At 69.2% G+C, this 57507-nt stretch carries 46 protein-coding genes and 4 pseudogenes (1 of these 50 only partly in view); 23 read left to right on the forward strand and 27 right to left on the reverse strand.

Going from position 1 to position 57507, the window contains the following annotated elements; translation table 11 throughout:
- Positions 1-1334: 1334 nt before the first annotated feature.
- Together ACIQAK_RS31940 and ACIQAK_RS31945 are read right to left on the reverse strand one after the other, a co-directional pair.
- On the reverse strand, positions 1335-2330 hold the full coding sequence (locus tag ACIQAK_RS31940) for a helix-turn-helix domain-containing protein (RefSeq protein WP_366392570.1): 996 nt from the start codon (positions 2328-2330) through the stop codon (positions 1335-1337).
- Between the two features lie 245 nt (positions 2331-2575).
- Complete coding sequence (locus tag ACIQAK_RS31945) at positions 2576-3259, reverse strand: LuxR C-terminal-related transcriptional regulator (RefSeq protein ID WP_366392569.1); 684 nt, start codon at positions 3257-3259, stop codon at positions 2576-2578.
- 157 nt (positions 3260-3416) lie between these two features.
- Between ACIQAK_RS31945 and ACIQAK_RS31950 the strand changes: the two genes are divergently transcribed.
- Both ACIQAK_RS31950 and ACIQAK_RS31955 read left to right on the forward strand, forming a co-directional pair.
- Complete coding sequence (locus ACIQAK_RS31950) at positions 3417-5144, forward strand: amidohydrolase family protein (protein WP_366392568.1); 1728 nt, start codon at positions 3417-3419, stop codon at positions 5142-5144.
- A gap of 631 nt (positions 5145-5775) precedes the next feature.
- Positions 5776-7923 carry a hypothetical protein gene (locus ACIQAK_RS31955; protein ID WP_366392567.1) on the forward strand — a complete coding sequence of 716 codons (2148 nt, stop codon included), beginning with the start codon at positions 5776-5778 and terminating at the stop codon, positions 7921-7923.
- Positions 7924-8186: 263 nt separating this feature from the next.
- On the opposite strand, the gene ACIQAK_RS31960 is transcribed toward ACIQAK_RS31955, so the two are convergent.
- Positions 8187-8537 carry a hypothetical protein gene (locus tag ACIQAK_RS31960; RefSeq protein ID WP_401849582.1) on the reverse strand — a complete coding sequence of 117 codons (351 nt, stop codon included), beginning with the start codon at positions 8535-8537 and terminating at the stop codon, positions 8187-8189.
- Between the two features lie 357 nt (positions 8538-8894).
- Here ACIQAK_RS31960 and ACIQAK_RS31965 point away from each other — a divergent pair, with 357 nt between their 5' ends.
- From ACIQAK_RS31965 to ACIQAK_RS31975, 3 genes are all read left to right on the forward strand, one after another.
- Positions 8895-10043 (forward strand): serine hydrolase, encoded by a 1149-nt coding sequence (locus ACIQAK_RS31965; protein WP_366392566.1) that lies wholly within the window; start codon positions 8895-8897, stop codon positions 10041-10043.
- 17 nt (positions 10044-10060) lie between these two features.
- Positions 10061-10399 carry a DUF6616 family protein gene (locus ACIQAK_RS31970; RefSeq protein ID WP_366392565.1) on the forward strand — a complete coding sequence of 113 codons (339 nt, stop codon included), beginning with the start codon at positions 10061-10063 and terminating at the stop codon, positions 10397-10399.
- A 486-nt stretch (positions 10400-10885) separates the two neighbouring features.
- The gene (locus tag ACIQAK_RS31975) at positions 10886-12748 is read left to right on the forward strand and encodes a ricin-type beta-trefoil lectin domain protein (RefSeq protein WP_401849601.1); all 1863 of its coding nucleotides are present in this window, start codon (positions 10886-10888) and stop codon (positions 12746-12748) included.
- A gap of 218 nt (positions 12749-12966) precedes the next feature.
- On the opposite strand, the gene ACIQAK_RS31980 is transcribed toward ACIQAK_RS31975, so the two are convergent.
- Complete coding sequence (locus ACIQAK_RS31980; protein ID WP_366392563.1) at positions 12967-13170, reverse strand: alpha/beta fold hydrolase; 204 nt, start codon at positions 13168-13170, stop codon at positions 12967-12969.
- A gap of 602 nt (positions 13171-13772) precedes the next feature.
- Here ACIQAK_RS31980 and ACIQAK_RS31985 point away from each other — a divergent pair.
- The gene (locus ACIQAK_RS31985) at positions 13773-14993 is read left to right on the forward strand and encodes an FAD-dependent monooxygenase (protein ID WP_366392562.1); all 1221 of its coding nucleotides are present in this window, start codon (positions 13773-13775) and stop codon (positions 14991-14993) included.
- On the opposite strand, the gene ACIQAK_RS31990 is transcribed toward ACIQAK_RS31985, so the two are convergent.
- The 3 genes from ACIQAK_RS31990 to ACIQAK_RS32000 form a co-directional block, all read right to left on the reverse strand.
- Positions 14990-15733 carry an ABC transporter ATP-binding protein gene (locus ACIQAK_RS31990; protein WP_366392561.1) on the reverse strand — a complete coding sequence of 248 codons (744 nt, stop codon included), beginning with the start codon at positions 15731-15733 and terminating at the stop codon, positions 14990-14992. The two genes, ACIQAK_RS31985 and ACIQAK_RS31990, sit on opposite strands and share 4 nt — an antisense overlap.
- A gap of 9 nt (positions 15734-15742) precedes the next feature.
- Positions 15743-16591 (reverse strand): ATP-binding cassette domain-containing protein, encoded by an 849-nt coding sequence (locus ACIQAK_RS31995; RefSeq protein ID WP_366392571.1) that lies wholly within the window; start codon positions 16589-16591, stop codon positions 15743-15745.
- 953 nt (positions 16592-17544) lie between these two features.
- On the reverse strand, positions 17545-17787 hold the full coding sequence (locus tag ACIQAK_RS32000) for an ATP-binding protein (protein WP_401372517.1): 243 nt from the start codon (positions 17785-17787) through the stop codon (positions 17545-17547).
- Positions 17788-18047: 260 nt separating this feature from the next.
- On the opposite strand from ACIQAK_RS32000, the gene ACIQAK_RS32005 reads away from it, so the two are divergent.
- Together ACIQAK_RS32005 and ACIQAK_RS32010 are read left to right on the forward strand one after the other, a co-directional pair.
- Positions 18048-18854 carry a DUF3152 domain-containing protein gene (locus tag ACIQAK_RS32005; RefSeq protein WP_366392560.1) on the forward strand — a complete coding sequence of 269 codons (807 nt, stop codon included), beginning with the start codon at positions 18048-18050 and terminating at the stop codon, positions 18852-18854.
- 179 nt (positions 18855-19033) lie between these two features.
- Positions 19034-19546, forward strand: a pseudogene (locus tag ACIQAK_RS32010) (phosphatase PAP2 family protein); the annotation flags it as partial.
- A 252-nt stretch (positions 19547-19798) separates the two neighbouring features.
- Here ACIQAK_RS32010 and ACIQAK_RS32015 read toward each other — a convergent pair.
- Positions 19799-20032: pseudogene (locus tag ACIQAK_RS32015) on the reverse strand (IS110 family transposase); the annotation flags it as partial.
- Positions 20033-20243: 211 nt separating this feature from the next.
- On the opposite strand from ACIQAK_RS32015, the gene ACIQAK_RS32020 reads away from it, so the two are divergent.
- Positions 20244-20738: a VOC family protein gene (locus ACIQAK_RS32020; protein ID WP_366392559.1), complete on the forward strand. Its 495-nt coding sequence runs from the start codon at positions 20244-20246 to the stop codon at positions 20736-20738.
- A 40-nt stretch (positions 20739-20778) separates the two neighbouring features.
- Here ACIQAK_RS32020 and ACIQAK_RS32025 read toward each other — a convergent pair whose 3' ends face one another.
- Positions 20779-21111 carry a winged helix-turn-helix transcriptional regulator gene (locus tag ACIQAK_RS32025; protein WP_401849586.1) on the reverse strand — a complete coding sequence of 111 codons (333 nt, stop codon included), beginning with the start codon at positions 21109-21111 and terminating at the stop codon, positions 20779-20781.
- Positions 21112-21177: 66 nt separating this feature from the next.
- Here ACIQAK_RS32025 and ACIQAK_RS32030 point away from each other — a divergent pair, with 66 nt between their 5' ends.
- Positions 21178-22032, forward strand: coding sequence for an NmrA family NAD(P)-binding protein (locus ACIQAK_RS32030; RefSeq protein ID WP_366392557.1), 855 nt, complete (start codon positions 21178-21180; stop codon positions 22030-22032).
- A gap of 470 nt (positions 22033-22502) precedes the next feature.
- On the opposite strand, the gene ACIQAK_RS32035 is transcribed toward ACIQAK_RS32030, so the two are convergent.
- Positions 22503-22910, reverse strand: a complete 408-nt coding sequence (locus ACIQAK_RS32035; protein ID WP_401849588.1) for a hypothetical protein — start codon at positions 22908-22910, stop codon at positions 22503-22505.
- Positions 22911-23662: 752 nt separating this feature from the next.
- Between ACIQAK_RS32035 and ACIQAK_RS32040 the strand changes: the two genes are divergently transcribed.
- Together ACIQAK_RS32040 and ACIQAK_RS32045 are read left to right on the forward strand one after the other, a co-directional pair.
- The gene (locus ACIQAK_RS32040) at positions 23663-24547 is read left to right on the forward strand and encodes an MHYT domain-containing protein (RefSeq protein ID WP_366392555.1); all 885 of its coding nucleotides are present in this window, start codon (positions 23663-23665) and stop codon (positions 24545-24547) included.
- A gap of 378 nt (positions 24548-24925) precedes the next feature.
- Entirely contained in the window at positions 24926-26014 is a 1089-nt protein-coding gene (locus tag ACIQAK_RS32045) for a mannosyltransferase family protein (RefSeq protein ID WP_366392554.1), read from the forward strand.
- Positions 26015-26164: 150 nt separating this feature from the next.
- Here ACIQAK_RS32045 and ACIQAK_RS32050 read toward each other — a convergent pair whose 3' ends face one another.
- From ACIQAK_RS32050 to ACIQAK_RS32065, 4 genes are all read right to left on the reverse strand, one after another.
- Positions 26165-26305, reverse strand: coding sequence for a hypothetical protein (locus ACIQAK_RS32050; RefSeq protein ID WP_366392553.1), 141 nt, complete (start codon positions 26303-26305; stop codon positions 26165-26167).
- On the reverse strand, positions 26302-27426 hold the full coding sequence (locus ACIQAK_RS32055) for a discoidin domain-containing protein (RefSeq protein ID WP_366392552.1): 1125 nt from the start codon (positions 27424-27426) through the stop codon (positions 26302-26304). Before ACIQAK_RS32055 ends, ACIQAK_RS32050 begins: the two co-directional genes overlap by 4 nt.
- A 635-nt stretch (positions 27427-28061) precedes the next feature.
- Positions 28062-29156 (reverse strand): SGNH/GDSL hydrolase family protein, encoded by a 1095-nt coding sequence (locus ACIQAK_RS32060; protein ID WP_366392551.1) that lies wholly within the window; start codon positions 29154-29156, stop codon positions 28062-28064.
- Positions 29157-29851: 695 nt separating this feature from the next.
- Positions 29852-30043, reverse strand: coding sequence for a hypothetical protein (locus ACIQAK_RS32065; RefSeq protein WP_366392550.1), 192 nt, complete (start codon positions 30041-30043; stop codon positions 29852-29854).
- A 1068-nt stretch (positions 30044-31111) separates the two neighbouring features.
- Here ACIQAK_RS32065 and ACIQAK_RS32070 point away from each other — a divergent pair.
- From ACIQAK_RS32070 to ACIQAK_RS32080, 3 genes are all read left to right on the forward strand, one after another.
- Positions 31112-32191: a lytic polysaccharide monooxygenase gene (locus ACIQAK_RS32070; protein WP_366392549.1), complete on the forward strand. Its 1080-nt coding sequence runs from the start codon at positions 31112-31114 to the stop codon at positions 32189-32191.
- A 576-nt stretch (positions 32192-32767) separates the two neighbouring features.
- The gene (locus tag ACIQAK_RS32075) at positions 32768-33520 is read left to right on the forward strand and encodes a transposase family protein (RefSeq protein ID WP_366392548.1); all 753 of its coding nucleotides are present in this window, start codon (positions 32768-32770) and stop codon (positions 33518-33520) included.
- 54 nt (positions 33521-33574) lie between these two features.
- The gene (locus ACIQAK_RS32080; RefSeq protein WP_366392547.1) at positions 33575-34426 is read left to right on the forward strand and encodes a hypothetical protein; all 852 of its coding nucleotides are present in this window, start codon (positions 33575-33577) and stop codon (positions 34424-34426) included.
- Between the two features lie 468 nt (positions 34427-34894).
- Here ACIQAK_RS32080 and ACIQAK_RS32085 read toward each other — a convergent pair.
- Both ACIQAK_RS32085 and ACIQAK_RS32090 read right to left on the reverse strand, forming a co-directional pair.
- Positions 34895-35002 (reverse strand): annotated as a pseudogene (locus tag ACIQAK_RS32085) (FCD domain-containing protein); the annotation flags it as partial.
- Between the two features lie 12 nt (positions 35003-35014).
- Positions 35015-36345 (reverse strand): annotated as a pseudogene (locus ACIQAK_RS32090) (IS630 family transposase).
- Positions 36346-36393: 48 nt separating this feature from the next.
- On the opposite strand from ACIQAK_RS32090, the gene ACIQAK_RS32095 reads away from it, so the two are divergent.
- Together ACIQAK_RS32095 and ACIQAK_RS32100 are read left to right on the forward strand one after the other, a co-directional pair.
- Entirely contained in the window at positions 36394-36537 is a 144-nt protein-coding gene (locus tag ACIQAK_RS32095) for a DUF397 domain-containing protein (RefSeq protein WP_401372615.1), read from the forward strand.
- A 476-nt stretch (positions 36538-37013) separates the two neighbouring features.
- Positions 37014-37658, forward strand: a complete 645-nt coding sequence (locus ACIQAK_RS32100) for a hypothetical protein (protein WP_366392546.1) — start codon at positions 37014-37016, stop codon at positions 37656-37658.
- A 285-nt stretch (positions 37659-37943) separates the two neighbouring features.
- Here the strand turns inward: ACIQAK_RS32100 and ACIQAK_RS32105 are convergent, their stop codons facing one another.
- The 6 genes from ACIQAK_RS32105 to ACIQAK_RS32130 all read right to left on the reverse strand — a co-directional run bounded on the left by ACIQAK_RS32105 (position 37944) and on the right by ACIQAK_RS32130 (position 45522).
- A complete protein-coding gene (locus tag ACIQAK_RS32105) occupies positions 37944-38576 on the reverse strand; it encodes an MBL fold metallo-hydrolase (protein ID WP_366392545.1) in 633 nt (210 codons plus the stop codon).
- On the reverse strand, positions 38573-39658 hold the full coding sequence (locus tag ACIQAK_RS32110; protein ID WP_366392544.1) for an S-(hydroxymethyl)mycothiol dehydrogenase: 1086 nt from the start codon (positions 39656-39658) through the stop codon (positions 38573-38575). The genes ACIQAK_RS32105 and ACIQAK_RS32110 overlap by 4 nt, the downstream gene beginning before the upstream one ends.
- 141 nt (positions 39659-39799) lie before the next feature.
- Positions 39800-40957: an acyl-CoA dehydrogenase family protein gene (locus tag ACIQAK_RS32115; RefSeq protein ID WP_366392543.1), complete on the reverse strand. Its 1158-nt coding sequence runs from the start codon at positions 40955-40957 to the stop codon at positions 39800-39802.
- Between the two features lie 79 nt (positions 40958-41036).
- Positions 41037-42629, reverse strand: coding sequence for a 5-guanidino-2-oxopentanoate decarboxylase (locus tag ACIQAK_RS32120; protein WP_366392542.1), 1593 nt, complete (start codon positions 42627-42629; stop codon positions 41037-41039).
- Positions 42626-43432 (reverse strand): SDR family oxidoreductase, encoded by an 807-nt coding sequence (locus tag ACIQAK_RS32125; RefSeq protein WP_366392541.1) that lies wholly within the window; start codon positions 43430-43432, stop codon positions 42626-42628. Before ACIQAK_RS32125 ends, ACIQAK_RS32120 begins: the two co-directional genes overlap by 4 nt.
- Positions 43429-45522 (reverse strand): acetate--CoA ligase family protein, encoded by a 2094-nt coding sequence (locus ACIQAK_RS32130; RefSeq protein WP_366392540.1) that lies wholly within the window; start codon positions 45520-45522, stop codon positions 43429-43431. The genes ACIQAK_RS32125 and ACIQAK_RS32130 overlap by 4 nt, the downstream gene beginning before the upstream one ends.
- A 351-nt stretch (positions 45523-45873) precedes the next feature.
- On the opposite strand from ACIQAK_RS32130, the gene ACIQAK_RS32135 reads away from it, so the two are divergent.
- The 6 genes from ACIQAK_RS32135 to ACIQAK_RS32160 all read left to right on the forward strand — a co-directional run bounded on the left by ACIQAK_RS32135 (position 45874) and on the right by ACIQAK_RS32160 (position 52264).
- Positions 45874-46488 carry a TetR/AcrR family transcriptional regulator gene (locus tag ACIQAK_RS32135; protein WP_366392539.1) on the forward strand — a complete coding sequence of 205 codons (615 nt, stop codon included), beginning with the start codon at positions 45874-45876 and terminating at the stop codon, positions 46486-46488.
- 267 nt (positions 46489-46755) lie between these two features.
- Complete coding sequence (solA, locus tag ACIQAK_RS32140; RefSeq protein WP_366392538.1) at positions 46756-47937, forward strand: N-methyl-L-tryptophan oxidase; 1182 nt, start codon at positions 46756-46758, stop codon at positions 47935-47937.
- Between the two features lie 72 nt (positions 47938-48009).
- Positions 48010-49266 carry a Glu/Leu/Phe/Val dehydrogenase dimerization domain-containing protein gene (locus ACIQAK_RS32145; protein ID WP_366392537.1) on the forward strand — a complete coding sequence of 419 codons (1257 nt, stop codon included), beginning with the start codon at positions 48010-48012 and terminating at the stop codon, positions 49264-49266.
- Positions 49250-50377, forward strand: a complete 1128-nt coding sequence (locus ACIQAK_RS32150) for an FAD-dependent oxidoreductase (RefSeq protein WP_366392536.1) — start codon at positions 49250-49252, stop codon at positions 50375-50377. The genes ACIQAK_RS32145 and ACIQAK_RS32150 overlap by 17 nt, the downstream gene beginning before the upstream one ends.
- Before the next feature lie 76 nt (positions 50378-50453).
- Positions 50454-51092, forward strand: a complete 639-nt coding sequence (locus tag ACIQAK_RS32155; RefSeq protein WP_366392535.1) for a TetR/AcrR family transcriptional regulator — start codon at positions 50454-50456, stop codon at positions 51090-51092.
- A 185-nt stretch (positions 51093-51277) separates the two neighbouring features.
- Positions 51278-52264 carry a DMT family transporter gene (locus ACIQAK_RS32160; RefSeq protein ID WP_366392534.1) on the forward strand — a complete coding sequence of 329 codons (987 nt, stop codon included), beginning with the start codon at positions 51278-51280 and terminating at the stop codon, positions 52262-52264.
- 78 nt (positions 52265-52342) lie between these two features.
- On the opposite strand, the gene ACIQAK_RS32165 is transcribed toward ACIQAK_RS32160, so the two are convergent.
- The 5 genes from ACIQAK_RS32165 to ACIQAK_RS32185 all read right to left on the reverse strand — a co-directional run.
- The gene (locus ACIQAK_RS32165) at positions 52343-53578 is read right to left on the reverse strand and encodes an amidohydrolase family protein (protein ID WP_366392533.1); all 1236 of its coding nucleotides are present in this window, start codon (positions 53576-53578) and stop codon (positions 52343-52345) included.
- 184 nt (positions 53579-53762) lie between these two features.
- The gene (locus tag ACIQAK_RS32170) at positions 53763-55337 is read right to left on the reverse strand and encodes an NAD(P)/FAD-dependent oxidoreductase (protein WP_366392532.1); all 1575 of its coding nucleotides are present in this window, start codon (positions 55335-55337) and stop codon (positions 53763-53765) included.
- Positions 55338-55640: 303 nt separating this feature from the next.
- Complete coding sequence (locus ACIQAK_RS32175; RefSeq protein WP_366392531.1) at positions 55641-56486, reverse strand: ATP-binding cassette domain-containing protein; 846 nt, start codon at positions 56484-56486, stop codon at positions 55641-55643.
- The gene (locus ACIQAK_RS32180) at positions 56483-57481 is read right to left on the reverse strand and encodes an ABC transporter ATP-binding protein (protein WP_366392530.1); all 999 of its coding nucleotides are present in this window, start codon (positions 57479-57481) and stop codon (positions 56483-56485) included. The genes ACIQAK_RS32175 and ACIQAK_RS32180 overlap by 4 nt, the downstream gene beginning before the upstream one ends.
- Positions 57478-57507 carry the final stretch of an ABC transporter permease gene (locus tag ACIQAK_RS32185; protein ID WP_366392529.1) on the reverse strand. The gene runs 891 nt beyond the window's last position, so the window shows 30 of its 921 coding nt (coding positions 892-921); its start codon lies beyond the right edge, outside the window; it ends in the stop codon at positions 57478-57480. Before ACIQAK_RS32185 ends, ACIQAK_RS32180 begins: the two co-directional genes overlap by 4 nt.

Genomic DNA, 57507 nt, shown 5'->3' on the forward strand with positions numbered 1-57507 from the left:
GGGCGAGCGTCCGGGTGACGTCGCTGACGTTCGCGGCAGTGGTGATGACCTTGAGCGGGGTGCCGCGTCCGTCACAGATCAGGTGGTGCTCGCTGCCCGTCTTCCGCCGGTCCTGGGCCGGGGCGCCGAAGCACTGGAATCCTCCGCCTACGCGCTCCGGCACGCCGAGGGCGAAGGTCCTGTCGCACCGCCGACAGCGACCTGCGGGCCTGGTGGAGGTCGTGGGCTCGCAGGGCGAACTCGGCCGACAGCGACTCCCGCTGAGCGACCAGAGCGGTGTCGGCCGATATGTCTGCCGCGCGGCGCAGCAGTTCAGCCGCCTTTCTGCACCGGCCCTGGGCCCCGAACTGCCGGGCTTCCCACTCCAGTCGTCGGGCGAGGAAATCGTCGGCTCCGTGAACAGCCGCCGCCCGGTGCAGCAAAGAGGTGACTCCGTCCGACCACCGGGCGGCCCAGCGGTACGCGAAATCCGCTTCAGAAGGTGTCATCGTCGCGATGACGCCGACTCGCGCGTCCCGGGAGACCGCCACCCGGCCCTCACCGGGGATCCAAGTGACCAGTCCGGCTTCCACGATCGCCTCCACGGTGCCGAGCAGGTCCTCGTCCTGCTCGACAAGGGACCAGAGCCGTTGCACAGGGACATCCTTGTCAAGTACGGCCAGGCACTGGACAACGCGCCGACAGCGCGAGAATCGGACCGTGCGCTGAACTCCACCGGTCTCCCTCGGGCCGAACACGGGGCCCCTGCCTGCCGTCGGCACGACACCGGCCTGCTGGGTCCTGGGCCTGGGATCGGCCAACACCGCGGGTCCTGCGCCAGGCCGCTGCTCCGGGAGGCCGAAAGCCGTCACCGTATGATGCCGGGGCGTGTCGGCAGCAACGGTCCGACTGTCACCCAGCGGTCCCTGGAACAACGACAGGAACGCTGGCATGTCTTCAGTGCTCACGGCGGACCGCTCCTTGTCATCGATCAACGCGGCATCTATCCGACGCAGTGAACAACTGGGCCTGGAAGCGGGAAACCACTTCGCGCTCAACCGGTCATCGAACGGGAACAGTCGGCACCAGTCGGCCCCAGCGGGTGACGGAGACGGCTTCTGGGCACGCCCTTTGCGTCGCCCCATCGGGAAGCCCCGACAGGCGGGAGATGGCCCGGCGACGCCGCCAAGGCGAAGTGGGAGGACGCCAGAACCCCGAGAACCTCACGCTCTTGTGCCTGATGACCTGTGGGAACGCGTCGCTCTGCTGCTCCCGCCCGTGTCTCCGGCCGTCCGCGCTCCTCCATTCCTGCGGATCGCCGGGCGGCATCGACACTTTCCCAGCGGGTTCGCGCCTCAGCTCCGGTCAGTGCCGGTCAACGCTCGGTGGCGGAAGTCCCGGGGCGTCTCCCCGTACACGCTCTTGAAGACCCGGCTGAAATGACGGTAGTCGGGCAGTCCCCACCGGGCCGCGATCACGCTGATCGGCTGTCCCGCCGAAGCCGGACTGGCGAGCTCACGGGCACAGCGCTCCAGTCGGCGGGTACGGACCCAGCCCGCAACGGTGAGGTCCTCGGCGGCGAACAGCTTGAAGAGATAGCGGCGGGAGATGCCGTGCGCCTCGGCGATCGAGTCGGGTGTCAGGCCCGTACTCGACAGGCGGTCCTCGATGTACGTGCGGATGCGCAGCATCATCGCGCTCGACGGAGCCGTCGGTGTCATCTCGGCCAGCTTCTCCAGGATCAGGGCCGTGACCAGGGACGCCGTCCCGTCCATCAAGCTCAGGGTGGCCGCATCCGAACAGGTCTGGCTCTGTTCGCCCAGAGAACGCAGAAACGGCCGTACCACCGCCCCCATGCCTTTGTCCGTGGTGATCCGCCGGGCGTTGACGTTCCGCATAGTTTTAGGATGCACCGACAGCATCGGTCGCGGCAGCATCACCAGGACGGTTCGAAAATTCATGCCGTACGTGAAGGAATACGGCCGAGAGGTGTCGCAAAACGCGATGTCCCCGGGCCCCAGGGTGTCAAGCGCGCCGTCCTGTTCGATTCTGCAGACGCCGGCGATCTGCAAGGCCACCTTGTAGTGGTCGTCTTCGTGCTGTGTCGTCCTAGGCCGCGCGCGCCGGACCGTCAGAGGCCCGGCGTCTATGGAGGAAACGTGGAGCAGCCCTACCGTGTCGCTCCTGGCCACCCCGTGGAAGGGGACGAGCGCGGCAGGACGACTGTCGAGGCCGCCGAATGCCGTGGACATCGCGTGTGCCCAGTGATCGAACCGTTCCGCTCGCGCGACGGTCTCGGTGGTCACGAACGAACTCATGCTGTGCTCCGCCCGCCAGATGTTTTCGGGCACGGTAACTCACCTGCGGTCGACACCGCTTGCCCCCACCCTTCAGCCGGGGCGCCCGCACCGCTGGTGTCCACCGCCCTGCTGCCGGGTGGCACTGTCCGGTGCGCCTGACATCGCCGACGCACCGCGCCCTTCGGGCGCCGACTTCACGGTGCGGTGACGCCGGACGTCGGCCGTCCGGAAACGAGGAACGGCGGGGGGCCGTGGGCCCGCACGCGGGTTGCCGTCTGTGCCGCCGTAGACCACTCTCAGCCGGTTCCGCCGAGTCTGGCTACGAGTTGCAAACGCGACCGTATCGCAGACTTGTCGTACACGTGCTGCAAGTGGGACTTCACCGTAGGGACGCTGATCTGGAGGCGGCGACCGATCTCGGCGTTCGAGGCTCCATCGCGGACGAGTCGCAACACTTCGCGTTCACGCTTCGTCAGCCCCCATTCCTCGACCTGTCGAGCGGTCTCGAAGGCGCGTTGAGTGACAAAGCTGTGTTCGATGAACGGGAGGGCGCTGTTGAGCTGCGCCAGTTCGGCAGCGGTAAAATCGCTCAGCGCGGATGAGCGATGTAGGGATATGCCGCCCACCATCAGTCCGTCCTGCCAGAGGTAGAGCTCCGCCTCAAAGTCGAGCCCCAGCGGGGACATGAACCGATGGTGATACTCGCTTCCGTGGTAACGCCCGGGGAGATCGCGAACAGTCACCACCGGCCTACCGGAGGCGTGGAATCTGCGAGGATGGAACGGGTCGAGACGGTGGAAAAGTGCATCATAATGGACGTTGTGACTCGCATCGATGCGATGAAAGACATGATCGACGGGTGTCAGATCCGAAGCTACCGAGTAGAAGACACTGCCCGATATTGGCACGAGGCTACCCAGAAACACCATCGTTGCGGACTTGAACTGGGCCAGATCGTCGGTACGCGCCAGCGACTTCATGGCACGTCAGACTAGCGTGCGGTGTCCGAACGGCGCCCACGGGCCCGCAAGTGGAGGGCCTGCCGACTCAACCTTTGGATCGATGCTGTGGGGCGTGGAGGGTGCATAGCCTTCCGGTGCTCGGTCGGGAAGACCCGGTCGGGGAGTGGAGGAAGCTATGTCGAAGACAGTTGTCACAGGGGGACAGGTACTCACCCTTGATCCCTATCTTCCCGAAGCCGAGGCCCTCGTGCTGGCGGAAGGCCGGGTACTTGCCGCGGGTTCGAGCGAGGAGATGCTGAGCTTGGCCGGCCCGGGAGCGCGGCGCGTCGATGCCCAGGGCGGCACCGTGATGCCGGGGCTAATCGACACCCACCCGCACGTTCTGCATTTCGGGATCCAGTCCGCCGGCAAGGTCGACCTCACCGACGCCGTCGATCATGCCGACATCGTGGAACGCATCAGGGCGAAGGCGGAGAGCACACCGCCCGGCGAGTGGATTATCTGCACTCCGGTCGGCGAACCGCACTATTTCATCCGACGGTCGTATCAGGACCTGCTCGAGCGCCGCCTGCCTGACCGCTGGACACTCGATCGAGCCTCTGAAGTGCATCCGGTGATGATTGAGGCATGGGCGCCCAAGATTCCCAATGCGGTGGCCTTCAACAGTGCTGCTCTTCGTGCTCTGGGGCTGACCGCCTTCACACCGGACCGCGTGGCCGACGTCGACCTGGAAAAGGACGAGAAAGGCGATCTCACGGGGATTCTGCGCGGGCCGGTCACCAACTACTACACCTTTGATCCCTATTGGGGTCAGATCCTCACGAAGTTGCCGAAGCCTACCGCTGAAACCGCGATCGCGGGCACGCTGGCCGAACTGGACCGGTACACAGCCCAGGGTGTCACTACCATCTACGAGGCTCACGTCATGGAGCCGGAGCACATTGCTCTCTATCGCCACCTTCGGGACGACGGGGCACTGGCCATGCGGGTGATGGCGACATTCGACGTGGAATCGGCGAGCCTCTATCCGTTCGATGCTCTCACCCTGAAGCAATTCGATGAACGCCTCCGGCAGCTCGGCAGCCAGGCCATGGATCTCAACGACGACGTGTTCCGCTTGAACGGACTGACGCTGAGCCCCGGAGGCCCCTGCTTCTCCGGCTACTTCGCCACCTACGAGCCGTACCTCGACCTCTTCGGGCGGAAGACTCGCGGGGTCCGGCTGCTGTCACTGGAGAAGGAGGAGGCCTTCGTCCGGTACTGCGCTGAGAACGGGATCCGCGCCAATATTTGTGTGGGCGCGTACCGTGAGCACGATGAATTTCTGGAAATCGCTGAGCGGGTGGCCCGCGAGCACACCTTCCGTAATCAGAACTGGGTGTTGCAGCATGCGATCACCATCACTCCCGACCAGGCGCGACGGTACGCTGCGCTCGGATTTCAGGTCACCACCTCGGCCGGATTCGCCTGGGGTAAGGGAAAAATGTACGGCGAGCGGATGGGTGAGCAGGTCTGGCGTGATCTGATACCGCTCAGGCGGCTCGCCGATGCCGGTCTCGACCTGGCGGGTGGCAGCGACTGGGGCCCCAAGAACCCCTGGGAACAGATCGAGCTCGCGCAGACCCAGCGTTTCGCCGGCAGCGATATCCGCAACGACGGACCGGATCAGGTATTGAGCCGCGCGGAGGCATTGTCCATGTGGACCACGGGCGCAGCAAAGGTGATCGGATGGCCGGACATCGGATCGCTGGCCCCTCGAAATCAGGCTGATGTGCTGATCATCGACCGTGATCCGCTCCGCTGCCCCACCGAAGATCTGGCGGACACCAAGGTTCTCCGAACAATGCTCGGCGGACGCACCGTGTACGACAGCGGGGACCTTGCGGCACCCGCCGACGATTAGCCGGCCGTACAGCGCGCGGACCTGTTCGGCAGCAATGGGTGGACGGCCGCCCCGTGCCAGGACGATGAGGTTCCAACACCCCCGAAGGACCCGGGCCGGCATCGAACGACTGATGCCGGCCCGGGTCCTCCCACGAGTGCGTCAATCACGCTCAAAGCGTGGGCGTAACTCCGTCGCGCCGGATGCTGTGTGCGTCGAACGAGACGGCGACGGCTCTCGAAGCCTGGCAAACGCTCAGCGGTCATGCGCAATCATCACTTTCGCGCAAGGGCCGGCCCACGGGGAGGCGTGGGTCCGATGACGGCGGCCGAGGAGCCCGCTGGGCTGCGAGGCAGGCGGTCGGAGTGTCCTCGTGGACGCGGGCCGACGGGATGGGCGCTTGAATGAACTGGATCTTGGGGAACAGGCCGTGGGCCATTACGGACCTGTGGAAGCAGTATGTTCGGATTCGTGGGAGCGCTCCCACGAACTAAGCCTCCGGGTGCCTCGTCGGTCGGCGAGTCGGCGGCCGGGCGGGCTTCCCGACCACGGCCGACGCGGCTTCGACAAGATCGCGCACGCCCTCACGAATGGACCTGACCAGTCGATGAAACGTCACGTACTGCCACGCCGAAGCCTTTCCACCGCCTTGATGGCGACCACGTTGACCGCCGGGCTGACCGCCACCGGCATGTCCGGTACGGCGGCCGCGGCGACCCGGAGTACCCCTGCCGCGGCGGCCTCGGCCATGGCTCCGGCTCAGCGAGCGATCGATCCGGGAGCCCTGAACCTGGGCTATTGGATGGAGAGCAACAAGGACATCCTCGGCGAACGGCCGCTCAACAGGATCGTGATGCCCGGCAGCCACGACGCCGGTTCTTGGAGCGTCACAGACAGAACAGGGTTCTGTGAGAAGGACGGCGACGTCGACAAGGCCAAGCTCTCGTCCTCAATCACCGCATCCGTGTCCGTAGCGCAGATCTCGCCCATCGCCGAGCAGCTCAACAACGGCTCGCGCTATCTGGACCTGCGGGTGTGCAAGCAGAACGGCCGCTGGTTCACCCATCACGCCGGAGCCATGGGCGGTCTGTTCCACGACCCCGTGACCGGAGGCAGGGGGGAACTCGACGAGATAGCGGCATGGATCCGCGGGCATCCCGACGAGATTGTGACGATCGAGTTGCGGACGCCCGCCGCCGACACTGAGAACACGGAAGCACTGGAGCTGTTGCGCCAGGCGGTGGGCGTCGAGCGCTTCGCCGACGAGGACCAGCTGTCACCCACGTCTACGTACAACCAGTTCATGGCAGCCGGCGCCAACGTCGTCCTGCTCGACTACCGGAACACCAATACGACGAAGTGGGCCTGGTCGGGTTCGGAGCTGGAGGACCGCAACAGCTACGCGTCGGGCGCCACCTGGCAGCAAATCGCCAACGCCCTTGCCGTCACCGTCATAGAAGGAAGCGACACCAAGGTGGTCAGGTGGCTCAGCCAGCGCACCATCGCCAAGAACGACGTCGCGCTGCGCGGGAACGGCGGCGACCCGGCCAAGTTCTTCAAGCTCCAGGGGGTGGTCGACACCATGCCCCTCCTCGGCACAGCCGGTGCCAGCGTGCTCAAGAAGGGCTGGAACTGGAAGCCCGATGGACTGCCGTACCTGCTGTACCTCGCCCGCGAGCACAACACGGCGATGCTGGAGAGGCTGGAAGGCGGGCTCTGGGGCCACACCGACATCGCGAACAACACCAACATCGTGATGATCGACTGGGTCGACATGGGCGGCAGGCGTGCCGACGGCACGGTCATCGGCACCGGAGACATGAGCCGGGCGATCATCGCCAACAACACCGCGCCTGTGCGTCCCGGCACGCTGGTGAGCACCGAGCGGCAGGCGGATGGGAATTGGAGCGCTGTGCAAGCGGTGCCGGGCGCCTACTCCTCGGCCGAGTTCAGCGGCAGTGAGCGAGTGGCGACCGCCATGCCCAATGGCGACCTCCAGTTCGTCGCCTACGGTGAGGACAAGCGCCTGTATCACAACACCCGCCGGGCCGACGGCTCGTGGGCCGGATGGGCCCGAGCCAACGACGACGAGTTCGACAAACGGTTCGCCGGCGGACCGCTCGCCATCACCTCCACACCGAACGGCGACGCGCACATGCTCGCCATCGACCAGGAGGGCTACCTCAACCACAACATCCGCCGGGCCGACGCGACCTGGCAGGGCTGGGGGCGGGTCGTCGGTGGCGACAAGGGCGGCTACCAGGCCAAGGACATGGCCATCACATCCATGCCGAACGGCATCGTAAAGGTGGCAGCCTTCGGCCAGGACGGTGGTCTGCGCATGGCCGAGCGGTGGAGTAACGGCTCCTGGGACGTCCAGGTCTTCCCCTGGAGGACTCTGCCGGGCGTGGGTGCGGCGACTTTCGCCGGCAAGGACCTGTCCATCACCGGTACGCAGGACAACACCGTCCACATCGCTGCCGTCGGCAACGACAACCGGCTCTACCACATGATTCAGAACGCTAGGCGGGAATTCAGCCCGTGGGCCGCGCTGGACACCACTCCCGGCGATCCGATGCGCGGTTCGGCCGTGGCCATGACCGCCCTGAGGGACGGATCGGTGCAGGTCGCCGGAGTCGGCATCGACGGCAACACCTACCACTCCATCCGTGCGGCTGACGGCAGGTGGAGCGTTTTCGGCGCGGTGCGGGGCCTGTACGGCAACGGCCTGGGCGCCACCGGCCTGTCCATCACCGCTCTGCCGAACGGGTCGACGTATCTGCTGGCCGGCGCGCGGTGACGTGGTGGCTGCCGACGGACGCCCCCCTGACCGGCCGGTCGCCGAAGCCTTCGCGATGATCGGCTCCTGAAACGGTCCCCTGCCGTGGGCGGTCCGGGACCCGGCATGACGCGACCTCGGTCCGGGCTAGTCCGTCCGGACCGAGGTCGCGGTCCAGTTCGATGCCTGACCTGCGACGTCGTGGCAAGGCGGCGGTGGAGCAGATGTTGTCTGCTTCTCTGCCGGGCTACGCGTGTCGTGCCCGCCCCGCGCAGGCATACAGGTCAACTCCCGTGGAGGATCTGCTGTCCTACCCGGATTTCTTCGGGGTCCTGTCCCACCCCCGAGCCGACCACGATCCCGTCACCCACGCACTGAACCGGACCGCCCGGAAAGCACACCTCCGGGCCACCGCCCGCCGCTGCCCCCCGGATCGCAAGCGTTCCAGCAGCCAGGCAACAACGGCCTGGGTGATCGAGGCGGGGGCCGGGGGCGCACTCCAGGCCGGGGTGGAACGGGGTGAGCAGGCCGCGTATCCGGTTGGCGGGGCGGGTGGTCTCGGCGGCGAGGTCCTGCGAGTCCGGGCAGGTAGGCGACCCGGTGCTGACCTGGGCGTCGAGGCCGTTCTCGCGCATCCACGGTATGCAGACCTGCCGCCCGCGACCTGCCCGACAAGAGCGGCTCGACTTCGTCCACGGCATCATCGCCGAAAGTGGATGGACCGCGGTTCCACCTCCAACCGCCGTTCGCCGATGAGCTGTGCTTCCCCGTACCGGTACACAGAGTCTGTTGCCTCGGCAAGGGCGTCCGCAGGCTCTGCCCCGTGCACGCGTTGGCGACGACCAGTGCATCCCACGCCGCATCGGGTGCATGGCACACACCTAGTGTCGTCGAGGCGGGCCTTTCGCGATCAGGCGGGACCGCTCGCCGAAGTGGCCTCCCGCAGGCGGTGACGAGGCGGCGAACGAGAACTCCCCTGGAGAAATAGCGAGATGACCTTTCAAGGCAAATCCTCGACCCTAGATGATCTTGACCTGTTCACCGGAAAGCCGCAGCACGACCACTTCTGCCGCATGGCCGAACTGCTCCCGTCACGCACCATGGCTGCCTCCTCCCGGCCAAGTGCCCTGCCGGTGGGGAAGCCCGAGGCTCTCCCTTCCACCTTCCGGTTCGACGGCACGGAGCGGTCGACCGACACGCTGCTTTCCGAGACCGACACCGCGGCGCTGCTGGTCCTCGTCGACGGGCAGATCCGTCATGAGCACTACGCGTTGACCGGTGGCCCCGACGTTCCCTGGATGTCGATGTCGGTTGCCAAGAGCTTCGTCTCGGCGCTTGTCGGCATCGCTCTCGAAGAAGGGCACATCTCCTCCCTAGCTAGCCCGGTCAGCGATTTCGTCGAGGTCCGGCGGGGCTCCGCCTATGACGGTGTGCCGGTACGCGACGTCCTGCAGATGTCCTCCGGCGCACGGTGGCTGGAGGACTACAGCGATCCTCGGTCCGAGGTCTTCCGGCTCGCCGCGGCGGGCCGCCCCGGCGGGTCCTTCGAGGGGTTCATCGCCACGCTGGAGCGGGAGCATGAGCCAGGCACCCTGTGCCGCTACAACTCGGCCGACACTTTGGTACTGGGCATGCTGCTTGCCCGGGCCACCGGGCGCACTCTCGCCGATTACATGCAGGACAAACTCTGCGAGCCGCTGGGCATGACCTCGCCCGGCGCCTGGCTGGTGAGCCCTCAGGGCACCGAGCTCTCCTACAACGGACTCAACCTCACCGCCCGCGACTACGCCAGGCTCGGCGAGCTCTATCGTGCCGGCGGCGTCTGGCAGGGCACTCGCATTCTTCCCGCCGACTGGGTACGCGAGTCGGTGACGGTCACAGCTCCTCACTGCGAGCCGGGGCGCGTCCAGGGCCCGGGCCCGCTCGGGTACGGCTACCAGTGGTGGCTCCCCAAGGGCGACCGCGGTGAGTTTAGCGCCATCGGCGTCTACAACCAGTACGTCTACGTCGACCCGTCCAGCGCGACCACCATCGTCAAGCTCTCGGCCAACCGCACCTTCGGCACCTCGCCCGGCGAAGCCACCAACCGCGACCTCGAAACCATCGCCCTGCTCAGGGCCATCGCCCGCAACAACGACTGACTCTTGAAGGAGTAACCATGCACACCTTTGTCGAACTCTTCCGGGCCAAGGACGAGTGGCTCGACCTGCCCGTCGCCGAACGTGAGGCCTTCCTGTCCGACGTCGCGAGCAGGATGGCCGTGCTGGACGAGCTCGGAGCCGAAGTCATCGGCTGGGGCAGCTCCGAACCCATCGACCGTGATGCCGGGTACCCGTTCTTCGCCGTTTGGCGCATGCCTTCGACCGCTGTGGCCGAACGTTTCGCACAGGAGCTGGAAGCGGCGGGATGGTATGCGTACTTCCAGCAGATCAACACCACCGGCGAGCTGCAGTCGCCTCCCGAGGTCCTCGCTCGTCTGGCGCAGCTGGGGCGATGAGGCCTGTACCCCGGCTCGGGCTGACGCACTTCCGCTCTCGCCACCCGCGCCGAGCCACTGTCCTTACTGCTGACTTGCCGGTCCCCTTCCCCGTATGGCCGGCTTTCGCGGCCTAGGAGCACTACGGGCCCGCGTCCTGCCGGACGGACGGCCAACAGCCGACGATGACCCCGCCCCGAACCAGACTGAATGTCTGGTTCGGGGCATCCGCGCGTAGTTCCGCTTTCACTACGGAATCGACCGACGGGTGAGGTACCCCGGCTCTTCCCCCCGGCGGCATTGCACCGCGTGCGCCGTGACCCGTCGGTGGCGCCCTGGCTCGTGAGCACACACCGTCGGTGAGAATCTTTTTCATGGGCAGGGGCAATCTGTGAAATGCGTGATAACTTCTTGCAACTTTTGGGAGTGCTCCTCGGAGACCGCAAGAACATACTGGAGAGAGCGATGAAGGATGCACTGAGACATATCCGTCGCAGGTCCTTGGCCATGGTGGCGGTGGGCGCGACGATCTCTGCCGGGCTCGCGGTTGCCGCCGCGCCCGCCGCCGCCGGCTCCGCCGCTGCGGCAACCGCGGCGAGCGGGCCGGTCACTCTGGTGAACACGGAGTCGAATCAGTGCCTGGACGTTCAGGCGCAGAACCCGAGCCCCGGTGGAGTGGTCGGTGTCTGGTCCTGCAACGGCGGCGTCAATCAGAAGTTCTCGTTCCGGCAGAACGGGGAACTCCGGGCAATGTCCGACACCCTGTGTCTCACCGGTGCGGATAGCGCGGCCGTCCCGGGCACACAGCTGCGAACAGCCACGTGTCAGCCTGCTGGCACACCGACGATGAGCATTACGCCGAAGTTCTCCCGCGGGGTCGGCAACACACTCGTCCACTCGGCCAGCGGTCTGTGCGTGACCAAGCCCGCGACCACAGCACCCAACGGAAGCCGCGTCACGCTTGAGACGTGCGAGACCGACGCGAAGAACCAGCAGTGGACGTCACCGGGCGTCACCCCAGCCGCACCGCCCAAGGCGCTGCAAGGGGTGAACTGGTCGGCGGAGGGCGACAACTTCCGGGACGACGCGATCGTTCCGTCCGGGCTGAGCGCGGCGGACTCGTACGCGGCGACGTATGAGAAGGCGGTACCGCTCGTCCGCCAGTTCAAGCAGTTGGGCTCCAACACCGTCCGCGTCGGTGTCAACGCGCAGACACTGAAGTGGGGCGGTTACCGGGCAGTCCTGGACGCCGCCCTCGACGAGGACGTCAACGTCATGGTCGGGCTCTGGTCCGGGAAGAGCTACCGCCACTACACCAACATTCCCACGGCGGACTTCGACACGGTCTGGAGCACTCTCATCAACGAGTACGGCTCCGACCCTCGCTTCTACGCGAACGTGGTGAACGAGCCGGGGGACATGTCCACGAAGTGGCAGGACTTCGTCAACCAGTTCCTGCACACCTACCCGCAGCTGCCCCGTAACCAGGTCGTCGTCGCGGGCCGTGGTGACGACAGGTTCCTGACCGAGGTCTGCAAGGACAAGCGGCTCAGCGGCACCATCATGAGTTACCACCAGTACAGCGTGTTCGAGCTCTTCCACAAGACGGTGCCCGAGTGGAAGAGCGTGATGCGCAGCCGCCTCGGAATCCCCTCCGGCGCGACGAAGTCATCCTGCTCCGACCGCACCGTCGTGACGGAATTCGGTGACTGGTCGCGGTCGGGCATCGACTACAACGGTCCGCGCGACGGGGACATGCACGTCTCGTACATGTACGCCATGACGGAGGTCATCCGGGAGACCGGGATGGGGAGCCTGTACTGGCCCGGCTACGGTGAGAACGACGCGTTCTCGCTGACGACACGCGAGGGCAGTGGAGCAACGGTCACCCTGAAGGTCACCAACTCCTCGCTCTTCGACCGGATCCGCTACGCCTGGAAGCTCACCGATGACGCCGGTGGCGGCGGCGCGCTGACCCGCACCACGTACTGGACACCCGGGACCTCGGGCCTCTGCCTCGTTCCGCAGGGCAACTCCGTGGTGGTGGGCACGGATCTGATCGCCGGCTCGTGCGGCGCGGAGTACAACCGCAGCTCGAAGGACGTCACGTCCAAGGTGAACGGGCAGCTGGGCATGAAGTGGCTCTGCGTCGCTCCGGCCGGTACGCCTGCCGTGGGTACGGGAGTCGGGCTCTCCACTTGCGCCGATGACGGCACCCAGTCGTGGACGCACCGTACGAGTGACAAGGCGATGGTGCACGACGCGAGCGGTCTGTGCCTGAACGTGCGCGGCGGTACACCGGTGAGCGGCGCGAAGCTGGAGCTGAGCACGTGCTCGGCATCGGCGGCCCAGGAGTGGTCACGTAAGTGATGGCACCGACGGGAGCGTCCGGTCTCGGCCGGACGCTCCCGTCGCCATCGGTTGTCATGAGGGCGCCAACCGTGGAGGAGGTGGCGGAGAGGCTGTTTTGCCACCGATGAACGATCTGATCAGGGCGGCGAGGGGTTTGGGGTCGAGGAGCGGAGCACAGTGGTAGGCGCCCTTGAGGAGTTGCAGGCGACCGTGGGGGAACGCCGACGCCATCCGTGTCACGGCCTCGACGGCGGGCGGGTGATCCCGAGCAGGTCCAGGAGTTCGGCGAGGTCATCGGCATAGTCGGTCATGGAGCCGGCCGGCGGTGCGCCGGCTGCGGATCCGTGGCCTCTGAGGTCGTAGCTGACCACCCTGCGTCCGCCGACGAGCAGCGGTACCAGCCCGTCCCATGAACCCTGGTCCAGAGGCGATCCGTGCACCAGTACACAGGCCTCTCCCATTCCTTCGTACCGGACCGCCGTCAGGTGCTCAGCACTGCGGTCCCCACCGAGGCGTATCCAGCGCCGTGCCATGGTGCCTCCCGTCGGCGTGACGTGCCCAGGGCGAAAGCCGCCGGTCCCGGCGCGAGCCCCGGCTCCGGGAGCAGCGCAGCCATCACGCAATCGCTCCGCCGACGCACCGTTCCCGCGTCAGCCCGGCTACCTCCATCATCGTGCTTCGAACCGGGGTGCGCACCTGGCTTCCTCTCATCCACGGCCCCGGTCGCGGGAGAAGCCGGACGACTCTGCGAAGACGTCGAGGAGGAAGGGCACGATCTGAGTCGCTGGGGAAGGCCGCAGCTCAACAGGTATATCCACCTCTTATCAGCGACTGAAGCGACTCAAGGATGGATACAGCGTGGCGGCCGACGGCTCGCCCCTGGTCCGCCGGCTCAGCATGTGCGGCTCACGCGTAGAATTCCGACGGCCCTGTTCGCGAGGGGCGGACCACCGGCTCTGTTCCCGGCGCTTCCAGCGGTCGCCTCGACGCGACGACTTGTCCGTACCCTGGCCGTAAACAAGAGAGGCGGAGCGAGTCAGCCATGCGTGGAAGCAGCATAGCCGTGGTCGGCGGCAGCATAGCGGGGTGTGCCGCGGCCCTGGCGGCGGCACGGGGCGGAGCCGGGAGGATCGTTGTCCTGGAGCGCACCGGCGCCCAACTCCGCGACAGGGGAGTGGGGATCGGCCTGCACAGCGACCGGTACGAGGAACTCAGAGCCGCGGGGTACCTGACCCCCGAGATGCCCTGGGCCCCCCTGACCCGGCGGGTGTGGAGCGTACGCGACGGCGAGGAACCCCGCGGCCGGCCCGTCGGCGAGCAGCCTTTCCCCTTCCGGGCCTACAACTGGGGTTCTCTGTGGCGGGAGTTGCGCAGCCGCGTGCCCGAGGGAGTCGACTACCGGGCCGGCGCGGAGGTCATCGGCGTCGAACCGGACGCCGACGGTGTGACGCTGCGGCTCGCGGACGGATCTCATGAGCACTTCGATGTCGTCATCGGAGCCGACGGATACCGCTCCGTGGTCCGCGAGGCGATGTTCCCCGGCACCGGCGCGGCATACGCCGGCTACATCGGCTGGCGCGGCACGTCGTCGGACCTCGCGGGCCTCCCCTCGGACGGTGACCACGCGTACAACGTGGTCTTCCCCGGCGGCCACTGCATGATCTATCGCATCCCCGACGGCTTCGGCGGCCACCGGCTCAACTGGGTGCTCTACACCCGGCCCCCGCGGACCGACGGTCTCCATCCCGATCTGCGGACCCCGGCCTCCCTGCCACCGGGCCGCCTCAGCTCACAGCTCACCGGGCATCTGCGCGCCCTGGTGGCCGACACCTTCCCGCCGTACTGGGCGGCCAAGGTGCTGGGCACGCCTGCCGACACCACCTTCATCCAGCCCATCCACGACGTGGAGGTACCGCACTACGCCTCGGGGCGGCTGGTCCTCATCGGCGATGCCGCCAGCGTCGCCCGGCCGCACATCGGCGGGGGCAGCGTGAAGGCGCTCCAGGACGCCACCGCTCTGGAGGCCGCCCTGAGCACCCGGGAGAGCTGGGAGGAAGCCCTGGAGGCGTACGACGCCGAGCGTGGCCCCATCGGCTCCGCCATGGTCGCGCTGGCGCGCAGGATGGGCGGTGCGCAGGTCGAGAACACGCCGGACTGGTCCGCCATGGGCCGGTCGGAGTTCGACATGTGGTGGCAGGCCCAGAACGAGGGCTCCGATGGGAACAGCGGCTTCGGCGGTCACCGTATGAGGGAGCGGGGTTAGGGCTCGTCCCGTTCCTGGGCGGTCGGCGCCAGGTCCAGTGCCGCGTGAAGCGCGGCAGGGTCCTGGCGCACCTTCGCGCCGTCCAGTCGCAGGGTCGCCCGTCCCGAGGTGATGACCGTGAGCGTACGGGCGCATCGGGCCGCCTGCTCCGGGCTCGGTGACACCAGCAGTACGGCGATGCCTTCGTCCGCCAGCGTGGTCACCAGGGCCTGGACCTGTCGGACGAGGGCGGGCGCGAGGCCCTCGGTCGGCTCGTCGAGCAGCAGCACGCTCGGCGAGCCCAGCAGCGCGCGGCCCAGTGCCAGCATCTGCTGTTCCCCGCCGGAGAGTTCCGCGCCCCGGTTGTCCCGGCGTTCGCCGAGCCGGGGCAGCAGCTCCAGGACGCGCGCGGGGGTCCATACGCTGGGGCGCGGAGCGTCGCCGCGCCGGGGAGGCCGGTGGGCCAGGCGCAGGTGCTCGGCGACGGTCAGCCCGGCGAACACTCGGCGTCCCTGCGGGACGAGACCGATCCCGGCGCGGGCGATCCGGTGCGCGGGCTGCCCCGTCACGTCCCGTCCCGCCAGCCACACGGAACCGGCACCGGGGCGCAGAAGTCCGGCGACGGTGTGGACGAGGGTGGTTTTGCCCGCGCCGTTGTGGCCGACGACGGCGTGGACCGTGCCGGCGGGGACCGAGAGATCGAGGCTGTGCAGGACGGTGCCGCCGTGGTAGCCGGCCGTCAGACCGGTGATTTCCAGCATCGCTGACCGTCATCCCCTTGTCGTGGTGGTGGGATCGTCGTCCTCGCACCGGCTCGGCCCCGTGCTGCCGGATGCCGGCCGGTCCGCCGTCGCCGTGCCGCGGCAGGCGTCACGGACCTCGGGATGAGCGAGCGCCTGGCGCGTAGGGGCGGTGACGAGGACCCGGCCCGACGCCAGCACGGTGACCGTGGTGGCGAACCGGGCGACGACCTCGACGTGGTGTTCGACCAGGATGACCGCGACGCTCCTCGGCAGGTCGCCGAGGACGCCGAGCAGCCGGCCGATGTCGCCGTCGGTCAGCCCGACCGCCGGTTCGTCCAGGAGCAGCAGACGCGGATGGCCCGCCAGCACGGCGGCCAGATCGAGCAGGCGCCGGTGGCCGTGGGAGAGCGTGGCGGCCGGCCGGTGGGCGGCGTCCGCGAGGCCGGCCGCCTCCAGGTGGTGCTCGGCGGAGCGGATGTGCTGCCGGTAGCGCTTCGGGCTGCGCCAGGCCCCCCGGCGCTCGCGGTGATGGGGCCAGCCGGCCAGTACGACGTTCTCCAGCACTGTCAACCCGGGTATCACCGAAGGCTGCTGGAAGCTGCGGGCGATACCGAGACGGCTGCGCCCGGCCGTGGCCGTACGGGTGATGTCCACGCCGTCCAGGAGGATGCCGCCGTGGTCGGGCCGGCCGGTCCCCGCGATCAGGTCGAGCAGGGTGCTCTTGCCGGCTCCGTTGGGGCCGATGACGGCGTGCCGGGCCCCCGCGGGCAGCCGCAGGCTGACGTCGTCGACCGCGGTGAGATGTCCGAACCTGCGGGTGAGACGGACGAGGTCCAGAACCGGGGGCGTCGAGGCGTCGGCCGGTGTCGTCGTCATGGGCATGCTCTGCCCGGTGGGGCTGGGCCCGCAGACCTGTTCGGCCCGCGCCACCTCGCTGCGGGCAGCACCGGACGGGATTTTCACCAGGCCGGAGGCGGCGTCCGGGCCGGCGACATCGACGCCGTTCTTCCGCATGCACGCGGCGTACGCCACACCGTCGTCGTCGGCGTCCGTGTCCTCGTGCCCGCCGTCGGCCGGCCCGGCGGGGGCGCTCTCCGGGGGAGCTGAACCCTCGGCGCGGACGCCGTCCGTGCGGAGGAGCACCCGGTCACGAGCGCGAGGACGACGGCGCCGGCGAGGAACCAGGCGCTCGGGCGGCGGGAGCGTGCGGTGTGGGCGGGCACGGGGCGGTCCGGACAGGGCATGGGCGGTCCTTGGCGGAGGGGGAGAGAGGAAGGCGGCCTGAGTCAACCACCGCGGGCCTATGGGCAGGGTCTGGCGTCCGCCATATCTCCGCCATACACACCACCGCCGACCGGACGCGGCGGCCGGCCGGGAAAGGCGGAAGAGGTGGGGATCGTTCAGCCGAGGTGAGCAGTCGACCGCCGCCGGGGGCAGGCGTGCCGCTGAATCTTGTCCGGGCAGTGGGGCCGTGACAAGGTCGGCGACGGCACTGTCACGCCCCGGTGCTTCGGCGGTCCTCGGCATGCGGTGGCCCCCTCCGCCACCGCGCGGGTGGTCATCGTTCCCCCACGGCCATGGAATAAGGGCTCTTGTCGCACTCGCTCGCCTCCTGTTCGGCGCCCCGCCGTTCCGTCATCGCTGGCGCCCGCTCCGTGCCGGCCATCGGCCGCCGCCTATGGGATGACGGGTCTGGCCCAGTCACCGCGTACGCGGCGCTGTGCTCCCGGACGCCGGAGGACGCCCGGGAGCCGGTGGGACCGGCGCAGGTGCGGTCCGGCAGGTCTGCGGAGTACGCCCCCCGGCGGGCGCCCGCCGCCTGTCCCGCGCTACGGCGCGCGGGGCAGGGTCACCGTCACGGTCAGTCCCCCCTCCGCACGCGGCATGGCCACGGCGTCGCCCTGGTGGGTGTGTGCGACGGCCCGGACGATCGACAGGCCCAGGCCGCTGCCGCGGGTGGACCCGACCCGGTCGGTCAGCCGCCGGAACGGTTCGAACAGGACGGGAACGCGCAGCCCTTCGGCGATCGCCCCCGCGAGCATCTCCTCGTCCTCCACCACCAGCACTCTCATATCTCCGCCTTCCGCTGTGGTCTCCCCAGCATTCGGAGGGGGTGTTAAGGCAGCGTGAGTCCCCGGGCTCACCGGGGCTTCACACCCTTCCGCGTGTACTGACCGTGTTTCTCGCAGCCCCGCACCAGTCAGGACCACGCATGTCCGCTCATCAGGCCCCCTCCCGGGGGAGGACCCGCCACGCACGGCGAACCCCGAACGGGCACCGGGCGCGCAGAGCCCCTCGGCACCGTGAGAACGCCCGGCCCCACCGCCGACGCGTGATCCTGGCCCTGTACCTCGCGGTGACCCTGTGCGCCGGCCTGGCCGTGGTGTACGGCTCCGACATCCTGCATACGCCGCAGCCGCAGGCCGCCGACGCGGTGGCCCCCCGGGCGATGAAGCAGGCAACGGCCTCGCCCAGCGCCTCGGCCCCGCCCCGCCCCCGCCCCCGTCCCGAGGCGAGCGGCGACGGCGCGCGGTCCAAGAGCCCCGCCCGCGGCTCCGGCCGCGCCCCGTACCTGGAGAAGGGGCCGGGCACCTTCATCTGGGCCACACCGGCGAGCGGTCGGGCCGGGCAGGGCGGAAAGCTCATCCGCTACGGCGTGAAACTGGAGGACGGCACCGGCCTGGAGCCCGCCGCCGTGGCGGCCGAGATCGACCGGGTCCTGCGCGACGACCGGGGCTGGACCCGCCGGGCAGTCGCATCCTTCCAGCACGTCGCCGAACCCCCCTACGACATGGTGGTCCAGATCGCCTCCCCGAAGACCGCCGATGCGTTGTGCGGCGCCTGGGGCCTGGACACCGGCGGCGAACTCAACTGCGCCAACGCCCCGGACCTCATCGTCAACGTCCGCCGCTGGGTCGAACTCAGCGACCAGTACAAGGGCCGCCCGCACGACTACCGGGCGCTGATCATCAACCACGAGGCCGGCCACGTACTGGGCTACGGACACCGCGGCTGCCCTGGGCCCGGAGAACCCGCGCCCGCGATGATGCAGCAGATCAAGGGCCTCAAGGGATGCGTGGCCAACCCGTGGGTCCACGACAAAGCGGGCACGTTCATCGACGGCCCCCGGGTCCCGTGAACCTTCCCGAAACGGCAGCCGCGCACCGAACCCGTCTCCCGGAAAGGAAGGACCAGATGCTCACCGGTATCCGTTCAGCCAGGGCGAAGAGCAGGAGAGAGCTCGTCGCGGCGGCTCTCGCGGCCCTGTTCGTCGCCGTCGTCTACTCGCTCGCCGTCTGGACACGGTTCGGACAGGAGATGGAGAACGCTCTGCTCTGGCCGGACGACCCCGTCCCCACGCTTCCCCTGGGCTCCGCCCCCGTGGCGCTGCCCGAGTCCCGGGCGACCGCCCCCGAGCCGCCGACCGTCGTGATCCTGCCGACCGGTCAGGCCGCGCTCTGGTGCGGCCTCCTGCTGCTGGTCCCGCTGGTGCGCGGAAAGACGCGGCTGGCCCTCTGGGGCCTGGTGACGCTGGCCGGGTCCGCCGCGACGGCGGTGGTTCTCAAGAGCGTGCTGCCCCGCCCCCTGCTCGACCTCTCAGCCGGCCTGTCGGCCGAGAACAGCGCCCCCAGCGGACACGCGACCATGGCCACGTCCCTGGCGCTCGTCGCGTTGGTCGTCTGCCCGGCGGCCTTCAGGTACCTCGCGGCGTCGGCCGGGGTCGCGGTGGCGGTTCTGACGGCGTACTTCGTGCAGACGGCGTCCTGGCACCGCCCGTCCGACATCCTGATGGCCGCCGCGGTCTCCCTTCTCTGGGCCTTCCTCGCGGCGGCGCTCGTCCCCGCCGGAGAGGACATCGCCCCGGAGCGCTGGAACCTGCCGGCGCTGTCCCTCTGCGTCCTCGCGGTGACCGTTGCCGCCCTGTGGTGGGCGTCGGAATCGGTGGTGAGTCCGGGCTACCCGGTGATCGCGAGTGCCGCCGCGCCCTGTGCCGCCGCCGTACTCCTCGCCCACCACCGCTTCGCCGACCGCCCCCGCCGCGCGCACACGGCGTTCTCGGCTCCGTCGCGGCTCATGGCCAAAAACGCTGGCGCGGCGTCGGGCGAGTGCCAGCAGCGGCTGCTTGTGTCCCTCGCCTTCGGCGCGCTTGCGTTCGTGGAACCGCTTCGAGGCGGGGCAGCTGCGGAGGCTGACGACAGCGGAGAGGTAGAAGGCGCGGAGCAGGCCGCGGTGGTAGCGGCGCGGGCGGTGGAGGTTGCCGCTGGCGCGTCCGGAGTCGCGAGGACGGGGGGCACGGCCACCTCCGCCAGCTCGTCGTGTATGAACCCAGCAGACGACCTCGCCGACGTTGTCCTACACAGCGATCGCGTCGCGTCTCCCCATTTAGGTCGAGTCGTCGCGGAGCTCTAGGCGGCCAAGTCTCCTGAGCCGTCCAACGGCGTCAACATGACAGCCATACCCAGAGCCCCTGGGCCCGCCGATCTTACGAATGACCAGCTCAACCCACAAGCAAGAAGGTAGGACCGACATGTCCCCCACCCACACCGGCGATGCCCCCCTCAACGCGGGGCTCGACCACATCGCGTTGCGCGCCTACGACATCGACGCCACGGTCCGCTTCTACACCGACGCCCTGGGTTTCCAGTTCCTCAGCGAGTGGGCCGCGCCGGAAGCCGGTGTGAACCGCTGCGTCTTTCTGGACGCGGGGGATGATCGGATCATCGAGATCTTCGACGCCGCGTCCACTCCGCCCGGGGGCAGCCCTCAGCCGCTGGACGCGGGGGACCGCCCCAGCGACGAGGATCGGGCACGGTCTGCCACGCTGGTCCACTTCGCCCTTCGGACCGAGGATCCGGCCACCCTGTTCCACCGTGCCGTCGAGGCCGGAGCCCGGCCGTTGATGGCCCCTGCCCAGGTCGATGCCAAGGGCGTCGCCCCGATGACGCTGACGGTCGCGTTCGTCCACGGGCCCGACGGCGAGGTCATCGAGTTCATCAGGCGCCCCGCTCTGCGAGGCGCCTGAGCCAAAGGCTGCTGCCGACGCCCACTGCGGCGGCTCCCCATCACGGGGCGGCGCGGGCGGGTTCGGGAACCGTCACCCCCCAGGCGGCCATGGCCTCCAGCACCTCGCGTAGTCCCTCGCCGAGGGGGGTGAGCCGGTACTCGACCCGCGGCGGGATCTCGGCGTAAGCGGTGCGAGTGACGATGCCGGTCTCCTCGAACTGCCGGAGTCTGCTGGTCAGGGTGTGCGGGCTGATCCCGGGCAAGGCGCCACGGAGTTCGGTGAAGCGGAGCGGGCCGTGCAGGAGCTCGCGCACGATGAGGGTGGCCCACGGGCCGCCGAGCAGTGCGAGGAAGCGGGCGACGCCGCATTCGGGCAGTGGTGTCGTAGGCACGTTTCTTTCCACCCAGTCCATTAGTGCAGTTGAAGTAACTGATGCAGCATATGCACTAATGGCTCCATGAACTACGTGATCCATGGTGCCACCGGCGCCCAAGGTGCTCCCGTCGTCTCCGCTCTCGCCGCCGCGGGCAAGCCGGTGGTGGCCCTCACCCGCCGCGCGGGTGCCTCCGTCGCCGGGAAAGGCGTGCGGACGGCCACCGCCGACTACTCATCCACCGAGCGGCTGACCGCCGCCTACCAGAGCGCCGAGGGTGTGTTCATCCATCTGCCCCTCGGTGCGGAGGCGGACCGCGTCCAGTACGCGCACAACGTCGTCGCCGCGATCCGGGAGGCCTCACCCTCGCGCGTAATCTTCTCTACCAGCGGCTCCGGAGGCGGCGCACTTCAGGAACCGGCCGGCAGCGCGGTCTCGACGTTGATCGGTGGGTTGGAGGCGGGTGATGTCTCCTACGCGGTCATCCAGCCCCGGCTGTTCCTGGAGAACCTGCTGCCACAACTGATGGGAGCCGTCCGCGAGGAGGGAGTACTGCGCTACCCGCTGCGCGCCGACTTCCCCGTATCGTGGTCCTCGCACCTTGATGTCGCCGATGTCGCTGTCGCTCTGTTCGACCGTCCCGACGTCACCGGCACGGTCGCCGTCGGACAGCTTCCTGCGATCACCGGCCCGGACCTGGCCGACGCGTTCAGCGCTCACCTCCGGCGCGAGGTGTCCTACGAGGCGATCACTCCCTCGGCCTTCGGCGCCTTGCTCGCACCCCTGTTCGGTGAGGGCCCGGCGGCAGGCGTCGCGGGCCTCTACCAGGCGCTCGGCGCGCTCACGGGCAATGTCATCGCCCCCGAGCGGGCGGCCCAGACGCTGCTCGGGCTGTCCCCCAGGGCCACGGGCCATTGGCTGGCTGACGTCGACCGGTAGAAGGCCGGCGGCGCAGGACCAGGGGAAGGCAGGCGCGCCCGACCGCCGGGAGACTGTTTCCCGTCAGGTGCCTGATCGGGCGAACTCCTCGGCAGGTCGACTCCAGGAGGCGATTGATTTGCCCGAAAGGGAAGCGAAAAAAGAGCGGTCACCACGGGGTCACCGATCCTTTTCTTTTTCTTCGCATATGCCTCGAAATTCTCCATTGAATCGAAGTGAAGCGCCTGTTAGCGTTTTCTTCGTCGACGACCTTCAATTCGAGGGCGCAAAGAGGAGGAGATCGTCATGGCCGTTCTCGCAACGATCGTTGCCGCCGTAATTTCCGGTGGCGCCATCATCGCCGCTCCCATTATTTCGGGACTCTTCGGCTGAAATGAGTGGGCCGTCGCCTTCGAGGCGACGGCCCACTCATCTTGTTTTCTCCGCCGTTGCCCGGCCGATGGATATTCCGTCCGAAACAGGCGGCTCGGCTAACCCTCCGTGTGGTTGTCGCCATGGGCGACGGGACAGCCGCCGGTGAGCTGCCCGAGGAAGTGGTTGGGGTCGTAGAAGTGCTCGACTTCCAGCAGCTTCATGTCGTCGCCGACCGTCGCCACACTCATGCCGAACATCTCGATTAGCGCACCGGTCGGTGCGAAGCCCTTGTACGTACCGTCGAAGACACCCCAGTGCCGCCACTTGACGGTCAGCACCGGCGGTGGGGAGAGCACCTTCAGCACTTCCCAGAAGAAGCCCTTGGAGAAGGACCGCAAGAAGGTGCTGTGAGATGACTCGAAACTCTCCTCGTCGGGTCTGTAGAACACGCTGTCGCCGATGAGGACGTTGTAGCTACCCCGCGTGGCGAGTTCTTGGGCACCCGCCCAGGGGCCGCCGTTCACCCTTGTACGGAATCGGTCCGTGGCCATGGAAACCCAGGTCGCCGGATCCTTCTTGTGTGAGACCTCCATCTCGAAGACCTGGACAAGGGTTTCGGTGATGCCTTCCAGGCTGCCGGCTTCGTGGTGTGCCGTGCGTTGGCCTGGCATTACTGTCGCGGAGAGGTGGTAATCAGGTTTCTTCCCCCCCACGCCAGTGTTCTGTTTCGGCGGCTTCCACGACCGCGTCCCGGCCTTGCAGCCATATCGGTGTGCTCTGCTGATCTGCCGTACCGGTGCGGTTCGGTGTCAACGCCATCTCGCATTCTTCTCGGCCGGTAGGACGGTCACATGTGTGGCGCTCGTCCCGCGTTTCGGCCCTCGCGCATCCTGACGGCTGGCACGGGCCGCGGCAACTGACCGCGGACACGGCGCTGTTGTCGTACTCAGCGGCTCTTGTCCGGCTGACCGGCAGCAGGACCCCCCGAGGGCCGGTCGGCTGCGGCCCCAGATCCCGCTGCTGGGCGGGCTCGCATTACTCAGCCGCGATGACCATTGCCTGTTCCGCCGGAAAACGTGCACAGAGGCGGCCCCGAGAGCTCCGGTTCCCTGCCGGTACTGCGCTGAACAGCGACATACTCTCGGCGCGCCACCCCCTCCACGGCCGTGTCGGCGGCATATGCGTCCCGCATCGGCCGCGATGCCACGGGAATGGCTTGTCCCGACCACCAGCGCATCTGACACTCACCTCACGCTGCGCGTATGGAGAGGAACGAATGCCCAGCGAAGTCGACGGATTCAGCTATGGGGCGGTGACGCCAGCGGCTGCCTATCTCATGGCCTGTCTCGGGTCGGCCCTCGGTTTGCGCTGCCTGGTGCGGACCATGCGCCCCCACCAGAGCCGGAAGCCTGGCTGGCTGGCGATGGGAGCGGCTTCCATCGGATGTGGAATTTGGACGATGCACTTCATCGCCATGACCGGTTTCACCATCGAGGGAGCCCCGATCGCCTACGGCGTGGGGCTTACGGTGCTGAGCTTGGTCGTGGCCGTCGCGGTGGTCGGCGTGGGCGTGTTCGTCGTGGGCTACTACGGGTCCTCCCCCGGTGTCTTGGCCATGGCCGGGGCCACCACCGGTCTCGGCGTGGCCGCGATGCACTACATGGGTATGGCGGCCATGAACTTCGATGGCCACGTGAGGTACAGCGCCACCGGGGTCGCTCTTTCCGTCCTGGTCGCCATCGCCGCCGCCGCGGCGGCGTTGTGGGCGGCCGTCTCCATCCGAGGTTTCGGTTCGTCACTCGCCGCAAGTCTCGTCATGGGCGGCGCCGTCACCGGCATGCATTACACGGGAATGGCCGCCGCCAGCTTCCACTCCTACCATCTGACGGGGTACGGGTTCGACGGCCGCTCACCCTTGTCCCTGCTGCTGCCCATGCTGATCGGCCCTGTCATCTTCCTCACGTTGGCCGCCGTGGTCGTCATGTTCGACCCCGTGCTCGTCACCGACCGCACCGCTGATTCCCGGCGTCGCGCGACAGCGCATCCCGGCTCCGGGGACACATCCCTGCGTCATGACGGGCTGGCGTCCTTTGAAGTGGACCTCTTCTCCGTCGGCTCGGATCCGCACCGGCAGCCGACGTCCGGCGCGCGCAGTCCGTGAGCGCGATCGTCACGCTGCCGACCTCGCCGCAGACCTGCCCGCCGCTCTGGCATCTGATGATTAGGACGTTTCCCCGGTGTCTGTGCGCGGTGAGGTCTCTAGCGTGGAAGGCCTGCCGAGGACCGGCGTTCGCGTCGGCGGCCCATGAAGCGCCCGGGACTCTCAGGCCCCGTGCCGTTCCCGGCGTCATCAGCGGCCCGTAATCCATCCCCCATCGAACCGACTTGGCCGCCCCCGGTGGAGAGCGAGTGCCGGTCGTACCGATCTGACCGACAGAGCGTCTTCATGCCCCCTCTCTCAGCGGATGAGCCCCTCGGTTCCCGAGCCCGGTCGGCCTGCCGGTCCCTCCTCGGGCGCTTCGGGCCCGAGGACCGTGACGTGCTCTGGCTGTACCTGGCGAGTCGCGTTTCGGTGTGGATCCTGGCCTACTGCGCCCGATGGGTGTTCCCCAGGGACCCGGAGACGAAGAATGCTTCCGCGATCCTTCAGCCTTTCCAGCAATGGGACTGGCACCACTACCTCCGCATAGCGCGGGAGGGGTACTTTCCCGACGCGGAAGTCGACGACAACCGAGTGGCGTTCTTCCCGGGTTTTCCGCTGGTGCTGCGCGCCGTGCACGTGGTGGTCCCGGACTGGACGGTCGCGGGATTGGCGATATCGTTCGTCAGCGGTGCGATCGCGGTTGTCGCCCTGGCACACATCGCACGGCGTTACCTCGAGGAGGCCGGGGCCAGTCGGCGTACGGTGGTGCTCCTGCTGGCGTCCCCGTGCGCGGTCTTCCTGGCCGTCGGCTACACCGAGGCTCTCTTCCTGGCGCTGGCGCTGCCCGCGTGGCTCGCTGCACAGCGCCATGCGTGGGCCACGGCGTCCGTCCTGATCGCGCTCGCCAGTGTCGTCCGTATCAGCGGTCTTTTCCTTGCTGCCGCACTGGTCGTCCACCACCTCTGCTCCGGCCGGGCCCGCGACAGCTGGCGTGTACTGCTCTGGATGACCTTGTCGGCGCTTCCTGTGGCTCTGTACTTCTGGCACCTGTACGCGAACACCGGCGACCTGATGGCCTGGCAGCATGCCCAGGAGCGAGGGTGGCATCGCAGTTTCCACCTGCCCTGGGAGGCATGGTCCAACACCTGGGACGCCGCCTTCGACGGCGTATACCCGGCCCCTTATGCCTTCATGTTCCTGGCGGAACTGGTGGGGATGGTCATAGGACTCCTTCTGCTCGCGGTCCTGGTGCGTCGTCGCAGCTGGCCGGAGGCGACCTACATGGCACTCGGTCTGTGGGCCCTGGGTACGTCGTACTGGTACATGTCGGTTCCCCGCGCGTCCCTGGCCTGGTGGCCTCTGTGGATCGGTCTGGCGGCTCTGACCTTGCGCAGGCCGCGCCTTCTCGCGCTCTACGGGTGTTTGGTCTGTCCCCTGTCCGTGGTCTTCGCGCTGGCCTTCTTCACCGGGCACTGGGCGGGGTGACCGTTCCGGCCGTCGGAACGGCCCACGAGGGGGCAGGGTCAAGGCCCCCGCGGGAGCGGAATCATTGACGATTGTGTTTACTTGTAATTTTTTATGTTTGCTTGTGTGAGAGGGATCAGCTGAAGAAGAGGACCTTGGTGAAGAAGACGGTTACGCGTCTGGCCGACGGCCGTGAGCTGATCTACTACCGATGTCGTAGGCAACGGCGTTGCCGTTCATCGCGTCATCGCTGTCGGCCCGGTCGCCCGCATCGGTGATGCTGCCGTTGCCACCGGTCGAGATCCAGTTCATCTGCTTGCTCGAGCCCAGTTGCAGCACCTTGCCTTGCCATCGGAAGCGGCGTGCAACCACATTTGCTTGGCGCGGTAGGGGGTGTCCGGGTCGTCCGTCATCGCGGGATCGACCGGCACACCGGGGAGCTTGCGCCACGTGCCGGTGTCCGGCGACCACACCTCGCCGGCCTTGCCGCCTCGGCCTCCGCTCCAGGACCCGCCCAGGACGAAGGCGTCACCGCTGGAAAGCAGGGTCATGGCCTGGTAGCCGCGGGCGATGTTCATGTCCGTGGTGGCGGACCACCGGTCGGTGGCCGGGTCGTAGATGCTCGCCTTGTCCGCGTTGCTGCCACCCGTGACCAGCACTCGGCCGTCCGCGAGCATCGCGATGCCGGGGCAGAACATGTCGTGCCCGGTGTTGTCGATGCGGCGCTGAGTGACCTTGCCCGTCCTGAGGTCCAGTATCGCGGTCTGGGTGTAGCCGTTGCTGCCGCCGAACCGGTCGACCGCGTACGCGGACCAGGCCAGCAGCTTGTCCCCCGGCAGAACGGCGGTGGCCGCCGGGACCAGCGGGAAGCCGATGGTCCTGCCCCAGGAGCCGTGCACGGCGGGGTCGGCCGGTCCGCTCAGGCGCATCTCGCAGGCGGAGGACCACGGACCGCGCCCGCCTGCCACGGTGGTCACGGTCAGACGTATGTAGCGCGCTTCGGTGGCACGGGTGAAGGTGGCGGTCTTGACCGTGTCGTCGTCCCGCCAGGTTCCCGTGGCGGTTAGCGCGCTGAAGACGGAGCCGTCGAGGCTGGTGGTCACCGAGTAGGCACCGACGCGACCGTTGGCCCGGTCGGGCCGGGGTTCGTAGGCCACGGCGGAGACCGGTGCGGTGCGGTGCATGTCGATGGTGATGCTGTGCGGCAGGGGGGCGGGTGTGCCGCCGCTCCACCTGCTGTGCCAGAAGGTGCGCGGGTCGCCGTCGAGAACGTTGGCGGCCCTGCCGTTCTCGCCGGCGGTCTCCTCACCGCTCGCGGTGGCCGTCCACCCGGCCCGGTCGAGGACCGGAGCCGTCGGTTCCTTGGCATTCGCCGGGACGACGGGATGGTGCGGTGCCGCCATCGCCGTCCGCTGCTCGAAGGGCACAGGCACACCGCCGGAGTCTGGGGCGCCGACCGGATTCGCGACCGAGGAACGGCGTCATCCCGACCAGCAGCGAGCCGAGGCGGAGCCGATGAGCACGTGGGAGCGGCGTAATCGTGGGGCCATGGCGGATAGGCGTTCGGACCGCAAGCTGTCCTCCTGGAGTGAAGTCGGGCGTGATGTCGACGCCAACCTGCGACAACGAACGCGGAGTTGTCGACGTACGAGCTTCGCCCCCGCCCACGGCGCTGTCCAGAGTGACGCAAGACGCACGGAGCGCAAGGAGAGCGGACATCGGCGAAGGCCGTTCTGCCCACCGTCTTCCGTTCCGCCTTCCGGCACAGGCCGTCGGCGCCGCCAGGTGCCCCCGGGGGGCCGGCTCGTCATTCCGCGCGGGAGCTGAGGAAACGCCGAATACTCAATCCCAGCGAGCGGTTGCCCGCACATCCTGCGTGACCCTCCCGCTCCCGGAGCGGGCCGCCGGGTCGGCCTCGCCGCAAGCTCCGCCACGTCGTCGCAGCTTCATCCGTACCGACGCCCGGACCCGGTGACACCCCGGTAGTGAACAACGAGGGGGAGTCATGCCGGGTCCGGAGGCCGGGGGCATCACTGCGGAGCCACAGAAGAGGTGCCCTGGCCCGCTCTCAGGCCTTCTGGGAGGCGGAGCGCCTGCGCACAGCCACAACCGTTGCGGCGCCTGCGACCAAGGCCGCCAGCGCCAGGCCGGTGAGGACGAGTGTGCTGCTCGACGAACCGGTCTCGGCCAGGTTCTCGTCCGTCTTCGGATTGTCCGTACCGATGTCCTGGTCGCCCTTCGGCTCTGCCGTGTCAGCGGGCGCGGAGGAACTGACCGGAACAGCCGGCTTCGGGCCGCCGTCATCGCCTGGCTGCGGAGGCGTGACCTTCTCGGGCAAGGCCGCTGCGAAAGCACTCGCGATCAAGGCATGGCCGTCTGCGTTGGGATGAGGGTCACGCGCTGTGCACTGCCAGGTCAGCTGGCAGATCTTGGCGACGTTCGTGGGTACTTTGCCGGCGGCGGGCAGGTCCACGAGGTTGCCGAAATCGTCCGAGGAGAAAGCCCCGGCCACGTCCGCCACTTCGAAGCCGGCTCCGGCATAGGCCTGAGAGATCACGTTGTTTCCGGCCTTGATCAGGCCGGCCGATTCCTTGGCGGTCTTCTGCCCGGCATCGCCGAGGAGCCATGCCGCCAGGAACGGGTTGTAGTACGTCGCGCCGGCGTATCGGGTGTCTTCCCCACCAGCCTTGCGCAGCGCGCCCATGACCTGGGAGAAGTTTTTCGCTATGGACTGGACCGCACCGTTCAGGCACGCTTTGTCGAGGGCACCGGTCGCTTCCACGCAGCCGTTGATGTCGTTGGCACCGATGTTGACCGTCACATAGCTGATCCGCCCCTTGTGCTCGGCCATGGCCTTCAGCGCCGAATCCAGCTGGGACTTGGCGTTCGGGTAGTCGCACTTCCCGCCACTGATCAGTGAGCCGGTGGTCTCACCGGAACAGCCCAGACGAAGGTGCTGCAGCCCGGGCTCCCGCTGCTTGAGCTTCTTGAAGAGCCGGTCGGTGTAAGCGATGCCCGACTTTTCGGCGACGTCCGGTTGGTAGCCGGTCGCCAGCGAGTCACCGAGCGATACATAGTAGGTCGCCCCCTGGCTGTCCACCGGGGCCGCGGCACCGGCCACTCCCGGCGCGCTCAGTGCTATCGCCGTTGCCGCGACAACCACCCAAGAGCTTCTGCGGCTCGACCGCGAGGTTTCCCGCACCTCCCTATGCTCGCCGCTGGAGGACGGGGAGGATGAAACCGACGTCGATCGATCGCGTCTCGACCGGAAACGTTGCTGAAGAATTCCCATCAGATATGAACCATTCTGTGAAGAAGGAGGTTTGGTGTGCGTCTGCTCGGCGCTCAGGAAAGTAATTCGGCCCGAGATGATTCACGGTCCGGCCGGCTCGAGGAGCGTACGTGCCTCGATTCGTCGGCCACCGGTCATTCCGCCGGCAGCGCGCCGGCGACCGGACGGGGGAGATGCGCCGACCAAGGCGTGTGGGGGGGCATGGCGAGCATGAGCCGACCTGGAGCCGTTCGCCGGCGTGGTACGGGGTGAACGCCCCGCTCTCTGCGGTCCGCGCAGGAGCTATGGTCGCAAACTGTGCGAGCGTTCAGTCCGGCGCGTGAGGAACGCCGAACGGACATGCGGGGGTGCCCGAAAAGATATCTTCAGGCATGTCTGCCGACGACGGGTCAAGAATTATCCAGTTCGTTGTAAAACGGCGTCCCGTAAATAATCTTTAACGTGATATGCGGTCCTCGCACATGTGGGCGAAGGCCCGTTTGACGCGTGCCCGAACTCGCTCGTCGGACGCGGACGGTCGGCCAGTTCAGACAGCCGGCTGAACGCCGATGGCGGCATGGAAGGGGTCATCCATGAATCCGGCCGGTATGACAGCCGACGTTTTCCTCCGCTCCTTTGCTCGCACGGCAGCGCCCAGCCCGGAACCATTCCACCAGCACAACCGCGACAACCCCTACGACGAGCATCGCGGCCAGTGCCCAAGCGCGGAACGCCGCACTCTCCTGGAGCACCTCCATCATGCTGTTGACCGTGCTCATGCGGCCGCCCGCCTGTAGGAGATGGGGCTGGTGATCGTGCCGATTGCCGGCATCACGACCTCCAGTGGGGTAGGCACACGTGCTCCCACGGTGGTCGGCACCCATAGATGGACCGGAACGTCCACAGTCTCTCTGCTCCTCGACCAGGGCGCCGCACGGCGCCGCTTCGCCGTCATGCCCGCAGGAACGCCATCGGACCCTTTTGGCATACGGACTTTCCGGCACTCCGGCCACGTCTCTCAGCCAGCCGGGCGCCTCCTTTCATGCTGGTCACCCCGAGCTCCCGAAGCAGGGTTCTCCGGGGCAGCCAAGTGCGCACCCCGGCCTAACCGCGTGGTTGCCCCTTTGGGCGGACAACAGGATCCGCGCCCGGGGCATCGTGCCGGCCACCGTGCGTCGAAACACTCGGCACAACACCGGCCTTGATGTCTACCGGTGGGCGGTGGAGCGAACCTCCGGCCGGCTGCGCGGCCTCCGCCGACTACGCGTGCGCCGGGACCGCCGGGCCACCACCCACGGAGTCTTCCTCGAACTGTCGAGGTCAAACCGTGAGAACGAATGCGGATTGTCGGCGTACGAGCGTGACTTCCGCCCAGGGCACCGTCCAGCGCCGGAGCAGCCGGGGCCAAACTGCTGCCGCCGTTAGGACAGTCGCGTCTTCGGCCCGCCGAACCGGCCGGTGCTGATCGCGGTAAACTCCGCCGCGGTGGGCGTGGAGATCCTGCTGAACAGGGCGGGTGTGCTCACCTGGGAGCGGGGCCGGTGGAGCGCAAGCTTCCCGTTCGTGCTCTTCCCGGTCGGCTACGTCCCCTTTGACCGCCTGTGTCGCCCTCCACGACATGCCCCGGGTGCGGACGAAGGCTGTCACCGTGGGGGGTGATCCCGGCGCCGACGCCCCGGCGCTCGTGCTCTTCGCATCGCAGGACTTCCTGAACCCCCGCTTAGCCTCTCCTTAAAGCGACCATAAGATTCGTCATCTCCCTGCCCCAGCAGGTTCTTTGCGTCTTTCGGGCGGCTAACTTTCTGCTCTGCCACCCAAAGCTTGGCCGCTCAGAAGGAGATCCAGCCATGACCGCTCGTCGCAAGGCTGCCGGGATCGTCACCCTCGGCTTCGCACCGTTCGCGCTGACCGGGCTGGTCGCCACGCCGGCCGTCGCGCACGGTTCGCTCACCGACCCGGTGAGCCGAGTGTCGGCGTGCTTCGCCGAGGGGCCGGAGAACCCGAAGTCTGCGGCGTGCAAGGCCGCGGTCGCGGCGGGCGGTACGCAGGCGTTGTACGACTGGAACGGGGTGCTCATCTCCAATGCGGCGGGCAAGCACCGTGACCTGATCCCGGACGGCAAGCTGTGCAGCGCGGCCGACGACAAGTTCAAGGGGCTCGACCTGCCGCGCGCCGACTGGCCCGCCACCCCGATATCGGCGGGCAAGCACACCTTCGAGTACCGCGCGACCGCTCCGCACGGGGGTTCCTTCGAGCTGTACATCACCAAGCCCGGCTACGACCCGACGAAGCCGCTGGCCTGGTCGGACCTGGAGGCCAAGCCCTTCGCCAAGGTCACCGATCCGGCGCTGGTGAACGGTTCGTACGTCTTCGAAGGGGCCATCCCCCAGCGCTCCGGCAAGCAGCTGATCTACACGGTGTGGCAGCGCTCGCCCTCCGACTCCCCTGAGGCGTTCTACGCCTGCTCGGACGTGGTCTTCGGCGGCGGGTCGGCGGGCACGGGCGGCACGGGCGGTGGCGACGAGCAGGGGGAGAAGCCCGAAGGCGAGAAGCCGAAGCCCGACGCCGACGGCGAGGCGCCCGCGCCGGTCCACTCTGCCCCCTCCGCCCCTTCCGAGAATGCGATCACCGAGGGCGCCGAGAAGTCCTCCATCGAGCACAAGGGGCACGGCGACGACGACGCGAACACCGTCTCCAAGACCGACCCTGCCGCCCCGGCCGCGAAGCCCGAGGCCGACACGGAGCAGGGCAACGCGCCACAGCCCAACGCGGCCGGTCGGGAGGACGTGCTCGCTGAGACCGGAGGGTCGAGCAGCAGCACGTATCTCGCGGTGGGCGGGGCCGCCGTGCTCGCCGCCGGCGCGGCCGTGCTGTTCGCCTCGCAGCGTCGTCGGGCTGTCAGGCCGACGGCTCGCAACAGCGGCTGACCACAGCACCGAGCGCACCCCGGCCGCACCAGGACTCGTCGTCGCGCCGCAGTCCGGTCGATTGTGAAGCCGTGGGCGGCCGGGGTCGCGCGCACCGGGTCGAGGCCGTTCGCCCGGATCTCGATCGATGCGAGCGCGTGGGCCACCGCACCGCAAGCGGTCACCGTCTGCTCCTGAGGGAGATCCGGACGTCGGTGGGCAGGAGCTGATGCTCCTGGTGCCGCAGAATCGGTTCGAGGAGGACAGCCTGGCCCGTCCGCGAGCGAAACGGACGGCTACCCGTTCCAGCACTGCGAGGGCGACCGGGGAACTGTCGGAAGTCGCCGCGAAGGGTTTGGCGATTTCCCCGCCCGCTTCACCGACCACTCCCATGTCTGAGCGAGCTCGCGGATCGCCTTCGCTCCCACTAGGCTCTCGAATGACCCCATGGCCTCACCCGGGCCGTGGCCGGCACAGTGAGCCCTTTCCAACCTGACGGCGGGGTTGTGGTGTTGGTCGGTGTGGGCTGTACGGAACGACGAAGCTCCTGGTAGACGGGTGCTCGACCAAGATCACCCGTGCCGCCAGGAGCTTCGCGTGCTTGTCTACCCGTCGTCGATCGATCTGTCCAGCAGTGCCCTGCGGCACCTGACCGAGCAGCTCGCAGTTCGGCAACGGGAGATCGGTACGCGGTGGCGACGACTGCCCGTCGGCCGTCAGGCCCTGCTCGCCTTGGCCCACCTGCGGTGCGGCGACACCTACGCCCAGCTTGCCGCCGGCTTCGGAATCGGCATCGCGACCGTCTACCGGTACATCCGCGAGGCCGTCGAAGTCCTGGCCGCTCGCGCACCGACCCTGGCCACGGCGATGGAGGCGGCCCGGACGAAAGCGTTCGTGATCCTGGACGGCACTCTGCTGCCGATCGACCGGATCGCCGCCGACACCCCCTACTACTCGGGAAAACACAAGCGGCACGGCATGAACGTCCAGGTCCTCACCGACCCGTTCGGCCGACTGCTCTGGGCGTCGCCGGCCCTGCCTGGAGCCACTCACGACCTGACTGCGGCCCGAAGCCATGGCATCGTCGACGCGCTCGCCGCCGTGGGCCTGAAGTGCTGGGCGGACAGGGCCTACCAAGGCGCCGGTCGGCACATTCGAGTCCCCTTCCGGGGCCGCCGGCTCAAGCGCTGGAAGCGACGGCACAACAGCAGTCACGCCAAGATCCGCTGCGTCGGCGAGGCCATGGCCGTGCTGAAGGGTTGGCGCCTCCTGCGGAAGCTCCGCCGCAGCACCAACCGGATCACCGACATCGTGAAGGCAGTCCTCGTCCTCCACCACGCTTCAACATGAGGTTGGAAAAGGGTCACTGCTACGTTTTCCGACGAGAAGGGAAGGGTTGACGACATGGGTTACATTTTCATCGGACACGCAGGCCTCCTGGCCAATCCGAATTTCACTCCACCGGAGATGGAAATCGTGGGAATTCCCGAGGGGACAACGGTCCAGTTTTATGCCGATGCCGGCCAAGGTCTGGCATACAACGCGAGCCACCTGGATGGATGGGGAGGTATTCACGCCCCTTGGCCGCCCCTCAACAGCGGCCAGGTCTCCTACAACTTCACCCTCAGAGGTATGAAACAACACGAGTACTACCTGTTGTTCGAACACAACCCTCAGCTGGCGTACCACACTCCTGTCCTGCCTGGCTCGGGAGGCCTGCCGGACGAGCTTCGCATGTGCACCGGCAACCCTGAGACATGCCCGACCGACCCGCGCGAAGTCGCGGCGGGCAAGTTGCACTCGTGTGACGGAATTCTCGGCGTGTACCCGGGTGATCTGCACTGGCTCGGGTGCAATGGCATCGTCGGTGGTGATCGCGCAGTTACCAATGCGGCCCTGACGGGAGTCTCCAGAAGCGTGACGCTCGGCTCCGATCCGGACTGGCTGCCCGGCGAGAGCGATCAGTGGGCCATGGGCGAGGTCAACGGAAACAATGTCAAAGGCGCTCATTCTTCACAACCGCTGCGGTACGTCCTTGGCGGTTATGCGTTGCTCATCGGAAACGGTCACCGGTACGAGTACCTGACCTACGCAGAGTGGCAACCTGACCTCGTCCGTAATGAAATCACCGTCCGGAGAGGGAACTGGCATGACGCTGGCATCCTCGAATTTACGGGCGTTCCACCACAAAAGCAGGAATTCGTCGAGTTCGCTGTCTCGCATTTTTCCCAGAAGAAGGTGCGCTTTCGTCGCTGAAGCCGGACGCCGACTCGCCCGGTCCTGCCACCTCGTTCTGTTCCCAGCCAGTAGGAGAAGCGGCGGCACGCATCACAACTGCGGATACTGGTCAACTCGGAGATCTAAAAAACTCGTTGGACACCGAGGTCGGGTTCAGATTGCCGCTGACATTGCCGGAGTCCCGGGGGTACCGGAGCGACACCCGAGAGGCCGGCAAGGCAGTTGGAGCTGCCGAAGCGGCTCATGTCACCTGGTCGTCATGGTCAGCCGTTGCGCATGCCCGGCAACCGTCAGGGCTCAGGTAACCGAGCTGACCGCCGAGCGTCTTCGGCAGCGGCACTCGGTCAACGCTTTTGGTCGGCCACGCTCGATGGTGTCCTTGATCTCTCCCGCCACGGTTCAACTCCCTTCTGAGGTCCTGGCCGTCGGGGTCGACGAGCCGGACCCAGGTCTCGCGCGTCTCGCGCAGGTCGTGCCGCCACAGCCGATGTGCAGATGCGCGTGGAGGCGCTCGACGGCGTCCGCGAGTAGGGGCCGGTGGGCCGCCTGGACGACGGTGTCATGGAAGCGCTGGTCCAGCGCGGCGAAGTCCTTCTGAGCTGGCGTTTATGCAGCTCTACTGCCTGCGATGGCTGCCGCGAGGTTTGGTTTGTGCTGTTTCCCGACCGGGTGCTCGCGCGCGCGGTGCTTGTTCTTCGTCCCGATTGGCCTGCCGGGGCCCGCGGTGGTGGGTTTCGGTGCGCTGGCCGGCTGAGGCGTTTTCCTGTGGAGGCGGCGAAATCCTCGACGGACGCGCGCGGGTGTGAGGCGCCCTTGGCGGGCGGGCCGTTCCCAGGGATTGCGGAGGTCTTCTGCGAGGGGCCGGGCAAGGCGGAGTTGGGTGTGGGCTGCGATGACGAGCCATGTCCAGCGGTCGGCGGCGGCTGGCTCGCGGAGTTTGGGAGCGGTCCACCCCAACGTCTGCTTGAGCATCCTGAAGGTGTGCTCAAGGTCGAATCTGCGTAGGAATGCCTGCCAGAACCGGTCCACATCCCCAGCAGTGGCGGCGGTGGCCGACCACCACAGCCAGACCGGCTGGGGCGACGCGGAGGTGGGGGTGAAGTGCAGGTTGAAACGGGGGTGACGCAGCAGCCATTTCTTGACCGGCTCGGTCTTGTGGGTGGGTGGCGTAGTTGTCCAGGACAAGGTGGAGTTTGAGGTGCTGGGGGACGGCTGCGGAGGAACTCCTGGTGGCGGTGGCGGCGGTAGTGCTGGGCGATGACCGAGCCGGAGGCGATGTCCAGGGCGGCGAACAGGCTGGTGGTGCCGTGCCGGACGTAGTCGTGTTTCCCCTTCGCCGGCGTGGTCGGCGCCATCGGCAGCACCGGCTGGGTCCGGCCCAGGGCTTGTATCTGCGACTTCTCGTCCACCGCCAGGACCAGGACGTTCTCCGGCGGCGACAGGTAAATACCCACCACGTCACGGACCTTGGTCACGAACTGCGGGTCGGTCGACAGCTTCCAGGTCTCCACGATGTGCGGTTTGAGGCCGAACGTCCGCCAGATCCGCGAGACCGCCGACTGCGACATCCCCGCCGCCCCGGCCATCGAACGCGTCGACCAGCGCGAATCACCCGTCGGCGGCGTCTGGCCGAGTGTCCTGGCGACCAGGGCCTCGACCTGCTCGTCCGTGACCCTGCGCGGGGCTCCCGAACGAGGCCGGTCCACCAGGCCCTCCAGGCGGTCCGCGACGAACCGGGACCGCCACTTGCGCACCGTCTCCCACGAGACACCCAGGTCATCCGCGACCTGCGCGTTCGGCAGGCCCTCCGCGCACGCCAGCACGATCCGCGACCGCAACACCAGTGCCTGAGAGGCGGTCTGCTTGCGCAACCAGCCCCGCAACACCCTGCCTTCGTGATCGGACAACTCCAGCGGCAACGGCTTCGGACAAGGCACAGCCCCACCCTGCAACCGCAAGCGAACTAGCGACTCAGGACACTAGGGGTGGCCGCCAACCTCGTCGCCTCGCAGGGCATCGTCCCGGTCCGTGACTTCAAGAACGTGGACGGCCCGGTCATCGACGTTCCCGTCGGAGCGTTCTCCGCGCTAGTGGCGAGTGCGCGGACCGGAGGGTTTGGCGCCGTCTGACCCGTCCCGCCGTAGCGTGTTGGGCGTTGCCGTGGCCTCCGTTGCGCTGACCGTGCCGGACTGGCCGGACGTGGTGGCCGGATGGACGGTGCGTAAGCGGCGGAGAACCATTTGGCCATTTGCACCAACCGCCGCTCTGCGTTCGGGTAGGACCGGTATCGCGCCGGCCTGTGACTCCCAGAGCGTCGAGGGTTCGGTGGTCAAGGTTCCCGCTGCCGGGTTCGATGCGTTTGTCGCGTTTATCGCTGGTATACGGGCGGGGAAGCGCGACATCCTCTGGCCGAACGGCCCAGTGCCATCCCGCTGCGGTGCTCGGGGTAAGCCAGTGGGCGGGAAACCTGCCCTAAGGGCTGCCCGCTCATGTCTATGGCTCGGCGAGCCAAAAAAGTATGGTGGAGGCGCACTGTCGTTGATCACTGTGACAAGTCATCACAAAGAGTTGTGTCGTAGAGCCCGAACGTCTGATTGAGGTATCCGTGAACGAGAACGAAATCAATGCGATCCTGCGGCAGGCAGACGAGGTGGCCCAAGCAATCTCGAGTGAATGGAGTGGGTTGCAGGGCGCCTATATGCCCGGTAGGGGACAAGCGCTGGACTTCCAGAACGCCGTCCTGCAGGCCTGTGAAAGACTTGCGGGGACCAAGGGGCACGCCCAAGAGGTTGTCGCGAGCCTCGCAGCAACGCGAGAAGCATGTTACGCGACGGGGCAGCAGAACTGGATTCACCACATTGACCAGTACATGCCTGCAATACAAGAAAGTCAAAACACGCTTTCAAGCGTACTCGACGGCTATCGCATGCTAAATGCAGCCTTTGAGCTGGGTGCAAACGTAGATGCTCTCCATGACTTGACAAACAGCACTTTCGCGCATAATTCAAGGCCGGAACATGTAGAAAACCGCGAGGCCATGAGGCGGCAACTGACGGAACTCCTGCCGGTCCAAGAGTACGCCACAGCTCTCCTTTATCGCGCGCAGGAATTGATTGCAATTCCCTATAGCGAGACGATACCGCCGCAGGTCCATGGCTACCTGGAAACGGTGAAGATCAACCTTGACGAGCAATATGCCGTGATCGACGCCTACCTGATAGCTCTAAATGAGCAACTTGCTGCCGTGTAATTTCCGGGGCCTCGTCATGCTGGCGAGACGCCGAGTGCTTCCGGCGCCTATGTTGCGATAAATTTTTCGAGTTTCCCACCGCCCCGGCTGTGTAGGGCTGGTCCACCTCGACGAACATGACGGTGTGCGAGCCACGCTCCGCCGTGCCGGTGATGCGGCCGAGGACCGACGCGGCCGAACCGCGCAGCACCGGAGCGCCCCGTTTCCGCGGCGTGCCCGGCGGGTACAGGTGACGTCCGCCGAGGCCGTCACCTGTATCCGTTCACAGGCCCTTTCCGGCGGGACTCAGTGGCCGCGGGCGATCCAGTCCGCCAGATGCGGGGCCTCGTCACCGATCGTGCTGGTGCCACCGTGGCCGGGGCGGACCACGGTCCGCGGTGGCAGTGTGAGCAGCCGGTCCCCGATCGACCCGACGATCGTCGGGAAGTCGGAGAACGACCGCCCGGTAGCCCCGGGGCCGCCCCGGAAGAGTGTGTCCCCGGTGAAGACCGTCTCCAGCGCGGGCGCGTGCAGGCACACGGCGCCGGGCGCGTGACCGGGCGTGTGCAGTACGGTCAGCTCCGTACCGGCGACACGCAGGACCTGCTCGTCGGACAGCTCCCCGTCCGGCTGCCGGTGCGCATGCGTCCGCTGCCAGAGGACTCGGTCGTCCGGATGCAGCAGGACGGGCGCTCCGGTCAACTCGGCCAGCAGGGGCGCGGCGTTGACATGGTCGTCGTGGGCGTGGGTGCACACGATGGCGATCACCGCCCGCCCGCCCACGGCTTCGGTGATCGCGGCGGCGTCGTGGGCCGCGTCGATGACGACGACCTCGCGGTCATCGCCCACGATCCATACGTTGTTGTCGACCTCCCAGGTGCCGCCGTCCAGGGAGAAGGTTCCCGACGTGACCAGGCGGTCGACGCGTGCGCCGGTCACAGCAGGACCACCGAACGGAGCACGTCGCCCTCGTGCATCCGGGCGAGGGCCTCCTCGACGCCGTCCAGCCCGATGGTCTCGGTGACGAAGGCGTCCAGGTCCAGTCGCCCCTGCCGGTACAGGTCGATCAGCATCGGGAAGTCCCGCGACGGCAGGCAGTCCCCGTACCAGGAGGACTTCAGCGCACCACCGCGTCCGAACACGTCCAGGAGCGGCAGGTCGACACGCATCTCGGGCGCCGGCACCCCGACGAGGACCACGGTGCCGGCCAGGTCACGGGCGTAGAACGCCTCCTCGTACGTCTCCGGGCGGCCGACCGCGTCGATGACGACGTCCGCGCCGTGGCCCCCGGTCAGCGCGCGGATCGCCTCCACGGCGTCCTGCGTACGGGAGTTGACCGTGTGGGTGGCGCCGAGGCGGCGCGCGGCCTCCAGCTTCCGGTCGTCGATGTCCACGGCGATGACGCGCCCCGCTCCGGCCAGAGCCGCGCCCGCGACGGCCGCCGTACCGACGCCGCCGCAGCCGATCACGGCCACGGAGTCGCCGCGTGTGACGGCGCCGGTGTTGATGGCCGCCCCGATGCCCGCCATCACGCCGCAGCCGAGCAGACCGGCCGCGGCGGGGGAGGCGGCCGGGTCGACCTTCGTGCACTGCCCGGCCGCGACCAGGGTCTTCTCGGCGAAGGCTCCGATGCCCAGGGCTGGGGACAGCTCGGTGCCGTCCGTCAGGGTCATGCGCTGCTTCGCGTTGTGGGTGTCGAAGCAGTACCAGGGACGGCCGCGGCGGCAGGCCCGGCACCGACCGCAGACGGCGCGCCAGTTGAGTACCACGAAGTCACCGGGCGCGACCTCCGTCACGTCCTCGCCCACGGACTCGACCGTACCGGCCGCCTCGTGCCCCAGGAGGAAGGGGAAGTCGTCCCCGATCCCGCCCTCGCGGTAATGCAGGTCGGTGTGGCAGACCCCGCACGACCGGATCTTCACCACGGCCTCGCCGGGACCGGGGTCGGGCACCACGATCGTCTCCAGCCGGACAGGTTCGCCCTTCGCCCGGGCGATCACTCCTCGTACTTCCTGTGCCATGTGCACGGCCCTTCTCGTCGTTCGTTCTCTCGTGGTTCAGGTGTCGCCGTCGAGGTCTCTTCGTCCGGCGCGGGCCCCGGGCCCGGAGCGCACGTCGCACGTCCGGGGCCCGGCGTTCCGCCGCCGAACGCGTCCCGCTCGTCAGGGGAGGTGGCGCGAGATGACCAGCCGCATGATGTCGGAGGTGCCCTCCTCGATCTCCTCGAGCTTCGCGTCCCGCATCCATTGCTCCACCGGGTACTCGCGCGAATAGCCCCAGCCGCCGAGGGTCTGCACGGCCGCCCAGGTGCAGAACATCGCGGTCGACGAGGCGGTCAGCTTGGCCATGGCGGCCAGACCGGTGATGTCCGCCCCGGCGTCCACCGCCCGTGCCGCCCGCAGCACCAGCATCCGCGCGCCCTCGATCCGGTTCGCCATGTCGGCCAGCCGGAACGCGACGGCCTGGTGCTCGATGATGGGTTTGCCGAACTGGACCCGGGTCCGGGCGTAATCCCTGGCGTACTCGTACGCGGCCCGCGCCGCACCCACCGAAGCCGCGCCCAGCACGATGCGGGAGATGTCGAAGGTGCGCATCAGGCCGTGGAAGCCCTGGCCCTCGGCGCCGAGCCGGTTGGCCTCGGGCACGAACGCGCCGGAGAAGTACAGCTCCCGGCAGACGATCGCCCGCTGGCCCATCTTCCGCATCGGCTCCCCGACGCTGAGCCCCTCGGTGTCCGCGTCCACGAGCAGGGCGGTGACGCCCTTGGACCGCTCGGTGGGGTCGGTCTTGGCGAAGACGACGTAGAAGCGGGCCGCCCCGGCGTTGGAGATCCACGCCTTCTGGCCGTCGAGGACGTACCCGCCCTCGACGCGCCGGGCGGTGGTCCGGATGGACGCCGCGTCGGATCCGGCGTCGGGCTCGGTGGTGGCGAGCGCCGTCATCGGCGCGTCCGGGCCGGTGAGCGGTGTCAGCCAGCGCCGCTTCTGCTCATCGGTGCCCAGCTCCAGGACGGGGTCCGCGAAGAACCCGTTGGAACACATGAGGTTGCCGATGCCGGGGTCCCCGAAGCACAGCTCCTCCTGGACGAGGCACTGGGTGAATACGTCGGTGAACCCGCCGCCGCCGATCTCCGCGGGCAGCATGAAGTCGGTGATCCCGATCTTGGCGGCCTTGCGCCAGATGTCGACGGGAGTGACGACGTCGGCCTCGTCGACCTCGCGGCCTCGCGGGCGGATCTCGTTGCGGGCGAAGTCGCGGCACAGCCGCACGACGTCGCGCTGTTCCTCGGTGAGGGGCCACGGTTCGTCGATGGCGTTCATGGTTTCCTCCGGTGACGGGTGGGGGCGGGGCCCGTGGACCGGGGCCGGGGCGGCGCGGGGCCGGCCGGACCGCCGTGTTTCATCGGGCGTTTTCCTCGGGCAGGTGGATGAGGGTGGGTCGGTCGGCGACCAGCGCCTTCTCCAGAAGCCCGGCCAACTGGGCGGATCCGTCGACCCGTACGCCGTGGCAGCCCATGGCCCGCGCGATCGCGGGGAAGTCCGGACCCGGCAGATCGACGGCGTGGACGGGGTCCTTGCGGGCGGCCATCTCGTCGCGGATCTCCCCGTAGCCGCCGTTGTCCGAGACGACGACGGGCAGGGGGAGGCGCAACTGGGCCGCCGAAGCGAGTTCCTGGATGGTGAACATGATCCCGCCGTCTCCGTGCAGCGCGACCACGGGCGCGTCGGGGCGGGCGAGCTTGGCACCGATCGCGGCCGGCAGACCGTAGCCGAGGGTGCCCAGGCCGGTCGGGTAGAGGAACGAGCGGGGATGGTGTGCGGGCAGGTTGGACAGCGCGCCGTAGTAGCAGGCCATGGCGGAGTCCCCGACGAGGAAACCGTCGCGTCCGAGCGCCTGCGCCAGGGCCGATACGAGACCGAGGTAGGCGGACCCCTCGGCACGCGCCTGCGCCGCGAAGGCGGACCGGGCGGCGGCGGCGCGGTCATGACCCGCCGCGGGCGGCGCGGGCCGGACTCGATCCCCGATCGCCCGCAGGGCGAGAGCCGCGTCGGCGACGACCGCGACGTCGGGCCGGGCGTTGGTGATGACCGCCTGGGCGTCGACGTCGATCCGCACCAGGGGTCCGCCGGGGGCGAGCGGACCGATCCACAGGTCGGCGGGCGAGAGTTCGGTGCCGACGGCGAGCACCGCGTCGCTGTCGCGGACGAGGTCGCGCACCGCCTCGTGGTGCACCCCGGCACCGATGGCGAGAGGGTGCCCGTCGGCGAAGACGCCCTTGCCGTTCGCGGTGGTGACGACGGGAGCGCCGAGCCGCTCGGCCACAGCGAGGAGTTCGGCGCAGGCTCCGCTGCAACCGCCGCCCGCGATGATGACGGGCCGGCGCGCACCGCCGAGCACCCGTGCGGCGGCCTCGGCCTGCTCCGCGCCCGGGGCGGCGGGCGGCACCGGGACCTGCTCGACGAGGTGGAGCGGCCCCCGCCCGTCGAGCAGGTCGAGCGGGATCTCCAGGTGCACCGGCCGCGGCCGTCCGGTCGCCATCGCGGCGTACGCCTGGGCGACGGCCAGCGGGATCTCCTCGACGCTGGTGACGCGATGGCTGTAGGCGACGACGGCGTCCAGCGCGGCGCGCTGGTCCTTGACCTCGTGCAGGTAGCCGTTGCCGCGGCCGGGGTGACGCAGCGGCAGGCCGGGCGAGACGAGCAGCACGGGCACCGAGTCGGAGTACGCTTGGGCCGCCGCCGTCGCGGCGTTGAGCACGGCCGGCCCGGTGGTGGTCAGGCAGACGCCCGGCCGACCACCGGCACGGGCCCAGCCGTCCGCGGCGAACGCACCGCCCTGCTCGTGGCGGGGAGAGACGTGCCGGATGCCGTGCCCGGCGAGCGCGGCGTAGATCGGCAGGTTGTGGGTTCCGGGGATGCCGAAGACCGTGTCGGCGCCGTGGATCTCCAGAGCGGCGACCAGCGCCTCGCCGCCCGTGACGTCGACGGTCATGCGCTGTGCTGTTCTGTGGTGTACACGGACTTGCCGAGCCACTGGCCGCCGTCGACGACCAGGACGTCGCCGGTGACGTAGGCGGACCGGTCGCTCATCAGGAACGCGGCGGACTCGGCCACCTCCTCCGGGGTGGTGAACCGGGCCGCCGGAACGCTGCCGAGCACGCGTTCGCGGGCGGCCGGGGTCGGCCACAGCGCGGCTGCCGCGCCCTCGGTCTCGGTGGGGCCCGGGGCGATGCAGTTGAGGCGGACGCCGCGGGCGGCCCATTCCACCGCGAGGGTCCGCGTCATGGCGAGGACGCCGGCCTTGGCCGCGGCGCTGTGGACGGTGCCCGGATGCCCGTGCCAGGCGTAGCTGGCGATGACGTTGAGGACGACCCCGCTGCCCTGCGGCAGCATGTGCCGGGCGGCGGCCCGGGTGCAGTGGAAGGTGCCGTTGAGGACGATGTCGACGACGGCCTTCCAGCCGTTCGGCGACAGTTCCTCGCCCGGCAGGACGAAGTTGCCCGCGGCGTTGTTCACCAGCGCGTCGAGCCGCCCGTGCCGGGCTGCCACCTCGTCCACGGCGGCGTCCACGGCGGCGGCGTCGCGTACGTCGCACGACACCGTGTCGGCCTGTCCGCCGACGGCCTCGATGAGCTCGACCGTCTCCAGCAGGGCGTCCTCGCGCCGGCCGAGGACCGTCACCCGGCCGCCCCCGGCAGCCCAACGCCGGGCGACGGCACGGCCGATGCCCGATCCGCCGCCGGTGACCAGGGCCACCCGTCCACTGAATTCGTCGGCCTGTACGTGGTGTGTCATGACTCTTCCTTGGTGTCGGAGGCGTGGTCGTCCCGGTGCGTGACGAGCAGCGCGTCGACGGCGATCGCCCCGTCCGTACCGGCCCGCAGGGGGTTGATCTCCAGTTCGGCATCGTCGCCGGTGAGCCCGGCGACCAGGTGGGACACCGCGACCACGGCTCGGGCCAGCGACCCGGTATCCACCGCCGGCCGTCCGCGCCACCCGGCCAGGAGCGGCGCGCAGCGCAGCGAGCGGACCATCGCGTGCGCCTGCTCCACGTCCACCGGCGCGCATTCGGTGACCGAGTCGCGGTGCAACTCGGCCTCGGTGCCGCCGGCGCCCACGGTGACCATCGGCCCCAGGCGGGCGTCGCGCCGTCCTCCGACGATCAGTTCGACCACGTCGGGCCGTACGTCCTGCTCCTCCAGGACGTAGGCTCCGTCGCCCAGCCGCGCGTGCATCTCGGTGAAGGCCGCAGCCGCGCTCGGCCCGTCCGGCAGCCCGACGCGCACACCGCCCGCCTCGCTCTTGTGCTCCAGCCAGCTGGCCTTGAGGACGTAGGGCGGGCGCAGGAGTTCCGCGGCGGCGGCGACCTGTCCGGCGTCGGTGACCTGGCGCGCTCCCAGGAACGTGATGCCCGCGTCGCTCAGCAGGCCGCGGGCCGGCCAGTATCCCGACCCGGCCGGGATCTTCGCCTCGCCGCCCGGGGGCGCGAGAGACCGGCCGGGGCTGGAACGCAGGGCCACCGCGCCGGCGAGCGCGTCGGTGGCGGCGTCTATGGTGGCGAACACCGGGACCCCGGCCTCCCGCAGCACGCGGGTCGCCTCGCTGTCGGCGCCCATGGAGTGCAGAAGCAGCGGGCGGCCGTTCTTCCGGGCGGCCTCGGCCAGTTCGGTCGCGACACGCTGCTCGGCCTCGGCGAGCGCCGGGCTGTCGAGTCCGTACCGGCCGAAGTAGCCGGACAGGACGACGCTGTCGACCTCCCCGGACCGCAGCAGGCGTACGGCCGCCTCGCGGTAGGTGCCCAGGTCCCGTTCGCCCGCGCCCGCGAGGTCGACCGGGTTGGCGGTGGAGGCCCCGTCGGGCAGGAGGGCGGCGAGGTCGGCTGCCAGCGGCGCGCTCAGTTCCGGCACCCGGATGCCGCGGCGGCTCGCGCGGTCGGCGGCGAGCGCGCCCTGCCCGCCGCTGTCGCTGACGATCCCGAGCCTGGGTCCGTCGGGGAGGGCGCTCGCCAGCAGGCAGGCGGCGACGTCGACCAGGGCCGCCGGGGTGTCGACCCGCAGCGCTCCGGCGGCGCGGCAGGCGGCGTCGACGAGTTCCATGGGTGAAGTCAGGGCGCTGGTGTGGGAGCGTGCGGCGCGGGCCCCGGCCTCGCTGCTGCCGACCGCGAGGAGGATGACTGGCTTGCCCGCGGCGCGCAGCGCGCCGATCGCGTCGAAGATCCGCCGCCCGTGCTGGAAGCTCTCGAGGTAGACGCCGACCGCGCGGGTCGTGTCGTGGTCGACGAGGTCCTCCAGCAGTTCGGCGGTGGTGACGTCGAGCTGGCTGCCCACGGAGACGAAGCGGGATATGCCGAGGCCGGCCCGCTGGGCGAGCAGCGCGATCTCGCTCCCCACCTGACCGCTCTGGGAGACCACGGCCAGGTGGCCGGGAGGGAAGTCGCCCCAGGAGATCTGGAGGGCGGACTCGGCGTCGAACAGCCCGAGGCTGCTGGGGCCGATCATTCGGGCGCCCGCGGCGGCGACCCGGGCGGCGAGCCCGGGCCCGTCCGGCACCCCGGCGGTGATGCCGAGCAGTCCGCGCACCCCCAGGTCGAGCGCCTGACCGACCACGCCCGGCACCTCCCGTGCGGGTACGCAGAAGGCGACGAGTTCGGGGACATCGGGCAGGTCGGCCAGCGAGGCGCCGGTGGGACGGCCGAAGAGTTCGCCGCCGCTGCGGGTGACCAGGTGGACGGCACGGCGGTCGCGGCCGGTGAGCGCGCCGCGGGCCAGCCAGTACCCCCACTTGGCCGGGTTGGCGGACGCGCCGACGACGGCCACGGAGGCCGGATCGCGGAAGACGGCGAGGCCGCTGTTCCGGGCTCCGGGGGAGTGCGGGCTTTCAGTCATGGTGCTGACATCTCCTCTGGGCCGAGAGGCGGCGGTGGTGGGGCCCGGCTCCCCGCCGGTGTCCGGCGGGGAACCAGGCCGGGAGGGCCTCGGGGCCGATCGGTGCGACGCGGAGCTGTCACCGACGCCCGGCGATCATCCCCGGCGGTCGCGGTACGGGTGCCCGCGTCCGCCGATCACCGGTCTTACTGACCGGCCGTGCAGTTGCCTGCTCGGTAGCCTGTTGCGGCCGACAGGGCTTTGTCAATGCTTGACAGCCGATTTCCTGACTGGCGAATCAGTCAGTGAGGAGGCTTCGGAAAGCGGCGGGAGGCCACTGTCGCGACGCCCGGCGTGACCTACTCTCTGGACGTGACCCGAAACCGCAAGGACCCCGGCCTGCGGCGCGGGGAGATTCTTCGCGCCACCGTCGCCCGGATCGAGAAGCACGGCGTCCAGCCCTTGCGCATAGCCGACGTGGCGCGCGACCTCGACGTCAGCCCCGCCCTGGTGATCTATCACTTCCGGACCAAGGAGGCGCTGATCGGCGACGCCTTCACCTGGGCCGTGCAGCGGGACCTGGACCGCCTGGCCCGGCTGACCTCCGGGTCCACGACCGCGCTGCGACGCCTGACGACCGCCCTGCACTGGTACGGGCCGACCAAGGGCGCCAAGGGCTGGACCCTGTGGATCGAGGGCTGGGCCGCCGCGCTGCGCGACCCCGGCATGCGCACGGTCGGCAGGGAGCTCGACCTGCGCTGGAAGGAGGCGCTGAGCGCGATCATCCAGGACGGGGTGAGCGCCGGCGAGTTCATGGTGGACGATCCGCGCGGGGCCGCCTGGCGGATCACCGCCCTGCTGGACGGCGTCGCCGTCCAGACCGTCGTCCACCGCGACACCCGCGACCCCGAGCAGACCGCGGTGTGGTCCCGGCAGATCGTCGCCCGCGAGCTGGGGGTGGCGCCGTCCGCCCTCGAAGACGCCTGACCCGACGCCCCGGGTGCGGGCCCGCCGACGTGCCCGTACCGCCGGAAGTCGCGGCGGTGCGCGCAGAACAGCTGCTCCCACCGCTTGACAGGCGGGAATCAGCTACTGCATCGTCGTTCAGTATCGATCCCTCGGCCGGTCCGGTTCTCGTGGCCCCGCCGGGTGCCGATCCGGCCACCGAGAGTGGTTCCCGAGCTCATCTGTCGCCCCTGCCCTGGCCGCAGCCGGGCACGCGCGACGGCTGGCTCCGCGTCGAGAGGCCCGTACATGAACGTGAACGCAGGGACCGAGACGTTCGACGTCATCGTCGTCGGTCTGGGAGGACTCGGCTCCGCCACCGCGTGGCGGCTCGCCGCCGCCGGACAGCGCGTGCTGGGACTGGAGCAGTTCGAGCTTGGCCACGACCGAGGAGCGTCTCACGACACCTCCCGCATCCTCCGGCACAGCTACCACCGCCCCGACTACGTACGCCTGACCAATGAGGCGTACGACGACTGGGCCCACCTGGAACAGGAGTCCGGCCGGCCGTTCGTCACGCGGACGGGCGGAATCGACCTCTGCCCCGCGAACTCACCGCTCCCGCTGGACGACTACTGGCGCAGCCTCTCCGCCGAGGGGATCTCCTACGAGCTCCTGGACGCGGACGAGGTGCGAAGCCGCTGGGGCCAGATCGCCGTGCCCGACGGCACGACCGCGCTCTACCAGGAACGCACCTCCATCGTCCCTGCGGCACGGTCCACAGAAGCCATGCAGCAACTGGCCGTGGCGGCGGGCGCCACCCTGCGGGACAACACCCCGGTCACCGGTCTGCGGCACGGCCCCGACGGGGTCGAGGTCATCACCGAGCACGCCCGTTACTCCGCCGGCCAGGTCGTCCTGTGCACCGACGCGTGGGCCAACACCCTGCTCAGGCCCCTCGGGTGGGACATCCCCATCACGACGCTGGAGGAGCAGGTCACCTACTTCGAACCGACGGAACCCGCCCGCTTCGCGCCGGAGGTGTTCCCCGTCTGGATCTGGCTGGACGACCCCTGCTTCTACGGCTTCCCGTCCTACGGGGAGGCCACGGTGAAGGCCGGACAGGACTGCGGAGGCCCCGAGGTCCGTCCCGACCGGCGCTCGGGCGCCACCGACCCCGTCATGCTCGACCGGCTCTCCCGGTTTATGGGTGAGCGCTTCCCGCACAGCGGCCGGGCCATCCGCTCCAAGCGCTGCCTGTACACCCTCACGCCCGACCGCGACTTCGTCCTCGGCCCGGTGCCCGGTGCGGAGCGGGTGCTGGTCGGCCTCGGCGCGGCCCACGCCTTCAAGTTCGCGCCGACCCTCGGCCGGATGCTGGCCGCCCTCGTCCAGGACCCCTCCCTGACGCACACCGACGCGTACAGCACGTTCCGGCTCGACCGCCCCGCGCTGACCGACCCCGACCACCCCGTCAACTGGATGACCTGACCGCCGCCCGCCACCCCTCCTCATTCCCGAGAACGCACCGTCTGCGACGCGTGCCCGCACTGGACGGAAGTCATGACAGCGAACACCCTGAGCTCCGGATTCACCCCACCGCCCCACCTCCAGGTCACCTGGACCGACCCCGTCACCGGACGCGAGGGGTACGTCGTCATAGACCGGCTGGTCAGAGGCGTCTCCAGCGGCGGTCTGCGCATGCGCGAGGGGTGCACCCTCGACGAGGTCCGCGGACTGGCCGCCGGAATGAGCCGCAAGGAAGCACTCCACTACGACCCGGCCAACCGCTACATCCCGCTGGGCGGCGCGAAGGGCGGCATCGACTGCAGCCCGCACGATCCGCGGGCCCGGGAGGTCCTCGGCCGCTACCTCGACGCCGTCCGCTCGCTCCTCAAGCACCACTGGACCACCGGTGAGGACCTCGGACTGCGCCAGGACACCCTCGACGACGTCCTCGCCGAGCTAGGGGTGGACAGCTCCATCGAGGCCATCTACCCGCTCCTGGACGACGCCGCCGAGGCCCGCGCACGACTGGCGGACGCGTTCGCCGTCGACGTGGACGGCGTTCTGCTCGCCGACCTTGTCGGCGGGCTCGGCGTCGCGGAGTCGGCTCTCACCGCGCTCGACCACCTCGGCATCGGCCGCACCGCGGCACGCGCTGTCGTCCAGGGGTTCGGGTCGATGGGCGGCGCGACCGCGCGCTACCTCGCCCAGGCGGGCGTGCGCGTCGTCGGCCTGGCCGACGCCTGGGGCGTGGTCCTCAACCCCGAGGGTCTCGACGTGGAACGGCTGCTGCGCACCCGCGACGGCCTGGGCGGGATCGACCGCTCCCAGCTGCGGCCAGGCGACACCGAGGCCGACGGGGACGCGTGGCTCGACATCACCTGCGAGATTCTCGTCCCGGCGGCCGTCTCGTACTGCATCGGCGCGGCCGAACAGGGACGCGTCACCGCCCGGATCATCGCGGAGGCCGCCAACATGCCCACCCTCCCCGAGGCGGAAGCCGCCCTGCACGCGCGCGGCACGCTCGTACTGCCGGACTTCGTGGCCAACTCCGCGACCAACGCCTGGTGGTGGTGGACGCTCTTCGGCGACATCGGGACCGACGCGGACCTGGCGCAGCGCAAGGTCCGCGACGCCATGAGCCGGCTGACCGCCGACATTCTCAAGGGCGCCGAGGAGCACGGCGTGACGCCGCGCGAGGCCGCCCTGGGCGTGGTCGACCGCAACATGGGCGACATCGAGGCCCGGTTCGGACGGCCGGGCGAGCCCGCCGCCGATCACGCGAACGGAGGCGGCCATGGCGACCCGCGCTGAACTCGTCGTGATCGGCGGCGGCCTGATGGGTTCCGCCACCGCCTGGGCCGCTTCCCGGCGAGGCCTGTCGGTGCTGCTGCTGGAGCAGTTCCCGCCCGGGCACACCCGAGGAAGCTCGCACGGCAGCTCCCGTATCGTGCGGCGCGGTTACGAGGACGCCCTGTACACCCGGCTGACCGGGCGCTCCTTCGATCTGTGGCGGGAACTGGAGCTGGACTCCGGCACCTCCCTGCTGCGCATGCTCGGCAGCATCGACTTCGGCACCCGCCCGTACGCCGAATCCGTCGCGGCCCAGCTCGCCGCCGCGGGAGTGGCGCACGAGGTGCTCGACGCTGACGAAGCCGAACGCCGCTGGCCCGGTATGCGCTTCGAGGGCCCGGTCGTCCACCACGGGGAGGGCGGCACGGTCGACGCCGCAACCGCGGTCGCAGCGTTCACGGACGCTTCGGTCCGCCGGGGCGCGGTCGTCCGCCACGAAAGCGCGGTGACGTCCTTGCAGGCGGCCGGTGCCGGCGCCCGGGTTCAGCTGGCCGACGGCGACACGGTCCTCGCCGACCACGTCGTCGTCGCGGCCGGCGGCTGGACCGGCGAACTGCTCGCAGGACACGTCGAGCTGCCGCCGCTGACCGTCACCCAGCAGGACACCTTCCACTTCCCGCGCCTGGACCCGACCGCCGCCGCGTGGCCCAGCGTGCTCCACGAGCAGGGAGCCGGCATCTACCACCTCGCCGGCGGGCGGGACGGCGGGGCCGGTGACGACCGCAAGATCGGCGAGCACTACAGCGGCCGGAACACGACGGCCGGCGGCCGGGACGGCGTGGTCACCGCCGAGTCGCGGGCGAGAGCCGTCGAGTACGTGAAACGGTGGCTCCCGGGACTGGACCCCGTACCCCGGAACGAGACCAGCTGCCTGTTCACCTTCACCCCGAGCGAGGACTTCCTGCTCGACCGGGTCGGGCCGTTCGTCGTGTGCTCGCCCTGCTCGGGACACGGTGCGAAGTTCGCCCCGCTCATCGGCGAGCTCACCGTCGGCCTGATGACCGGCGACGCGGAGGTGCCCGAGTCCTTCCGGCTCGCCGCGCACCTACCGCGCACCTCCGGAACGAGCTGAGGGGAGAGCAGGTTCCGGCGGGGCGGACCCGAGACTTCCTGACACGCGAGTCAGGAAGCCGGGTAAGCTGTCCTCCGTGGCACGCAAAGCAGTGGTCCTGCGGCGCGAGGAGATCCTCGACGCGACGGTGGAGCAGATCAAGCAGCGAGGCATCGCGATGACGCGTGTCGCGGACGTCGCGGCAGCGCTCGGAGTGAGCAGCGGCCTGCTCCACTACCATTTCGCGACGAAGGAACTGCTCGTCGAAGAGGCCTTCTCCCACGCGGCACAGCGGGAGATGGAAACCCTGCTGGCCAATCTGGCCCGCAAATCGCCCGCACTGACCCGGATGAAGGCGCTGCTGCGCCTGTACGCGCCGATGGGGCAGGCCGTGGGTTGGCGGCTGTGGATCGACGGCTGGTCAGCGGGCATGCGGGACACGGGGCTCCACGATGTCATGCGCACCATGGACGAGCAGTGGAAGACGTCCATCGCCCAGCTGGTCCAGGAGGGAGTGGACAGCGGCGAGTTCCGTTGCGCGGACCCGCGGGAGGCGGCGTGGCGGATCACGCTGTTCCTGGACGGCCTCGCGGTGCAGCTCGTCGCCCGGCGCGGCACCCTGGAGAAAGCGGAGGCCACGCGGTGGGTCCGCAAGCACGTCGCCGCGCTGCTCGGCGTCGATCCGGCGGACCTGGCGCCGCGCCGCGCCGTCGTACAGCCGTCCTCCGGTTCCTGAGGCGCGCCGAGCGCGATCCCCCGTCGGCGCGGACCCGTCCGTGCCGACGGCACCTCCGGCCCCCCCTTCGACGACGAGGGTCGACCTCTCCCACGTGTTGACTGACGAATCAGTCAAAAAATAGGCTGCGGGGGGCCGTGCGCCGCCACCCGGCCGGCCGCCGTACCCAGTAGAGGGGGGATCTCATGACCACCACCCGGCAGACAGAGCAGCGGCTCGGCAGCCGCGGGGGGCCGGGACAGCGCATCGCCATCATCGCGCTGACCTGTGCCACCGCCGTCTGGGGCTGGAGTTACATCGCGACGGTCTGGCTGCTTCCCGAGATGGGCACGCCGAGCCTGGTCGCCGTCCGCTTCGTGCTCGCCGGCCTCATCATGGTGGCGATACGGCCGCGCGCGATCCTCTCGCTCGGCCGCCGCCACACGCTCGCCGGACTGGGCCTGGCTTTTTTCCTCGGCTCCGGCACCCTCCTCCAGGTTCAGGGCCAGCACTACATTCCCGCGTCCCAGTCCGGCTTCCTGGTCTCGCTGTTCGTGGTCCTGACCCCGCTGGTGGCTCGCGTCCTGTTCCGGACGAAGGTGACGAAGGGGGTCTGGGCCGGTGTGCTCGTCGCGACCAGCGGCCTGGCCGTGATCTCGTTCAACGGCGTCGCGCTGAGCCTCGGCAGCTGGCTGACACTGGCCGCCGCCCTCTCGTACTCGATCCAGGTCGCCTTCCTGTCGGAGTACTCCTCGCCCGACAAGGTCTACGGCCTGGCCACCCTGCAGATCCTCGGCACCGGTGTGATCGCCTCCTGCTGGGCGGTGCCCAGCGGCATCGACCTGCCGGACACCCCGGCCGGATGGGGCTGGCTCGCCTACTCCACGCTGTTGGCGACGCTCGGCATGTACGCGGTGCAGACCTGGGCGCAGTCCCGCGTCAGCGCCGCCGGGGCGGCGGTCGTGCTGGCCTGCGAACCGCTGTGCGTGGCCGTGTTCAGCCTGCTCGTCGGGGCCTCGCTGACCGGCCGGACCGTGATCGGTGGGATGCTGGTCCTGGTGGCTATGTTCCTCGTCGTCTCCGCCGACCGATCGGTCCCGCCACCGCTGGCCGACCCGCTCGCACTCCCGGAGCCGCACACGGCCCCCGACCACGAGGACCGTCCCGACGTCCCCAGGCCCCGGCACCTGTAGGGGTTGTTCCGTACGGTCCCGGGACAAACGAAGGCCGGTCCGGCGCGGGGTGTCCCGCACCGGACCGGCCCGTCGGCGTCAGCGCCCCGCTGTCAGCTCGTTCCTGACGATCTGACCGCCCTTCATCACGAAGCGGACGTTTGTGAACGCCGCCATGTCCCCGGACGTACCGGGCACGGCGATCAGGTCGGCGTACTTCCCCGGCGCGATAGACCCGATGCGGTCCTCCCAGCCCATGCACTCGGCGCTGGTGAGCGTCGCCGCGCGCAGCGTCTCCATCGGCGACATCCCGTACGCGCCCATGGTGACGAGCTGGCGGGCCTGCATGCCGTGCGGGAACCCGCCGGCGTCGGTGCCAAACCCGATCTTCACCCCGGCGCGCACCGCTTTGGCGAACGCCTCACGCTGGGCGCCGGTGGCGTCGTCATTCTTGGCCCGCGCCTCCTTGTCGAATCCCGCACCCTCCGCGTTCTCCACGAGCCAGTCGCTCCACCAGATGTCGGACGAGAGGTACGTGCCGTGCCGGAGCATCAGCTCGATGCCCTCGTCGTCGAGGTAGCAGCCGTGCTCGATGGAGCGCACACCGGCCCGGACAGCCATCTTGATGCCCTCGGTCCCGTGCGCGTGGACGGCGACGTAAGCACCGTAGTACGACGCCTCCTCCACCGCGGCCCGCATCTGCGCCTCCGTGAGCTCCGGGGCACCGGGGACGGTGCCGGCGGCCATGACCGCTCCGGTGCCGATCAGTTTGATCACGTCGGCCCCGCCGTGCAGGATCTCCCGGACCCGTTCGCGCGTGTCGTCGACCCCGCGAACCCGGCCGAACCGGAACTCCTCGGGCAGCCGCACGTCGTGGGCGAGCCCCGTGATCATTCCGCCGCCGGTCGTGACCGTGACATACGCTCCGGCCACCGCCATGCGCGGGCCGAGCACCGTGCCGTTGTCGATGGCGTCCCGCAGGGCCGTGTCGACGAAGGCCCGGTAGCTGCCGAGGTCCCGGACCGTGGTGAAGCCGGCCATCAGCGTCGCGCGGGCGTGTCCGATCGACTCGAACGCCTGCTGTGCGGCGCTCTGCTTGATCTCCTGCGTGGGGTCGCCGCACGCGGCGACCCCGATCAGGTGCGTGTGCAGATCGACCAGACCGGGGCTCAGCGTCGCCTCTCCCAGATCGACGACCTCCACGCCCTCGGGGACCGGCACCGCGGCGGGCAGCACCGCGCTGATTCGCTCCCCTTCTACCAGCACGGTGCGATCGGTCAGCACCTCACCTGCTTCGACATCGAACAGCCGGGCGCATCGCAGCGCGAGGGTCATCGCTCCTCCTCGACGGATCGGTCGCACGGTTGGACGGTCCCAGCCGTGCGGTAATGCTCGGTTCCCGGGAGCGGCGGCCGAGGACGCCGCACGACTCCCGGGAACGGGGGAGGAAGCCGCCCGGACGCGGACCGGGCCGCGCCCGGACGGCTTCCTCATGCCGCCGCCGCAGGCGGGCGACCGCTCACTCCTCCAGTACGGCCATGGCCGCGTTGTGACCCGGGATGCCGCTCACGCCACCGCCCCGCACCGCGCCGGCCCCGCACAGCAGGACGTTCTTGTGCGCGGTCTCCACGCCCCAGCGACCCGTGGTCCTGGACTCGTCGACGAACGGCAGGGCCAGCGACCGGTGGAAGATGTTCCCCCGGGGCAGGCGCAGTTCCTGCTCCAGGTCCAGCGGGGTCTTGGCCTCGATGCACGGCCTGCCGTCACCGTCGACCGCCAGGCAGTCGGCGATCGGCTCGTCCAGGACCGCGTCGAGCTGGGCGAGCGCCCCCTTCAGCAGAGCCTCGCGCTTCGCGTTGTTGTCGCCCTCGAACAGCCTCGCGGGCGTGTGCAGGGCGAACATCGTCAGCGTCTGGTAGCCGCGCTCGACCAGGTCCGGGGAGAGGATGGTCGGATCGGTGAGCGAGTGGCAGTAGATCTCCGACGGCGGCGCGGACGGCAGCGAGCCCGCCGCGGCCTCGCGGTAGGCCGTCTCCAACTGTCCGTAGCCCTCGGAGATGTGGAAGGTGCCGGAGAACGCCTCGCGCGGGTCGACGGAGGTGTCGCGCAGCCGCGGCAGGCGTCGCAGTAGCATGTTGACCTTGAGCTGGGCACCCTCGGCCTGTTCGTCGGCCGCCCCGTCGCCGACGAGCTCGGCCAGGGCCTCCGGAGAGGCGTTCACCAGGACCTTGCGGGCCGCGACCGCGGCCTCACCCCCCTCGGTGCGGTAGGTCACCACCGAGTGCGGGTCGTCCGGCTCGATGCGCAGGACCTCGTTGCCAGTGACGATCTCCGCCCCGGCGGCCCGCGCGGCTTGCGCCAGCGCGTCGGTGAAGGCGCCCATGCCGCCGATCGGCACGTCCCAGTCGCCGGTGCCTCCGCCGATGATGTGGTAGAGAAAGCATATGTTCTGCGCGAGCGACGTGTCGTGGGCGCTGGTGAACGTTCCGATGAGGGCGTCCGTCAGCACGACGCCGCGCACCAGGTCGTCCCGGAAGCGCTCCTCGATCGACACGCCCAGTGGCTGTTCGAAGAGCATGTTCCAGGCCGCGTCGTTACCGATCCGGGCACGCAGGGCGGCACGGGTGGGCAGGGGCTCGGTGAGGGTGGGGAAGATGCTGCGGGCGACCTCTCCGGTCGTGCCGTAGAACTTCTCCCACGCCTCGTAGTCGGCGTCGGATCCGGTCAGGGAGCGGAAGGAGGCACGGGTGCGCTCCCTGCCTCCGCCGACGAACAGCCCGGTGGCCCGGCCGTCGCGGTCCGTGGGTGTGTAGGAGGAGACCGAGCGCTTTCGTACGGCGAAGGTGAGGCCCAGGTCGTCGACGATCTTCGACGGCAGGAGCGAGACGAGGTACGAGTAGCGCGACAGGCGCGCGTCCACGCCTTCGAAGGCCCGGGTCGAGACGGCCGCGCCGCCCGTGACATCGAGACGTTCGAGGACGAGCACCGAGCGCCCGGCGCGAGCGAGATAGGTGGCGGCGACGAGCCCGTTATGACCACCACCGACGATGACGACGTCGTAGACATTCCTGGAGACTTCCGCTTGTGCTGGCATGACTCTTGGTAACACGCACCTTTCGTGAACCGCAAGAGATTCGGCGAACTCTCGCCGAGAGTTGGATGAAGTTGCTGACTTGCGAGGCAGGACGGGAGATATCCGAAGACGTGCGAAGGGAAGGTGTAACACCAGGTGGAATACGGTCCAGCGGCCTTCTCGTTGAGCGCGGGACGTGCTTCCAGGGATGATTCGAGCTGATGATATTGATTGACTCACCAGTCAGTAAAAGACACGCTCGGCCGCACCGACGTCCTACTCTCCCCTTACGGAGCGTGTCCGGGCCAGGTGCGTCGCGCGGGCTCACACCGGGGGCTGCCCGGTGCTTTCCGCCGCCGGGGCACCGGAGGCCAGCGGCACTCCGATGCGCCGCAGGCGTGGAGAGATGGCCGGCACCGCGCCCAGCAGCCGCCGGGTGTACTCGTGCTGCGGCCGGGTGGTGACCTGCTCCGCGCTGCCCCGCTCCACCAGCGCGCCGCGCAGCAGCACGTCGACCTCGTCGCTGATGCGGCGGACGACATCGAGATCGTGCGTGATGAACAGGTACGACAGCCCGCGCCGCCGTTGCAGGTCAAGCAGCAGGTTGAGGATCTGCGCCTGGACGGACACGTCGAGCGCGGAGGTCGGCTCGTCGCAGATCACGAGCTCGGGATCGGTGGCCAGCGCCCGGGCGATGCAGACGCGCTGCCGCTGGCCACCGGAGAAGCGGTGCGGGTAGGCCTCGGCATCGACCCCTTCCATCCCCACGGAGTCCAGCAGCTCACGCACCCGCCGGGCCCCGTCGGCCCGGTACAGCCCGTGGGCGCGCAACGGCTCCGCGACGACCTCGCCGATCGTCAGCCGGGGATCGATCGACTCGTACGGGTCCTGGAAGATCACGCCGACGCTGCGGCGGAAGGCGTGCCGGGCCCGGCGGCCCCGGACCGTTTCTCCGCGGAAGCGCACACTGCCGCTGTCCGCCCGCTCCAGGCCGACGATGATGCGCGCCAGGGTGGACTTACCCGAGCCCGACTCCCCCACGATGCTGACCGTGCGGCCCGCCTCGATGCGCAGGTCCACCTCGTCGAGCGCGGTGTAGCGGCCGTAGCGTTTGGTGATGCCCGTGGCCTCCAGCAGCGGCGCGCCCGCCGCGGGTGCGGTTCGCGTCATCGGAGGCCCTCCAGCCGGTGACAGGCGGCTACGTGGTCCTCGGCCAGCCGGCGTGGCTCCGGGAGGTCGGTGCCGCAGCGGACGTCGGCCAGCGGGCAGCGCGTGTGGAACGGGCAGCCCGGGGGAGTGCCGCCGACCGGCGGACTGCCTGAGATGGTGGTGAAGGGCTCCTTTGGCCCGGCGTCGCGCCCGCTGCGGAAGCACTGGAGCAGCGCCTCAGTGTATGGGTGGCGGGCCCCCTCGAAGAGGGTGAGCACATCGGTGTGCTCGACCAGCCGGCCACCGTAGAGGACGGCGACATGGTCGGCGATCTCCGCCACGACCGACATGTCGTGCGTGATCCACAGGACCGTGAGTCCGTACTCCTGTTGCAGCCGGCTGACCAGACCGACGATCTCGGCCTGGACGGTCACGTCCAGCGCGGTGGTCGGCTCGTCGGCGATGAGGAGCTGAGGGTGGAAGGCCAGGGCCATCGCGATGATCACGCGCTGCCGCATACCGCCGGACAGGGCGTGGGGGTAGAGGCGCGCCACCCGTTCGGGGTCCGGGATGCCGACGTCCGCCAGCGCCCGGCGGGCCAGCAGATCGGCCTCGACGCGCCCGGCTCCGTCGCGGACCCGGTGGACCTCCGCTATCTGCCGGCCCACCCGCATCACCGGGTTCAGGGCGGCGGACGCGTCCTGGGCCAGGTAGGCGGCCGTACGGCCCCGCGCCTCCCGCAGGGCCTTCCCGCCCAGGGCGGTCAGCTCGACGTCCCCGACCCGGACGCAACCGCCGATGATCCGGGCGCCCGCCGGGAGGATGCGGCCAGCGGCCAGCGCCAGCGTGGACTTGCCGGATCCGGACTCGCCGACGAGGGCGGTGGTGGTGCCCGCGGGCACCTGGAGCGAGACGTCCCGCAGGGCGGTGAAGTCTCCGTAGGCGACGCTGAGGCCGTCTATCGTGACCTCGCTGCCGAGACTGCGGACGGCGGTTGCCTCCGGGGTGGCGATCATGGCGTCTCCGATGCTGCACGAGGGTC

The organism is Streptomyces sp. NPDC088706 (assembly GCF_044752765.1).
Taxonomy (GTDB): Bacteria; Actinomycetota; Actinomycetes; order Streptomycetales; family Streptomycetaceae; genus Streptomyces.

What these genes read in the sequence shown, in the direction of transcription:
- ACIQAK_RS31945 (WP_366392569.1), bottom strand. Translation starts at nt 3,259, where the DNA reads ATGAAGTCGCTGGCGCGTACCGACGATCTGGCCCAGTTCAAGTCCGCA.
- ACIQAK_RS31950 (WP_366392568.1), top strand. Translation starts at nt 3,417, where the DNA reads ATGTCGAAGACAGTTGTCACAGGGGGACAGGTACTCACCCTTGATCCC.
- ACIQAK_RS31955 (WP_366392567.1), top strand. Translation starts at nt 5,776, where the DNA reads ATGGCGACCACGTTGACCGCCGGGCTGACCGCCACCGGCATGTCCGGT.
- ACIQAK_RS31960 (WP_401849582.1), bottom strand. Translation starts at nt 8,537, where the DNA reads ATGCGCGAGAACGGCCTCGACGCCCAGGTCAGCACCGGGTCGCCTACC.
- ACIQAK_RS31965 (WP_366392566.1), top strand. Translation starts at nt 8,895, where the DNA reads ATGACCTTTCAAGGCAAATCCTCGACCCTAGATGATCTTGACCTGTTC.
- ACIQAK_RS31970 (WP_366392565.1), top strand. Translation starts at nt 10,061, where the DNA reads ATGCACACCTTTGTCGAACTCTTCCGGGCCAAGGACGAGTGGCTCGAC.
- ACIQAK_RS31975 (WP_401849601.1), top strand. Translation starts at nt 10,886, where the DNA reads ATGGTGGCGGTGGGCGCGACGATCTCTGCCGGGCTCGCGGTTGCCGCC.
- ACIQAK_RS31985 (WP_366392562.1), top strand. Translation starts at nt 13,773, where the DNA reads ATGCGTGGAAGCAGCATAGCCGTGGTCGGCGGCAGCATAGCGGGGTGT.
- ACIQAK_RS31990 (WP_366392561.1), bottom strand. Translation starts at nt 15,733, where the DNA reads ATGCTGGAAATCACCGGTCTGACGGCCGGCTACCACGGCGGCACCGTC.
- ACIQAK_RS31995 (WP_366392571.1), bottom strand. Translation starts at nt 16,591, where the DNA reads ATGACGACGACACCGGCCGACGCCTCGACGCCCCCGGTTCTGGACCTC.
- ACIQAK_RS32000 (WP_401372517.1), bottom strand. Translation starts at nt 17,787, where the DNA reads ATGAGAGTGCTGGTGGTGGAGGACGAGGAGATGCTCGCGGGGGCGATC.
- ACIQAK_RS32020 (WP_366392559.1), top strand. Translation starts at nt 20,244, where the DNA reads ATGTCCCCCACCCACACCGGCGATGCCCCCCTCAACGCGGGGCTCGAC.
- ACIQAK_RS32030 (WP_366392557.1), top strand. Translation starts at nt 21,178, where the DNA reads ATGAACTACGTGATCCATGGTGCCACCGGCGCCCAAGGTGCTCCCGTC.
- ACIQAK_RS32040 (WP_366392555.1), top strand. Translation starts at nt 23,663, where the DNA reads ATGCCCAGCGAAGTCGACGGATTCAGCTATGGGGCGGTGACGCCAGCG.
- ACIQAK_RS32050 (WP_366392553.1), bottom strand. Translation starts at nt 26,305, where the DNA reads ATGAACTGGATCTCGACCGGTGGCAACGGCAGCATCACCGATGCGGGC.
- ACIQAK_RS32065 (WP_366392550.1), bottom strand. Translation starts at nt 30,043, where the DNA reads ATGAGCACGGTCAACAGCATGATGGAGGTGCTCCAGGAGAGTGCGGCG.
- ACIQAK_RS32070 (WP_366392549.1), top strand. Translation starts at nt 31,112, where the DNA reads ATGACCGCTCGTCGCAAGGCTGCCGGGATCGTCACCCTCGGCTTCGCA.
- ACIQAK_RS32080 (WP_366392547.1), top strand. Translation starts at nt 33,575, where the DNA reads ATGGGTTACATTTTCATCGGACACGCAGGCCTCCTGGCCAATCCGAAT.
- ACIQAK_RS32110 (WP_366392544.1), bottom strand. Translation starts at nt 39,658, where the DNA reads ATGGCACAGGAAGTACGAGGAGTGATCGCCCGGGCGAAGGGCGAACCT.
- ACIQAK_RS32115 (WP_366392543.1), bottom strand. Translation starts at nt 40,957, where the DNA reads ATGAACGCCATCGACGAACCGTGGCCCCTCACCGAGGAACAGCGCGAC.
- ACIQAK_RS32120 (WP_366392542.1), bottom strand. Translation starts at nt 42,629, where the DNA reads ATGACCGTCGACGTCACGGGCGGCGAGGCGCTGGTCGCCGCTCTGGAG.
- ACIQAK_RS32125 (WP_366392541.1), bottom strand. Translation starts at nt 43,432, where the DNA reads ATGACACACCACGTACAGGCCGACGAATTCAGTGGACGGGTGGCCCTG.
- ACIQAK_RS32130 (WP_366392540.1), bottom strand. Translation starts at nt 45,522, where the DNA reads ATGACTGAAAGCCCGCACTCCCCCGGAGCCCGGAACAGCGGCCTCGCC.
- solA (WP_366392538.1), top strand. Translation starts at nt 46,756, where the DNA reads ATGAACGTGAACGCAGGGACCGAGACGTTCGACGTCATCGTCGTCGGT.
- ACIQAK_RS32145 (WP_366392537.1), top strand. Translation starts at nt 48,010, where the DNA reads ATGACAGCGAACACCCTGAGCTCCGGATTCACCCCACCGCCCCACCTC.
- ACIQAK_RS32150 (WP_366392536.1), top strand. Translation starts at nt 49,250, where the DNA reads ATGGCGACCCGCGCTGAACTCGTCGTGATCGGCGGCGGCCTGATGGGT.
- ACIQAK_RS32160 (WP_366392534.1), top strand. Translation starts at nt 51,278, where the DNA reads ATGACCACCACCCGGCAGACAGAGCAGCGGCTCGGCAGCCGCGGGGGG.
- ACIQAK_RS32165 (WP_366392533.1), bottom strand. Translation starts at nt 53,578, where the DNA reads ATGACCCTCGCGCTGCGATGCGCCCGGCTGTTCGATGTCGAAGCAGGT.
- ACIQAK_RS32170 (WP_366392532.1), bottom strand. Translation starts at nt 55,337, where the DNA reads ATGCCAGCACAAGCGGAAGTCTCCAGGAATGTCTACGACGTCGTCATC.
- ACIQAK_RS32175 (WP_366392531.1), bottom strand. Translation starts at nt 56,486, where the DNA reads ATGACGCGAACCGCACCCGCGGCGGGCGCGCCGCTGCTGGAGGCCACG.
- ACIQAK_RS32180 (WP_366392530.1), bottom strand. Translation starts at nt 57,481, where the DNA reads ATGATCGCCACCCCGGAGGCAACCGCCGTCCGCAGTCTCGGCAGCGAG.